This window comes from Pseudoalteromonas sp. SG41-5, from assembly GCF_014164495.1.
Classification (GTDB): domain Bacteria; phylum Pseudomonadota; class Gammaproteobacteria; order Enterobacterales; family Alteromonadaceae; genus Pseudoalteromonas; species Pseudoalteromonas rhizosphaerae.
Genome location: NZ_JACJFH010000037.1, coordinates 1 through 42,719 on the forward strand (window position 1 = coordinate 1; position 42,719 = coordinate 42,719).

The following is a 42,719-nucleotide window of genomic DNA, read 5'->3' on the forward strand; positions in this document are numbered from 1 at the left end:
ATAAAATATAAGCTGTGAGTCATATTCACAGCTTTTTTTTTGCGCCTTTGGTCGTACTGGGGTTTTCATGTTAAGCCTTGGGATCTATACTAGGTGCGCAATTTGGGATAGCTGTCTATTTATAAAAATAGTCAGCTCTTTTAGTATAAAAAATTGGATAAAGCATCATGAATTTGCATGAGTATCAGGCAAAACAACTTTTTGCCGAATATGGTTTACCAGTTTCTCAAGGTTTCGCTTGCGATACACCTGAAGAAGCTGCAGCAGCTGCTGAGAAAATCGGCGGTGATATGTGGGTTGTTAAAACTCAGGTTCACGCAGGTGGACGTGGTAAAGCTGGCGGTGTAAAGCTAGTTAAAACTATCGACGAAGTTAAAGCGTTTGCAGCTAACTGGTTAGGTAAAAACCTAGTTACTTACCAAACAGACGAGAATGGTCAGCCAGTTGCTAAAATTTTAGTAGAAAGCTGTACTGATATCGCCAACGAATTGTACTTAGGTGCAGTTGTTGACCGTGCATCTCGCAAAGTTGTTTTCATGGCGTCTACTGAAGGCGGTGTTGAAATTGAAACTGTTGCTGAAGAAACACCAGAGCTTATCCACAAAGCAGAGATCGACCCATTAGTAGGTCCTCAAGCTTACCAAGCACGTGAACTAGGTTTTAAATTGGGTCTTAACCCAGTACAAATGAAACAGTTCGTACAGATCTTTATGGGTCTTGGTAAAATGTTTACTGATTTCGATTTCGCACTACTTGAAATCAACCCGCTTGTTATCACTGATGAAGGTAACCTTCACTGTCTTGACGGCAAGATCGGTATCGATGGTAATGCACTTTACCGTCAACCTAAAATGCGTGATTTCCACGATCCATCACAAGAAGATGCACGTGAAGCTCATGCAGCAAGTTTTGAACTTAACTACGTTGCATTAGACGGTAACGTTGGTTGTATGGTTAACGGTGCAGGCCTAGCAATGGGTACTATGGACATCGTAAACCTACACGGTGGCAAGCCTGCAAACTTCCTAGATGTTGGCGGCGGCGCGACTAAAGAACGTGTATCAGAAGCATTCAAAATCATTCTTTCTGATGACAACGTTAAAGCCGTTTTAGTTAACATCTTCGGTGGTATCGTTCGTTGTGACATGATCGCTGAAGGCATCATTGGTGCAGTTAAAGAAGTTGGCGTAAACGTACCAGTAGTTGTACGTTTAGAAGGTACTAACGCTGAGCTAGGTCGTGAAGTTCTTAAGAACTCTGGTCTAGATATCATTGCTGCTGAATCACTAACAGACGCGGCTGAAAAAGTTGTTGCTGCTGCGGAGGGCAAATAATGTCTGTATTAATCAATAAAGATACAAAAGTTATCTGTCAAGGTTTCACCGGTGGCCAAGGTACTTTCCACTCTGAGCAAGCGCTTGAGTACGGTACACAAATGGTTGGTGGTGTAAGCCCAGGTAAAGGCGGTCAAACGCACCTTGGTCTTCCAGTATTTAACACTGTACGTGATGCTGTAGAAGCAACTGGCGCAACTGCATCAGTTATCTATGTACCAGCACCTTTTTGTAAAGATGCTATCTTAGAAGCAATCGATGCGGGCATCGAGCTAATCGTTTGTATCACTGAAGGTATCCCTACACTTGATATGGTTGACGTTAAAGTTAAACTAGATCAAACAGGTACTCGTATGATCGGTCCTAACTGTCCAGGTGTTATCACTCCTGGTGAGACTAAGATTGGTATCATGCCTGGTCACATCCACAAACCTGGTAAAGTAGGTATTGTTTCTCGCTCTGGTACTTTAACGTACGAAGCTGTTAAACAAACTACAGATGCAGGTTTCGGTCAGTCTACCTGTGTTGGTATTGGTGGCGACCCAATTCCTGGTACTAACTTTATCGACGTTTTAGAAATGTTCGAAAAAGATCCACAAACTGAAGCGATCGTAATGATCGGTGAAATCGGTGGTACTGCAGAAGAAGAAGCTGCAGAGTACATCAAAGCTAACGTTACTAAGCCTGTTGTTTCTTACATTGCTGGTGTTACTGCACCAGAAGGTAAGCGTATGGGTCACGCTGGCGCAATCATCGCTGGTGGTAAAGGTACTGCTGATGAGAAATTTGCTGCATTAGAAGCTGCGGGCGTAAAAACTGTACGTTCACTTGCTGATATCGGTAAAGCACTTAAAGAAAAAACTGGCTGGTAATAACCCGCTATGTTTTGAAAAAAAGGCTCACTTAGTGAGCCTTTTTTATTGTCATTATTCATAAAGTATTATGTCTAGATAATGATAAATTTCAGAATCTTTAGCTGTTTATTTAATAATAAAAATCAATAGCTTGTTTCAATAAAATCTACTGGTAATAATCAAAACTGCCGTTATAATGTGCGATTGCTTTTTATCATTGGAAGATCTAGCAGTAATGCGAATAATTTATTTTACAGTCTACCTTGTATGCTTTTGTTGCTCTTTCAATTTATTTTCATCTACTTCATTTCGTACCGCATTTTTAGTAACCGAACAACGCGCATTAGCTGAACCAAATCAGTTGATCGAAGAATTAGTTCTTACACAAGCAGCTCAGGGTATTTCTACCACTGAACACGCTTATAATAATACTTTGTTAGCACGGCTGTATTTATTTAAAGGTGATATCGCACGTTCACAAAGTTACTTTGAACTTGCCCAACAACAACTGCCTAAAGACGATGATTGGATCCAAGGTTATTGGTTAATGTATCGGAGTGTTTTTTCTTTAGAAGAAGGGCTGTTACCTGAAAGTATTAAACAAATCCGCTTAGCACAAAATGCCTTTACTCAAGCAAACGATTTAGAGATGTTGGTACAAGCTGAGTCTATTGAAGGAGCTCTGTTGCTCTGGCAAGAGGAATACCCTAAAGCAATAGAAATTATCGAAAATGCCTACATTGAAGCGAAAACTACGAATATGTCATCAACTACCATGCTTTATGTTTATGATAGTTTAGCGGCATATTATTCGACCATGTCACTATTTGAGAAAGGTGAGCAATATGCAGTTTTGGCGCGCGATATCGCCAGCAAAAACGGCGATGTTGTCAATGGTTTGCCTGTTATCTATATCTTATGCATGACATATGAGCGCGCTGAAAAACTTGATTCAGCGGCGGCTTGTTATGAAGAAATGATAATGTTATCAGCAATGGTAAAAGCACCGCGCTATCTTTTTTTGGCACCAGCTGGTAAGGCAAATGTCGCTCTGAAGCAAAAAAAATATTCGCAAGCGTTGCAACTACTATACTTGGCTAAAAGTTATGTCAATAAAGTGATTGTAAATCCAGCGCATATAATTGCGTTAAATAATGGATTTGCTAAAACTTTCTTAGCATTACAGCAACCAGAGCAAGCACTTGAATATATTCAAGCATCAGAGTTATTGTTGACTGATTACGATAGGCCGCTTAATAACCGTTACAGCCGTAATACACTTAGCTTAAAGGCGCAAAGCCTAGAACAATTAGGTCGTTTTGCAGAGGCTACTAATGCACTGAAGTTATTGATTAAGCTTACAGAGCAAGCAAAAGAAACAACGCAGCAGAAACTCGAGCAAGAAGCACGCTCACGATTTGAATCTACTCAACAAGATATCAAATTGCAGTTGGCTGAAGAGAAATTAAAATACCAACAAATTACTTTAGATAAGTTAGCTAAAGAAGGACAGTTACAAGCAGCCTATTCTGTTATTGGTATATTAGCGATATTAAGCATTACAATTTTCGCATTAAATCAACGCAAAGCATATTTACGAAGCCAACGCAGAGCAAATACAGATCCACTCACTGGAGCTCATAACCGTCGCTATATTCTCGATTTTATTGCATCGCAACTTATCGGGAAGCAACAAAACTTTTCAGTTTCAATTTTAGATATTGATCATTTTAAACAAGTAAATGATCAATATGGTCATGATATCGGTGATCAAGCCCTAATTGCTTTTAGCGCGTTACTTACTGAGCAGTTAGCTGATACTGAGTATCAATTTGCTCGCTTTGGTGGTGAAGAGTTTATTGTGGTAATGCCAAACTTAACACTTGCACAAGGGCATGATTTTATCGGTAACTTATGCATTTGTTTAAAATCGTTAAGCTTGACCGATAAAAAAATCACTTTAACAAGCAGTGCTGGGGTCGCACAAATGCAGCCAGGATTAGCCCTTAATACATTATTAAAAGTTGCTGACACAAACCTTTACCATGCTAAAAATACTGGCAGGGATAAGGTCTGTAGTTAACATGAACTCAGCTTAAGGGGGTCATTATCGACAAGCTCGCTATTATAGATAATGATTGATATGTTGAAAAAATCGCACAGTGATATCTTGGCGCTCTTTATTAATAGATAATGGTTCGATGAGTGTACGGATCACACTTTCAACTTGATTCATAAACCGACCGTGGCCAATTCCTTGTTCGTCTTTTTCACTGGCAACAATAACAAAATGCAGTGAATCTACTAGCTTTTCATCATGCCAATAATGACTGTATTGCGTTTTTTGATCGTCGGTTGAAAAACTTAGCTTTTGCAATTCATGATTGCCATCGTTGTTATCAGTCTTACTGTTTCTAATTATTGGCATCGTACCATTTGCTATCATCGCCGCTAAATGTAAATTTTTGGCGGCGCATTGCTTAATAAATGCGTCATAAAAGTGCTGGTAAAACTCTGTGAATGTTGGCTTATTAAGTAAATGATGAAACTGAGTTTTAATAGTACGTGTTATTGGGATCGCAAATGTCGTATAGGTCATCTCATTATGTTCTGCAGGGAGTGTACAATGGCGGCTTTGGTAGCGAGGGTAGAGTCCTCTGAGTTTATAACCGTAGCTTTCTTTACATCCTTTCGCTTTGGCGAACAAGTCATAGGTTAAATGTTGATGATCACGCACTTTTATTGCTGCTTCATCGATCAATAATGTGCTTTGTAGGTATTCGAGTACTTTTTTAACCCGAGTATGGAATATGGCAGCATTCGCACGCAAGTCTTCACCAGTAGCAAGGAAGAGTAAGCGAATTTTTTTACTGGGTTTGCTGCTGTCGTAAATGCATTTATGCGCTTCATGGTAACGCGGGTTATAAAAGAATAAAATTTGTTTTTCTGTTTGTAAACAATACGACTCTTCATGAAACCTAACAACGGGGAGCTTATCGTTTGCTATCAAATGTACATTGTGTAGCTCGTATTCATCACATGAAGAGAATAGCTGTCGTGCTAAACGTTCATAACATTGCTGTATATTACTAAAACGTGCGTATAAATCGGCACTGGGTACGAACTCCGCTAAGATATATTGGTTTGCGCGTGCAGTAGTTGGGATATAAACGCGATGCTGTGAAAGTGAAGCCATTATTTTCTCCTTAAAAGAATTACTTTAATGACGTCACTGTAGCTTGGTTGAATGACTGTTTTATTGCGCTAGAACAATTTATCGTCATTAAGAGATTAAATAACAACCCAGGCGTGGTTCTTTAGCTAGTATTTTCCGCTAAGCACACAATATGTAATAAACCCGCATCTATTACTGTATGTTAAAGTTTGTTTTTATAATATACCCAAACCACCTCAATATGCAGAATTCAGCGTTTCACAGGGGCTTAATATCAAGGCGTTACTTTGCAACAATGGCAGTCCCTTTTAAGAAGTAACAACGATGAGAGTAAGTGCCTGCGAAACGCCCAACGGGTTGGTTTAAAAACGATTTATACTGCGTTATTGATTTTACCAATAGAACCACTATTATTTGCAATCAATGCCTTGCCTAAATCGCTTTTAATTCCAACTGAAACTCGCATCTTGGGGTGGTTTGGGTATAATGCAGTAGTTTTGTCACCATGCACTATTGTGAGGATTGTATTCCTATGGCGGAAATTGAGAATCGCCCAAGTAACTTTATAAGAACCCGTATTGATGAAGATTTAGCATCAGGTAAACATGCGTCTACACATACTCGTTTTCCACCAGAGCCAAATGGTTTTTTACATATTGGTCATGCTAAATCAATTTGTTTAAATTTTGGTATTGCGCAAGACTACAGTGGTCAATGTAATTTACGTTTTGATGATACTAACCCTGAAAAAGAAGATATTAACTACGTTAATTCAATCAAAGAAGATGTTCAGTGGTTAGGTTTTAACTGGGATGGTGAAATAAAGTATTCGTCAAATTATTTTGATACTTTGTATGACTATGCTGTAGAGCTTATTAATAAAGGCTTAGCCTATGTGTGCTTTTTAACAGCTGATCAAGCGCGTGAATATCGCGGCACGTTAAAAGAGCCTGGTAAAAATAGTCCAACCCGTGATACTAGTCCTTCAGAAAACCTAGCACTATTTGAAAAAATGCGTGCTGGTGAATTTAAAGAAGGCGAGTGTGTATTACGCGCAAAAATCGATATGGCCAGCTCATTTATGGTGCTGCGTGATCCTATTATTTATCGTGTGCGTTTTGCTCATCATCATCAAACCGGTGATAAATGGTGTATTTACCCAATGTATGACTTTACGCACTGTATCTCAGATGCGCTAGAGGGCATTACCCATTCATTGTGTACACTTGAATTTCAAGATAACCGCCGTTTATATGATTGGGTGTTAGATAACATCAGTCTTGAATGTCATCCACAACAAATTGAGTTTTCAAGGTTAAACCTTGAATACACTATAATGTCAAAGCGTAAGCTAAATGATTTAGTGGTCAATGAGTATGTTGAAGGGTGGGATGATCCGCGTATGCCTACCATTGCAGGTCTGCGCCGTCGTGGTTATACACCAGCATCAATTCGTGAATTTTGCTTACGTATTGGCGTAACCAAACAAGAAAACATGGTTGAAATGGGCATGCTTGAAGCCTGTATCCGTGAAGACTTAAACGAACATGCTCCACGTGCCATGGCCGTTCTCGATCCGGTTAAAATCATCATTGAAAACTATGCTGTTGATACCGTTGAAACCTTATCAATTGCAAATCATCCAAATGATGAAAGTATGGGTCGTCGTGATGTTCCGTTCACCCGTGAAATTTATATTGAACGTGAAGACTTCAAAGAAGAAGCAAATAACAAATTCAAGCGCTTAGTACTTGATAAAGAAGTTCGATTACGTGGTGCTTATGTTATTAAAGCAGAGCGTGTTGAAAAAGACGAAAATGGCGAAATAACCACGATTTTTTGTAGCTATGATCCACAAACGCTGGGCAAAAATCCAACTGATGGACGTAAAGTGAAGGGCGTTATCCACTGGGTGTCAGCCAGTGAGTCAATCACCGCAGAAGTTCGTTTATATGATCGGTTATTCAGCGTACCAAATCCTGCAGCAGCTGAAGACTTTGCAACAACTTTAAATCCTGATTCATTAGTGGTTTTAGCAAATGCAAAACTTGAGCCATCACTTGCTAATGCAGAGCCTGCACAAGGTTTTCAATTTGAACGTACAGGGTACTTCAGCCGTGATACTAAGTCAGAGAACATTGTATTTAACCAAACAGTTGGTTTACGTGATTCTTGGACTAAAACACAGCAGTAGTTTTTTATCCCTTCGCTCAAAGGCGAGGGGATAAAAGTAACAGACATAAAAAAACCTGCAATTTGCAGGTTTTTTTTATTCAGCTAATAAATTATTGGCTATCAGCAAATGCTTTACATGCTGCAGTGTCAGTACACTCGCCATACAGATAAAGAGAGTGGTTGGTTAATTTAATACCATTTTCTTCTGAAATTTCAAGTTGACGACGTTCAATCATTTCATCTTCAAATTCAACAACTTTACCACATTTTAAACATACTAGGTGATCATGGTGTGTGCTACCAGAGAGTTCAAATACAGACTTACCGCCTTCAAAATGGTGACGGCTAACAATACCCGCATCATCAAATTGGTTAAGTACGCGGTACACAGTAGCAAGGCCAATTTCTTCACCTAGGTCCAAAAGAATTTTGTAAACATCTTCAGCGCTGATGTGTTGGTTATCTGGAGATTGTAAAATCTCTAAAATTTTAATACGCGGCAAAGTTACTTTTAAGCCGGCTTTTTTTAATTCCAAGTTATGATCAGTCATTAAATCTGTCTCAATTATATTTGGTTATACTAGACACCTTACAAAGATGTACACGACACATTAGCAACGATAAGAATAACGTGCCTAGTCATTAAGTGCAAAGATCAATTGCTAGAAATACTTATAAAATGTGTAATAGGAAAACGAACGTCATTATTTTATACGATTACTAGCAATAAAGTGCATTTAATCAGCAAGTTCACTTAAACACATTTCTTCATAAACTTGTGCTGACCATGCTTTTACACGTTGTTCAGTAAGCTCTGGTTGACGGTCTTCATCAATGCCTAAACCAACAAAATGGTTGTCATCAGCCATGCCTTTCGAGGCTTCAAAATCATACCCTTGTGTTGGCCAATGACCCACAACAATAGCGCCACGCTCAGTAACGATGTCATTGATCATACCCATCGCATCAAGGAAGTATTCAGCGTAGTCTTCTTGATCGCCACAGCCAAAAATAGCCACAAGCTTGCCTTCAAAATCAACTTCTTCTAATTCAGGGAAAAAGTCATCCCAATCACATTGTGCTTCACCATAATACCAAGTAGGAATGCCAAATAAGATTAAATCAAATTCTGCGATCTGTTCTTTTGAACTTTTAGCAATATCATGCACAGCCACTAACTTTTTACCCAATTCTTTTTGGATCATTTTAGCTACGTGTTCTGTGTTACCTGTGTCACTTCCGAAAAAAATACCTACACTTGCCATGGATTTAAAACCTTTTATCTATCAATAGCCAATCTTTCTTGTAAAATAGTTTCAATCAGCGCACTGCGGCTAATATTTTGTGCATCGGCCATATCGCTTAACGCTTGATATAACTGCGATGAAACTTTAAATTCGACACGCTTTAAACCACGTGCTTTATCTCTTTTTATTTGATTACGTTTATTTACCTTTAACTGAACCTCCCTTGGTAGGGGATTCGTTTTTGGTCTGCCGGGGCGTTTTTCGTATTCAAATAAATCGAGCGTTGTTCTATCTGTTTCAGACTTAGCCATGGTTAACCCACACCCGCACCTTGCCAAAAAACTTGAATAAGTCCTTTAGCGATAAAACCAGAACACCCTAAAAATAGCACAAGCCATACTACATAACGGCCAAATTTAGGCACATTACCTTTTTTTAGTACGTCTTGGATAGCCATACCGATAAAAAAGAACACACCGGCTAAGCCAAAGTACAACCCAAGGGTATCAAATTCGTTAATTAACTGACTGACCATCAACGTATAACCTTTAAATTAAACGGCGCGTACTATAGCATATAAAATTGTAATAATTTAGTGCGCTAAGTCAAAAATACGAGATTAAATTTTGCTTTATTAAGCCATTAAAAAATCATTGATAGACTTATTAACCGCCATTGGTTTTTGGGCATGCAACCAATGACCTGCGCCATGAATAATTTTTGCTTTTGCGTTGCTAAATTGAGCCATAATAGCTTCACGATATTCAGGCAATATATAATCAGAATCGTTCCCTTTGATAAATAAAGTATCGCATAAACAAGAATCATTTGCTTTAATATTTGCTAAAATATTGCGATATTTTTCACTTAGGGTAGTCAAATTAAAGCGCCACTGCAGTTCACCAAGTTCGTTTTTCGCATAGCTTTTTAGCAAAAACTGGCGAACACCTAATTCAGGTATTAGCTGCGTCATTAATTTATCCGCTTCTTTGCGGTCATTAATAGCATGGCTTTTTACCAGCTTTAATGCCGCAATGATATCATCATGACGACTTTGATATGCAACAGGAGCGATATCTAATACTACGAGCTTATTTACTGAGCTTGGATTAATATGTGCTATTTGCATAGCAACTTTCCCGCCCATAGAATGACCGACTAAATGGGCTTTATCAATACTTAAATGGTCCATTAAGGCGAGTACGTCGTCAGCCATTGCCGAGTAATCCATAATATCACTGTGTGGTGAACGGCCATGGTTACGTAAATCAAGATTCGTTACTGTAAAATTTTCTGCCAATGCATTGGCTATAACATTTAAATTTTCCAGTGAACCAAACAATCCATGGATCAAAATTACATGCGGCCCTTGGCCAGTTTGTTTGTAATTTAACAGCATCACAGTTTCCAAAAACAATTTCATAAAAGTGTGCCTAGTTTGCCTAGTGAAATAACAAATTGCAAAACATAGAGAATTAAATCAGGTTTGGGTATAATCAGCATGGATGAAAAAAATGTGACCCGTAACGACAGGAATAACATGAAAAAAATTGACATAGACGACGAGTTATATCAATACATTGCAAGTAACACTCAAAGTATAGGCGAAAGCGCCTCAACTATTTTACGTCGTTTATTAAATATTCACGGCGAAAATGATTTAGCCGCGCAAGAAAAACCAGAACAGCCCGTCACGCATGAGGTTGCAAAGACGACTCAAACAACTGAACACACCTCATCGACCGAGAATAAAAAGTCAGCCGCTGTCACACCATTGACACAAGCGCATGCCAGTGTTTTTAATATACTCAATAAAGAAGAGTTGGCGATGCAAAAAGGCGTAGTAGGGCGCTTTTTGTTTATTTTATCTGCTTTACATAGAACTCATAAAACTGATTTTTCAGCGGTATTGGATGTGCAAGGGCGTGATCGCGTTTACTTCGCAACCAGCAAAGAAGCGTTAGTAAACAGTGGCAGCAGTATGAATCCAAAAAACATTACCGACAGTGAATACTGGGTAATGACCAACTCAAATACTACCCGTAAGAAAATGATGCTACACGAAGTGGCACTTGGCTTAGGCTATAGTGCTGAACAAGCTGAAAAAATTCGAGACTACTTATAAAGGAAATGTAATGGCGATTCATTCCGGTGCAGGGAAACCTGCAACACAATCAGATTTAGTAAATGTACCAAAATTAGTGTCTGCTTATTATTTAAATGAACCCGATCTAGAGCAAAACCCTGAACATTGTGTTGCTTTTGGTACTTCAGGGCACCGAGGTTGTTCATATGATGTGAAATTCAATGAATCTCACATTCTCGCCATTACTCAAGCAATTTGTGATTACCGAAAACAAAATAATATTTTTGGACCGCTATTCTTAGGTAAGGATACGCACGCGTTAAGTGAGGCGGCTTACAATTCAGCGATTGAAGTGCTTGTTGCTAACGAAGTACAAGTGATCACGCAAGAAAACGACGATTTTACACCTACACCGGTGATTAGCCACGCGGTCGTGTGTCATAACAAATTACATCCTCATGAATTAGCTGACGGTATTGTTGTTACACCTTCACATAATCCTCCAGAAGACGGCGGTTTTAAATATAACCCACCTAATGGTGGCCCGGCAGATACTGACGTTACTAAGTGGATAGAAGACAGAGCAAATCAACTACTACTAGAAGATTTAGTTGAAGTTGAGCTATTCCCATTTGCAAAAGCAGCCCGTTCAGGTTTTATTAAATACCAAGATTTAATGACTCCTTATATTGAAGATCTGATTAATGTTGTTGATGTAAAAGCGATTGCAAAAGCAAATATTAAAGTGGGTATTGATCCGCTCGGTGGTTCAGGGATCAACTTTTGGCCTATTATCGCCGAAAAATTTGCTTTAGATTTAACAATCGTCAATGAAAGTGTCGATCCGCGCTTTGCATTTATGCCACTTGATAAAGATGGCAAAATTCGTATGGATTGCTCATCACCTTATGCGATGGCAAACTTAATCGCCCTTAAAGATGATTTTGATATAAGCATTGGCAATGATCCTGACTATGATCGCCATGGTATTGTAACTCCTGACGGCTTAATGAATCCTAATCACTTTTTAGCGGTTGCCATTGATTACTTATTAAATCATCGTGATTGGTCCAAAGGCGTTGAAATTGGCAAGACACTTGTTTCAAGTGCGATGATTGACCGAGTAGTTGCCCGTAATAATCGTCAAGTGCGAGAAGTACCTGTTGGTTTTAAATGGTTTGTCGAAGGGCTAAGTACTGGAACACTCGCGTTTGGCGGTGAAGAAAGTGCCGGGGCATCATTCCTTCGTTTTGACGGTACAGTATGGAATACCGACAAAGACGGTTTCATCATGGGATTATTAGCCGCGGAAATTTTAGCTGTAACAGGAAAAACCCCATCAGCACTTTATAAAGAGCTTGAGCTCGAATTTGGTGCGCCTATATACAAACGTATAGATGCGCCTGCAAGTTCTGCCCAAAAAGAGCGACTTAAAGGGCTAAGTGCGAAAGATGTTACGGCAGATACACTTGCGGGCGAGCCTATTTTACAAAAGCTAACTCATGCGCCTGGAAATAATGCCGCAATTGGTGGTTTAAAAGTAGTTACTGAAAACGGCTGGTTTGCAGCGCGTCCATCAGGTACTGAAGACATTTATAAAATTTACCTTGAATCATTCAAAGGTGAAGAACATTTAGCGCTATTAGAAAAAGAAGCCAAGAAGTTGGTTGATTCAGTGATTAGTTAATAACGCTTAGACTATTTTATAACGGCTGATTTATTCAGCCGTTTTTGTTTCTCATTTGCATAATAATATGAAGGCATTTGGATTATGACAGCCAACTCAGAGTATTTAAACGAATTACAACAGCAAGGCGATTTTTTAACTCTCAGCCGTAATAATGAATGGCACTTAGCACCGAGTGCTTTTACTTTAAGTAATGGTACCACTGTAACTATTCATGACACCGGCGTTATAGAGTTTCAACCAAAATGCGCTACTACAATCGATGTGGTACTTTCAAGTGCGATCCATGGTAATGAAACAGCACCTATTGAAATTTGCGATGAATTAATTAAGCGTATTATCTTAGGCGATTTACAACTAGCACAGCGTGTACTGTTTATTTTTGGTAACCCGCAATCAATTAATATTGACAAGCGTTTTGTTGAAGAAAATCTAAACCGTTTATTTAATGGTCATCACACTGTCGAAGGTGTAAAGATGAATAATGAGCGCACACGAGCGGCCAAGCTTGAACAATATGTTAGTGACTTTTATCAACGCGGCGGTCAGCAGCGAGAGCGCTGTCATTACGATTTACACACTGCTATTCGTGGTTCAAAAAATGATAAATTTGCTGTATATCCATTTTTGCATGGTAAACCGTGGAAAAAGTCGCAACTACAGTTTTTATTAAGCTGTGGAGTAAATACGGTGCTAATGATGAAATCACCAGCCACCACTTTTAGTTACTATTCTTCTTTTGTTCATGGTGCAGATTCATTTACCGTTGAACTTGGTCAAGTAAAACCGTTTGGTGAAAATGATATGAGTCGTTTTGCGAAAACCAAAGCGACCCTAATCGCATTAATTAGCCAAAAAGAAGTGATATATAAAGAATTTGATGCAAGTGACTTTGAGTTATTTGCTGTGCACCGATCAATCAATCGCACTGAACACGATTTTTCGTTTCCTTTTTCGGATGATGCCGAGAATTTTACCGGGTTTAGCAAAGGTGATTTACTCGCAACGGATGGTCAGACCTGTTATTACGCAGATGTTGAAGGCGAAGCAATTATATTTCCTAATGCCGATGTTGCCCTTGGACAACGTGCATTATTAACGGTAATACCATTACAACTGACTGATAATATTATTTAATTTGTTGCTTTGCAGGTCAGCTCAAATCGTTAACTATATGATTGTATATACTTTATGCTCTTGTATAGTTAACTTTCCAATGCCACTGTCGCCAATTAACTTTGTTTCGTCTATGATTAGTTGAATAACACTTTACGTTAACGTAAAGTGTTAGCAGCTTTAATTTAAATACAGTACAGTTTCTGCAAAGTTTATCCTGCAGAGCACAGCCAATAATAACAACTGACTTGTACTGTTTACGACAACAAAAGAAGGTAGGTTATGAGCAATCCAAATAACGTATCGCTGAATATTAGTCATGCTCTCTCATTTATTGACGGTCATGCCTTAAATATTCCGACCTTGAGTATTTTAAACGAGGATGGCGATATCCACGACGGTGCAACAGCCCCCGATATTGATGAAAGTACTGCGCTGCGCTTGTATGAAACAATGCGTTTTATTCGTGCACTTGATGAGCGTATGCAAGCTGCTCAACGCCAAGGCCGGGTAAGCTTTTACATGCAATGTTTAGGCGAAGAGGCGGCAGTGACAGCGTCTGCTGCGGCACTTGATCAAGACGATATGATCATGGCGCAATACCGTGAGCAGGCTGCACTTCATTACCGTGGCTTCACACTTGATCAGTTTATGAATCAAATGTTTTCAAATGAGTTGGATTTAGGTAAAGGTCGCCAAATGCCAATTCACTACGGTTCAAGTGCACTTAATTACATGACTATCTCATCGCCGCTAGGCACTCAAATACCGCAAGCAACAGGTTACGCGTACGGCCAAAAAATTAAACACATAGATGCAAAATCAGGTGAGCTAAGCTCAACGATAGATAACATAACTATCTGTTACTTTGGCGAAGGGGCTGCTTCAGAAGGAGACTTCCATGCTGGTTTAAATATGGCCGCAGTGCATAAGTCACCGGTTATATTTTTTGCTCGCAATAACGGTTATGCGATTTCAACCCCTGCGGATGAGCAATTTAAGGGCGACGGCATCGCTTCTCGTGGCGTAGGTTATGGTATTAAAACGATTCGTGTTGATGGTGCTGATGCACTTGCTGTTTATGCCGCAACTAAAAAAGCCCGTGAACTTGCCACTAAAACAGGTGAGCCGATTTTAATTGAATCGATTGCATATCGCCTTGGCGCGCATTCTACATCAGATGATCCTAGTGGCTATCGTTCAAAAGACGAAGAAGCAAATTATCAATCTTGTCCAATCGAACGTTTTCGCAAATGGTTAATTAAGCAAAACTGGCTTAATGAAGAAGAAGACAATAAAGCCAAAGAGCAAATTCGTGATGATATCCTAGCCGCATTAAAACGCGCTGAAGTGATTGCAAAACCGGCCTTAGAAGAGTTGGTGTCGGATGTATATGATACACCGATCCCTTCTTTGCAACGTCAATACGAGCAATTGAAAACGCATATCAAGCAACACCCCGATGCTTACCCAGTGACTGCAGGGAGAATTAAGTAATGGCTAAAATGAATATGTTACATGCGATTAATTCAGCCCTTGATATAACCATGGCTGAACATCCGCAAGCGTGTATTTTTGGTGAAGATGTTGGCTATTTTGGCGGCGTATTTCGCGCAACGTCTGGACTACAAGAGAAATATGGTCAGCACCGTGTATTTAATACACCATTAACCGAACAAGGGATCATGGGTTTTGCTAATGGCTTAGCAGCGTTTGGCGCACCAGCACTTGCTGAAATTCAATTTGCCGATTATATATTTCCAGCCTTTGACCAAATAGTAAATGAGTCTGCTAAATTTCGTTATCGTAGCGGTAACGAGTTTAATGTTGGCAACCTGACTATCCGTACTCCTTACGGTGGTGGTATTGCCGGTGGTTTATATCATTCGCAATCACCTGAAGCTTATTTTGCACATACCCCGGGACTTAAGATTGTTGTCCCTCGCAACCCTTACCAAGCAAAGGGCTTATTACGTGCTGCAATTAAAGATGATAATCCAGTTATTTTCTTTGAGCCTAAACGTTTATATCGTGCATCAACGGGTGAAGTTCCTGAACAAGATTACAGCATTGAACTGGGTAAAGCTGAAATAGTTAGTGAAGGTACGGATGTAACACTACTTGCTTGGGGCGCACAGATGGAAATCATCGAAGATGCTGCAAAACGTGCAAGTGAGCAAGGTATTAGTTGTGAAGTGATTGATCTACGCAGTATTTTACCATGGGATATGGAAACGATTGTTAACTCAGTGACAAAAACAGGGCGACTTATTGTTAGCCATGAAGCACCAATCACTAATGGTTTTGGTGCAGAAATTGCGGCGACAATCCAACAAGAATGTTTTTTGCATTTAGAATCACCTATCTTACGTGTTTGCGGCTTAGATACTCCGTATCCATTAGCGCTTGAAAAAGAATATGTACCTGATGCGTTGAAAGTGCTCGCAGCAATCAAGCAATCGGTCGAATTTTAGGAGTCATCATGGCAAAAGATTTTATTTTACCGGATATCGGTGAAGGTATCGTTGAATGTGAAGTTGTTGAATGGTTAGTAGCCGAAGGCGACACCGTAGCTGAAGATCAACCGATTTGTGATGTAATGACAGACAAAGCACTGGTGCAAATTCCTGCGGTTCATGATGGTGTGATCAGTAAGCTCTATTATGCTAAAGGGGATATTGCTTTAGTGCATGCCCCGCTGTTTGCAATGGATGTAGCTGGTGAGACTACAGCCGATCATACTCAACCAGAAACAACCAGCGCGATAGAACACACGCAAACAAATACTCACGCTGAAGTCGTTGAGGATTTTATCCTTCCCGATATTGGTGAAGGAATTGTTGAGTGTGAAATTGTTGAGTGGTTAGTCAGCGAAGGCGATTTGATAGAAGAAGACCAAGCCGTTTGTGATGTAATGACAGATAAAGCACTGGTACAAATTCCAGCTAAATATACCGGCACAGTGGTAAAACTTTATTATGCTAAAGGGGATGTTGCACAAGTACACAGTCCACTTTTTCAAATGTCGATTGCAGGCACTCAAGCAAACGTTGTCGATATCAATGATGCATTAGTGAAAGCACAAACCAAAGCGGTAGAGCAAAAACCAGCAGTAGTTGAAAAGTCAGTGACAGCCCCTGTAATTAATAAAAAGGCGGTCGCATCACCGGCAGTAAGACGCAAAGCACGTGAACTTGATGTTGATCTAACCATAGTCCCAGGCAGTGGTAAGAATGGCCGTATTTACAAAGAGGACATTGAACAGTTTGTGAAAGGGGAAGTGCCAAATAGTATTGATACATCACCACTGCAAACGAAGCCTGACGTTACGAAAACCACAGCTAGCGACACTGGCGGCATGCGTATTGAGCCAATTAAAGGCATCAAAGCAGCAATGGCTAAACAAATGGTTGCTTCGGTAACGACTATCCCACATTTTACATTTTGTGATGAGATTGATTTAACAACTTTGATTGCTTTGCGCAGTGATTTAAAAGAGCAATATAAGCAACAAGGCGTTAAATTGACAATGATGCCATTTTTCATCAAGGCCTTATCGCTGGCTATGAAAGAATTTCCGGTATTAAACTCGAAAATAAATGATGAATGCACTGAGCTTAGCTACTTTGATGATCACAATATCGGTATGGCAGTTGACTCTAAAATTGGTTTGTTAGTGCCAAATATCAAACAATGTCAAACAAAGAGTATTGTTGATGTAGCCAATGAAGTAACGCGATTGACGGATGCTGCCCGTGAAGGACGTGTTAGCCCTGACGATCTCAAAGGCGGCACAATTAGCATTTCTAATATTGGTGCGATTGGCGGAACAGTTGCGACGCCAATTATCAACAAGCCAGAAGTGGCGATTGTGGCATTGGGTAAATTACAACATCTACCGCGTTTTGATGCCAAAGGGCAAGTGGTGTCTGCTGCAATTATGCAAGTTAGTTGGTCAGGCGATCACCGAGTGATTGATGGGGCCACGATAGCGCGATTCAATAACTTGTGGAAATCGTATTTAGAAAACCCAGCCAAAATGATGATGGCAATGAGTTAAGCGTAGCTCTTAATTATTCATTTTATCAAAGCTCAGCAGTCGCTGAGCTTTTTTATGTCAGTGACTTACACCCCAAAGAAATATAAGCCATAGCCAACGAGTAAAGCGGGAATTGCCGAATATATTGTTGCCACAAATGCGGCACGTGGTGCCATTGCGATTGCAGGGAAAAGGGCATCGCCGTCATTTGATATTGCATTCGCAGCTAAGGCACTAAAGGGAATGATGCCTTGAATATACAATGTAGTTACCACTATTTGTGGTCCACAGCCAGGTAAAAAACCAATCAAAACGGCAATTAAAGGCGCTAAGTATGCATAGTGAGTAAACCAGGCTTTTAAATCCACACCGGCAAATGTTACTAATAACTCAAATAGCATAAATGAGGCAACTACCCATGCCGTAACAAAATGGGTGTCTTGCAAAACTTTATATAGCTTTGAAGGGGGCGTTATAGTCTCTTCTTCTGAAGTTACTTGTTGATAGCTTTGACCTTTAGACGACAGCGCCCAAGTGGTAACAGCCAATAGCGCCATAATAGCGCCAAATAAGGTTATTGATTCAGCAAGTAGAGCATCAAAGGCTGAAAAGTCAGTATTGAAAGCAATCATTATTGCCACAATAAGACTGGGCATCATAATAATTTGCCAAATTGATTTACTGACTATAATTGCCTTACTAGGCTGATTTAAGCACTCATCAGCATAATCATTTTTTGCTGGGCGAAGATAATCTTGCTTATGAAATGCATTGACTAAGGATCCGCTGATAATACCAACGCTTAGGCCAATAATCATAATAAGTAAGCCTTCAAGCGGCTTCGTTGCTAATAGTAAAAATGCAGCATCCCCCATGGTCGCTGTTAATACAGCAACGATAGAGCCAAAGCTCGCTTGTCCTTTGGTAAATTGTGTCACTACTATGATAGCGCCTCCGCAGCCAGGTAAAGCTCCTAGTAGTGAAGCAAAACTAATTTCTAACAAGGGTGATTTTTGGCTTAAATAGCCAAGCTCTAAGTGAGGCAACCGATCGATGGCGTAGTAATAGATAAATAAAGTGACGGCAACAAATATACTAACTTGAAAAAACGCATCACTCATTGCCGTCAATGTCATTGCTCGCAAAGGAGCATAAGCTAAACAACACAACAACAATAGCGGTAATAGCAGCCGTTTATTACTGGTAATAAAATGTGTGGACGCTGGAAAACTAATTTTGGGCAGTGAAAGTGAAAACATAAGTGCAACCTAAAAACTATCTAAGTTGCACTTTAGATTTAAATTAAATGAAAATCAATATCATTTGCGTTATTTTCTTTGGAATTCTGAGTTCGCATTCCATTTGGGCCATTGTGGTTGCTCTGAAATATCAAAACCTACTTGATAAAACAGTTGTAAGTCTTGTACAGCTCCCGATAGATCCCATTCATCACGGTATCTGTCACATGGTTGATGGTAACAACCACGTAGCACTAAGCTCATGCGTTTACGATAATTAGCCGTATCTTCGTCAAGTGCTTCACTGCCACCACCCGCATACATCGCTGGAATACCCATGTTGGCGAAAGCAAAATGATCAGAGCGATAGTACCCGCCTGAAGATGGTTTAGGATCGCCGGATACCGTGCGCCCTTGTGTATTAGCTGCCTGTGCTAATAGCGAGTCCATTTCTGATTTACCAATACCAACCACGCTGATATCTTTTACTTTGCCTAGCAAGTTCAAGCTATCCATATTAATATTAGCGACTGTCTTATTTGCTGCTATCACTGGGTGTGCAGCATAATACTTAGATCCTAATAAACCTTGCTCTTCAGCTGTCACTGCCAAGAAAGTCATTGAGCGGCTAGGGTGCTTTGGTAAGCTTGCAAACGCTTCAGCTACTTCAATTAAGCCTGCAGTGCCTGTCGCATTATCATGTGCTCCATTGTAGATTTGGTCGCCTTTACGGTTTTTATCAGTACCTAAGTGATCCCAGTGTGCTGAGTATATAATATGCTCATCTGGTTTTTCACTACCGGGTAAAGTCGCAATGAAGTTATATGAAATTGATTTTTTGATGGTGTTTTTAACCGCAACAGACGCCGTTAAATCGCCCATATCAACATGATAAGCACCTTTTGCTGCATTGGCTTTCGCACTGGCAAAATCTAAACCTGCTTTAGTGAAAAGCTCGTTAGCAACCTCTGTGGTTACCCAACCTTCAACAGCGACTCTGTCCATATTATTGTTTTCTTTTTGAAAACCAAACTGCTCGCCGCTCCATGAGTTTTCAACCACAGACCAAGGGTAAGAGGCAGGTGCAGTTTCATGAACGATGATAGCCCCAGCAGCACCTTGACGGCTGGCTTCTTCGTATTTGTAAGTCCAACGGCCATAGTAAGTCATGGCATCACCGGTAAACAAAGCAGGATCTTTAGTGGCAAAACCAGGGTCGTTGACTAAAATCACCACAGTTTTACCCTTAACATCTAAACCTGCGTAATCATTCCAATTATATTCTGGGGCATTAACACCATAACCAACAAATACCAGTTCAGAGTCTTTAATACTTTGGCGTTCGCTAATGCGACTGCTGCCCATTACCATGTCTTTTTTATACTGGTAATCTTTGCCGCCGATAGTTAACACCATGTTTGGATCTGCTTCAAGAGACACCAACGGAACTTCTTGTAAAAAGCTGTCGCCATTACCTGGTTGATAACCTAGTTTTTTAAATTCATCAGTAAGGTAAGCTAGTGTGAGTTCTTCACCTTTTGAAGATGGAGCGCGGCCTCCAAATTCATCGGAGGCAAGCACTTTGACATGCTCTGCGAGTTGTTGGGCATTGATTGAATTATACCCTTTGCTAACATCATCAGAGGTGAGACTTGTTGTTGCACATCCTGCAAGTACCGCAGTTGCAAGGAGTGTCAGAGAAAAATAACGTTTCATAGTCGCTCTTTTTTTGTTTTAAGTGAGCTCAGTATAAGAACTTCTATTAAAGAGAACCAGTTTTTGCGGTAAACTCCAACCATAATAATTGTAAAGCTAAAGATACTCATGAAGCGTTTTACCCCTTACGAACAATGGCATAGCGCCAGTTTAGAAAATGGTGCATTTAGCCATTTAAATACACTGTTTTCTTTAAACGGTTTATCCGACTGGCCGCAATGTGCGTGGATTTCATCATTTTTAGATGCTAAAAATGCAAATCAGCAAACAATTCGCTTTGTTGAAGACGCCTGCTTTAGTGAGGAAGAGCGCTATTATGAGCAAATCATTTTTGATACCGGTAAAGTACCAACGCGACAACAAAATTGGCATGACTTATTTGGTGGACTTATCTGGTGTTTATTTCCTAAAACGAAAGCATTGATCAATCAACGCCATGTTGAAGAGATCACACTTCACGGCACTAAAGTACGCTCAAAACACCGCAATGCCTTAACCTTGTTTGATGAATGTGGGGTTGTACTTGCTGTAAGTGATAATGTTTGGCCTGCGTTACTTAAAAATCATCAATGGCAGCAGGCATTTATTGAGCAAAGAGCGTTGTGGGGTAAAACCATTGCGCCATTTATGTTCGGCCACGCTAATTATGAAATGCTAACAAAGCCGTATATTGGTCTGACAGGTAAAGCATTATTTGTAAAAGTACCGAGTGACATATTTTGTAAAGATTTAGCCCAGCAGTATCAGTATATTGATCAAACCCTTTATGAGATGATTAGCGTCGATAACTGTTTAAGGGACAATAGCCAGCTCTCACCATTACCACTGCTAGGCGTACCAGGCTGGTATGATAATAATAACCCCGAGTTTTATAGTAATACGGATTACTTTAGACCAAAACGAAGGACACGAACATGATAGAAGTTACGGGGCTTAAAAAGAAATTTAAGCTAACTAAAGACCATAAAAAAAACAAAGTCGATAAAATAGATCCCCGTGAAGATAAAGATTATTTTCATTCGGTGCGAGATGTCAGCTTTCATTGTAATAAAGGCGAAGTGCTGGGCTTACTCGGCCCTAATGGTGCAGGAAAAACCACCACGCTAAGAATGATCTCGACAGCGTTAAAACCCGATGAAGGGCAAATAATTATTGCTGGTGAAGACATCATTAAAAAACCACTATTTGGTCGTAAGTCTATTGGTTTTCTATCTGGCAGTACCGGTTTATATGGCCGTTTAACGGTAAAAGAAAATATCGAATATTTTGCAAAACTACACGGTATGAGTAAAGACGCGATTAGAGCACGGTGTGAAGAGTTATTTGATTTACTCGATATGCATAGCTTTATTGATAAACGTGCTGATAATTTATCAACGGGTATGAAGCAAAAAGCCAATATAGCCCGCGCAGTTGTGCACCATCCGGCAGTCGTGGTACTTGATGAGCCGACCACTGGATTAGACATTATGACCACTCAAACGGTGATCGAGTTTATAAAACGGCTTAAAGCGCAAGGGACTCCTGTTATATTTTCAACCCATCATTTAGATGAAGTAGCGCTACTGTGTGACCGCGTTGCGGTGATCAACGAAGGTATCAGTTGTTTTGACGGCAGTCTTGACGAATTTAAAAAAGTGGGTAAAAGCGACGAACTTAATCAAGCGTTTATGAATATATTGACGGAGAAAAATAATGTTTGAAGTATTTAAAAAGGAATTAAAGGAGCTATTACGAGATAAAAAAACACTCATTTTTATTGTCGCATTACCAGTTGCTATCTTTCCATTATTATTTGCGGTGATGGCATTTATTAGTTCTCAAGCAACACTTGAAGCCGAACAAAAAGTTCATACCTATGCCGTTATCAATGGCGAATATGCGCAATCATTCACAGATAAAGTTTTTTATCATAAAAGTTTTCAATTATACAAAGGTGATCACACCTTTAATACAGTTGCAGAGCTTACAGAGGCCGTTAAAGCCGGCACCATTGATATGGGTATTTTCTTACCCGCAGATGCCAAACAAAACCTTGATGACGCAAAACAAAGTCAGTGGCAAGTGGTTTATAACGATGCTAAAGCGATTAACTTTTTATTCGACAGAGTAAAAGAGCTTGCTGAAGAATTTGGTAATAAGCTAAGAGCTGAAAAACTATTAAGCTACGGTGTTTCAGTTGAGCAACAAAGTGCAATTATTGATCCAATCAAAGTTGTAAAAGTTGATACTGCTGATAAACGAGAAAATTTAGGTGAGAAAATAGGCGGCTTTATCCCTTACTTACTGATCCCATTAGTATTGATGGGAGCAACATACCCAGCAATTGATTTAGGTGCAGGTGAAAAAGAACGCGGCACATTAGAAACGTTACTATTGACACCAATCACCCGTACGCAACTTGTATTAGGTAAATTTATTACTTTACTTGCAGCGTCAATCGCCACCACAACGATAACCGTGTTGAGTATGGGCGTTTGGATCAGTATCGCGATTTCTTTCATTGATTTGGATGTGATAAAAACAGCATTTAGTTCATTACGCGTATTAGATTTGGCACTCATTTTTATTATTTTATTACCCGTCGCCGCGATTTTTTCTTCTCTTGCGTTAGCAATATCGATTTATGCGCGTAGCTTTAAAGAAGCTCAGAATTACATGACACCACTGAGTATGGGGGTGATATTTCCTATCATTGTTGCTTTACTACCGAATGTTGAGCTAACAGCTAAAACCGCATTTATACCGGTTACTAATGTGGCTTTAGCGATTAAAGAAATTATCAAAGGTACGATTGATTACACGTTACTTGGACTAATCTTTTTAGCGACCGTGATTGTTGCCGGTGCACTATTAGCATTTTGTGTTAAATGGTTTAATAAAGAAGAAGTCTTATTTAGATAATAAATTATATAGAAGTAGGCTGGGCGTGGTTGTTACAATACTCTTAGTTAAATAATAAAAATGACGGGCTAGCTCGTCATTTTTTATTACTATAGTTTCCTTAGAAAAACTAAGAATCGATAAAAAGCGCAGAGATAACTTTTTAATTGCTCTATAATGTAGTTTGTATTTGAAAGCAAACTGGCAATTTTGATGCGCAACTCACTGACATTTTTTAATTTATTTCGCAGTAATAAACTTTCTTTATTAGCATTGCTGTTTTTTTTCATCCTCGCAATACCTGCTTTATATATATTTGAGCTGAAAGTACGCAAAGATGTTTACCAGGTTGCCCAAACCACACTACAGCAAGAGCTTGATACAAAAGCACTGATGTTAAAAGGACATTTAAAAGACAGTGTTTCGTCAATCAACTTTTTAAATGCCACACCGCCTATCAGTGGCATTAGCCGAGCCGCTGCAAATAACCTTATTGATCCACTATTAAATACTCCCATCGCAATATGGCAAACGCGCTTAGCTGAAATATTTAGTGGCTTTATGCGCACTGACCCGCAGCTATTACAAGCCAGATATATTACCCTTGCTGATAATGGTCAAGAAATTGTCCGTGTTGATAGGATCAATGATGCTTTGGTTCGCCTAGAGGGAGACTTATTACAACAAAAAGGGCAGCGGGATTACATGCTTAATGCCAGCAGGTTAGATAGTGAATCTGTCTATATATCACCGATTAACTATAATCGAGAGCATGGCCAAATTCAGATCCCCTACGTGAGTACCTACCGAGTTGCTAAGCCGGTATTTAATAAACAAGGAGCAGTGTTTGCTGTATTAGTAACCAATTATTTTGCTGATGAGTTATTTAATAGTGTTACTTTTAGTTCACCTGCTGGGGTTGATGTTTATCTGTTAAATGATCAGCAGCAGTTTTTATTTCACCCAGATCCTAAACTGCGATTTGGTTTTGAGTTTGGTCAAGACATTACTTGGTCAAGTGTATTTAGTCAAAGCCAAGATATGAGCAGCCAAGCGACTTTACCTTTTCATGATTTACCAAGCCATTATTATTTAAAACAACGTATTAGTTTAGAAAATAACATTAGCATGTTGCCCCTTGAACTTGCGGTATCAATTAATACCGATATTTTGGCAAAAGACGTTGCTAAGCGTCGTGATCATTTTGTGCTGGTAATTATTTCACTTTTCACTGCTTTGTGGTTATTAGTGTGGTTATACCAAAGGTATATAAACCGCAAATTAGAGTTTCACTCCTTGAAGGAGCGTAATAACAAGATTATTGAAAATTCCCTCGATGCAATCTTAACAGTACAAGAGGATGGGCTTATCAGTAATGCCAATAAAACAGCGTTGCAGTTCTTTGATATCATTATTGATCACACCAAATTCACGCAATTATTTACGCTTGCTGAAAGTGATAATTCATGTATTGATGAAACCATAGCGCAGGGGTCAAAACCATCATTTGAAGGCGTGTATACTGATCCGCAGGATCAACAACACTTTTACTCAATTACACTTACTAGCGTGTTTGATATTTTTACCCAGCGCCACCAGGTTGCAGCGATTTTACGAAACATCAATTCACTTAAACAGACTCAAGTAGAGCTTGAAAAACTCAATAGTACGTTAGAGCAAAAGGTTCGCCAACGCACAACTGAACTTGAAAGTGCGATTGAAGAAGCGTTGGCAGCCAGTAAATCGAAAAGTGATTTTATTGCTAACATTTCCCATGAAATACGTACCCCTATGAATGGTGTATTAGGGATGCTGGAAATGCTCAAAGAAGACACACTAACGCAACAGCAACAGCAATACCTAGAGCTGGCCAATAGCAGCGCTAACTCATTAATGACATTAATTAATGACATCTTGGATTTTTCAAAAATAGAAGCAGGTAAACTTGATATTGATAATCACAGTTTTGATGTGATTACTGTATGCAGTGATATGATCACCTCTATGGCATTACAAGCCCAGCGTAAAGGCTTAGAAGTGTTTTTGCATACCGATAAAGTTATTGATCGTATGTTAGTAGGAGATAGCCACCGATTAAAACAAATATTAATAAACTTACTTAATAATGCATTCAAATTTACCCATCAAGGTGAAGTCAGTTTGACTCTTGGATGTCAGTATCTTACTGAAGAAAAGTTATTAATGAGCTTTGTTATTGAAGATTCAGGCATCGGCATTGCTGAAAAAAATATCGATAAGTTGTTTGAGGCCTTTACCCAAGAGGACACCAGTACCACTCGCCACTTTGGTGGTACTGGGCTTGGTTTATCAATTTGTCGTAAGTTGGCGCAATTGATGGGCGGTGATATTAGCGTCACCAGTGAAAAAGGCAAAGGGAGCTGTTTTACAGCGCAAGTGCAATTACATATTGCAGCTGAGAAAAAGCTCAATACAGCCGTTGAGTTGGCAAAAGATATTCAGGTTGGCGTGCTGATAGATAGCGACAGTGTATATAACAATGTCACTAATTTATTGATTAAAAATTGCCAAGTAGCGGCCAATAATATTCAACGATTTGACTACCAAGCACAATATCAAGAGTTAAAAGTTGATTTACTGGTTGTTGATAATGATCACCCATACTTACAAACACTGATTAATTTATGTAATAAGCAGAATAAAAAATATGTATTAATTTTGCGTGATTTATTGCTTAGTAAAAAAGCCAAAGAGCAGGTGCCTGAAAATTGCCATGTACTTAATAAGCCGCTTACTCAAGATCAATTTAGCTTTAAGTTAGCAAGTTTGTTTGGTGTTAATAATAGTTTTTTGGTTGCTAGCCAAGGTAGTGAGCAAACAGAATATGTTGAATACGATTTCTCAAATTTTAAGGTGTTATTGGTTGATGATAATATGATCAACCTTGAAGTTGCCAAAGCAATATTAAAAAATACCGGTGTCACTATTGTATGTGCCAGCGATGGCCTCGATGCACTAGAAATATTAAATACAGAGCAAACAGCTTTATTTGATCTGATTTTTATGGATTGCCAAATGCCAAACCTCAATGGCTATGACACGACCTCTGCAATTCGCAGCAACAAAGCTGGTGCTGACTATGCGAAAGTGCCTATTATCGCTATGACTGCCAGCGCTATGGCAGGTGACAGAGAACGCTGTATTACAGCTGGTATGAATGATTATATTACCAAACCCATAAAGCCAAAAGTTTTGAAAGACAAATTAGCTATGTGGTTAAAATAAACCACACAGTCTAAATTTTAAGCTACTGATTTTTCAGGTTTAGCCTTTGGTCCACCAAGATTTTGATTAAGTTTGGTAATATCAGCAGAATTAATCACTGTTTGAGTGTCAGACCAGTGTAGCAATTCGATACGACCATTTTCTTGCTCTACTACTGCGGTACAACTTTCTATCCAATCGCCATCATTACAGTAAACAATGCCATCAACGACTTTGAGTTGTGGGTGATGAATGTGACCGCAAATAATACCGTCTACGCCTTGCTTTTTAGCCTCATGAATAGCAGCATTTTCAAATGCCTCTATTGCTTCACGCGCTTTATGAACGCGGGCTTTTATCCAAGCAGCAAGTGACCAATAGTTACCACCATATAGGCGTCGAATACGATTAGTCCAGCGATTTAAAAATAGTAAAAAGTCATAACCTGCATCACCGGCAATACTGATCAGTTTGTTATACCGAGTTGCTGAGTCAAAATCATCACCGTGAACCAGAAGAAATCGTTTGTTGGCTTTGGTTGTGTGAATAAACTGCTGGTGGACTTCAATACCAAATAGGCTGTTATTGACGTAGTGCCGGAATGTTTCATCGTGATTGCCGGGAATATAAATCACTCGAGTACCTTGAACTGCTTTGGCTTGAATACAGGCTAATACTTGATAGTGACTAGGGTGCCAATAAAAACTTCGCTTCATAGACCATAAATCGACGATGTCACCCACTAGATAAAGGGTATCGCACTCAATACTATTTAAAAAGTCGAGTAGGTAATCTGCTCGACAATCTTTATAGCCTAAATGTACATCGGAGATCCAAACGGCTGGGTAGTACTTTTTATCACTTTTTTCGATGTCGTGCATAGGAGGTTACTCACGGTGTAATAACAACAAAGTTAAGCAACTTGAATGACGTTTATAAGACTGTTTGACGAAACATCTATGACAATTAATGATCGTGCAAAAACAAAAAAACCGCATTTCGCGGTTTTTTTGTTACAGAGGGTGCTGATGATTAAGCGTTCATGGCCGCTTTGATTGCTTCAACAGCGCTATCAATATCTATCATTAGTTTTTCACCGGTACGGCGATTTTTCAGCTCAACCTTGTTTTCATCAAGATTACGCTCACCAATTACCAACGTGAAAGGTACACCGAGTAATTCCATGTCGTTAAACATCACACCTGGGCGCTCTTTACGGTCATCAAATAACACGTCTAAGTTTGCGGCTTTTATACCGTCGTAACGGTTATTAGCGATATCTGGTATACGATCCGATTTATTCATATTCATTGTCTCAATAGCTAAATCGAACGGGGCGATTGGCTGTGGCCAAATAATACCGTATTGATCATTATTTTGTTCAATAGCCGCTGCGACAATACGCGATACACCAATACCATAACAACCCATAGTCATTATTTGGTTTTTACCGCTTTCGTTTAATACTCCCGCTTTCATCGCTTCTGAGTACTTAGTACCAAGCTGGAAGATATGGCCAACTTCAATACCGCGTTTAATATGTAAAGTACCATTACCACATGGACTAGGATCACCTTCGACAATATTACGTAGATCAGCAACTTCATACTCAGTTACATCGCGATCCCAGTTAATACCGCTGTAATGCTCGTCATCTTTGTTAGCACCGGCTACAAAATCAGCCATTACGTTGGCTGTACGGTCTACTAAAATTGGCATGATTAAGCCAACAGGGCCTAATGAACCCGGTTTAGCACCAATGGCTGCAATTATGTCAGCCTCGTTTGCCATTTCCAGTGGAGAATCTACTAATGGATGTTTTTCAGCTTTAAGTTCGTTAAGCTCATGATCGCCACGTATTACTAATGCAACTAAACCACGTTGACCATCTTCATTTGGCGCGCCGTAAACAATCAGTGTTTTAACACTGCGATGAGGTTTAACACCATAGTGTTTCTTTAGCTCGTCGATAGTTTTCGCATCAGGCGTTGGGAATGCTTTTAATTCTTTTGCGGCAGCAGGGCGCGCTTCACTTGGCGCTAATGCTTCTGCTTTTTCGATGTTTGCTGCGTAGTCACTTTTATCACTAAAGGCGATAGCATCTTCACCTGATTCAGCTAACACATGAAATTCATGAGATACACTACCACCTATAGAGCCGGTATCAGCAATAACAGGACGGTAATCAAGGCCTAAGCGATCGAATATATTACAGTATGCTTTGTGCATTACTTGATAAGTTGCATCTAAACATTCTTCACTTAAATGAAATGAATAGGCATCTTTCATAGTAAATTCACGCGCGCGCATAACCCCAAAACGAGGACGACGTTCGTCGCGCACTTTTGTTTGTACTTGATACAAAGTAAGCGGTAATTGTTTATACGAACTTACTTCTTTACGAACAAAGTCAGTGATCACTTCTTCATGGGTTGGTCCTAACGCGAAAGTACGATTGTGACGGTCAGTAAAACGCATAAGTTCTGGGCCAAACTGCTCCCAACGGCCAGACTCTTCCCATAGATCCGCAGGTTGAATAACAGGCATCAACATTTCGATTGCACCTGATTTGTCCATTTCTTCACGCACAATGTTTTCGACTTTTCGTAACACGCGTAATCCAGAGGGTAACCAAGTATATAGGCCCGACGCGACGCGACGGATCATGCCCGCTCTTAACATTAATTGATGCGATACAATTTCAGCATCTGATGGCGTTTCTTTAAGTGTTGCGAGTATATATTGACTGGTACGCATGTTTATTCCGATAGTTATAAAATTATTATTTCAATTGGGCACTCAGTTTAGCAGCGGTTGCTTTTACACTAAAGCGCTAAGTGTGTTTTTCTAACTTTTTTCTATGCTAGTGACATAGTTATGCTCGTCGTTTACTTGCCAACGGATATTAAAATCATACAAGGTCATTCCATAACTTTGTTCACCCTCTTTTTGCTTTTTATAGGCAGGGCGAGGATCTTGCTTAAGTACATTACTAATAAAGTCATGCAACTGTGGGAAGTTGGTTTGCTGTTCAATAAACGCCTGCACTTGCGGGCTAAACTCAACGGTCATTTGCGTTTCTGGGCGCGTGTCAGCAAAGCCTGCAGTGGCATCAACCATGGCATCTGAATAAGGTAAATATGGTTTGATGTCTAAAATCGGGGTGCCATCAAGTAAATCTATGCCTGCCAATAATAAACACAGCTGGCCATTTTTATACTCTATGCCTTCAAGTTTGACGGCACTCATGCCTATGGCATTGGGTCTAAAGGTCGCGCGTGTGGCGAATACGCCTTTGCGCTCATTACCGCCTAAACGCGGTGGTCTAACCATGGCTGAGTAGCCTTTATCTGCAGTTTCATGAAAGCGAAACAATAACCAAATATGGCTAAATTCATCTAAACCACGAACAAATTCTTCACGGTTAAAATCAGCAGCAAATACCAACTTAGCTTTTGCTTGTGGAACTAAACGCGGTTGGCGAGGAATGGCGAACTTTTGTTTATAAGGAGATTGAATATGGCCAATAGCCGTTAGTTGAAAATCGCTCATGAAACTCAATTACTGTTAAAGATACGATATTCTAACCGCTAACAACAAAAAAGGCAGCTCGAAGCTGCCTTTTACTGCTAAATAACCTCAAAATAGGTTAAGCATTTCTTAGAACATATATTGGAATGAAACCGATGCTACATCCATTTCTGGATCAATTTCATCTTTTAGTTCATAGCGTTCATACTCAAAGCGTACCTGCATGTTGGTGGTGAATGCGTACTCGATACCTGCACCATAAAATACATCGCCTCCACTTTGATCTGCTGATATCTTACCAATAGCAGGAAGGTCGCTGGTTACCTCAGCATCCCATTCTAGCCAACCACCTTTAGCATAGACAGAGAAGCTATCCGTAATAGGGGCAGCTAACCGTGCGGCCAAAGACACACCATCAACTTCAGCATAGCTATCAATATCGCTTACTTCATCAAAGTTTTGATAGGCAAGCTCTAAACTTAAATACTTATTAAATTGCGTACCAACGTAACCCTTAAGCATTTGTGAATCATCATCAAAATCGATGTCGTCATCAGAGTCTTCAAATTTGAATGAGTATTGACCATAGCCAATACCTGTATATACGCGAGGGTAATCCATGTTTGTTGTTTCTGCACTAGCTGCAGTATTAAAACCTAACAATGCTAATGAGATAGCAGAAAGTGAAATTGATTTAATCATTTAATAGCTCCTTTACAAAATAAAAATATAACCTTTAAATTACCGGTTAATTTTAATATTGCATGGTGCGTGCCATGATTAATTTGGCTTAAAAACAGCCAGTTATAGTCTTTTATAGCATATAAAGTATACCAATGAGCGCTATTTAAACGCTCGTTCAGTTTGGCTGGAGAAAATATTTCTGACTAGGATGTAGCTTTTACAGATAGATAGTTTAGGTGATCAGGGTTCTGATTTATGCAATAAAGTTTCAGTTTCTATGGCAATCTCTTTCATCTTAATTGCGTAGTTTTCTAATTTTTTGTCTTCATTACTCACTGCGATGTATTCTGGCACTGCTACGGGGTAACCTGTTTCGTCCATGGCAACAAAGCTAATTACACAGTGGTTAGTCTCAACTAAATTACGCGTTTTCGGATCGCCACAGCGAACTTGTATAAAGATTTGCATACTGGTTTTGCCAGTGTGGGCAATTTTAGCTTCAACTTCAACAATTTGACCAACTAGAATTGGGCGACGAAATTTAACCCCAGCGACAGATACAGTGACACAGTAATGACCACTCCAACCAGCAGCGCAGGCATAACCTGCTTGGTCAATCCACTTCATGACGACACCGCCATGAACCTTCCCGCCAAAATTCACATCGGTGGGCTCTGCTAAAAAACGGAATACAACATTAGACGACGGCATAAAAATATCTCACTCATATATAATTCTTATTAGCATAGCGCAAAAAAGGGGCCGAAGCCCCTGCAATTTAGGATAGGTTTATAACTTATATGTAAAATATTATTTTTACGCTGTATCAAGCGCTTTAATTGTATTTAGATTACATATTTGGGTAGTTGGGACCACCGGCTCCCTCAGGTGTTACCCAGGTGATGTTTTGGCTCGGATCTTTAATATCGCAGGTTTTACAATGCACGCAGTTTTGTGCATTGATCACAAACTCGTCTTTGCCGGCAATTTGCTGTATCTCATACACACCCGCCGGGCAATAGCGCTGAGCAGGCTCGTCAAATTTAACTAAGTTAACATCGATAGGAATAGCGCTATTTTTTAGTTTTAAATGACACGGCTGAGATTCTTCATGATTGGTATTTGATAAAAACACCGAAGATAATTTATCAAAGCTGAGTTGACCATCAGGCTTCGGGTAATTAATGACACTGGCCTGATTTTTATCAACTAGCGTTGCGTGATCTGGGATATTATCTTTAAAAGTAAAAGGTAATGCCCCTGCAAAAATATTTTGATCAAGGGTGTTATACGCACCACCAATAAATTTTCCTAGCTTATGCATCACAGGGCCAAAGTTACGTGATTGGTATAGCTCTTTATAAGCCCAGCTTTGTTTAAATGCTTCGCTGTAGTCAACTAAGTCAGTATGCTGTTGTTCGTTTGTAAGCGCGCTAAAGATCACCTCAGCGGCAATCATACCTGACTTCATCGCTGTGTGGTTGCCTTTGATTTTGGCAAAATTCAAGGTGCCAGCATCACAGCCGACCAACAAACCACCCGGGAAGTGCATTTTTGGTAATGAGTGTAAGCCACCTTTTGCAATCGCACGAGCGCCATAAGCAATACGTTCACCACCGGCTAATACATCTTTAAAGATTGGGTGGTGTTTCATGCGCTGAAATTCATCAAACGGGCTTAAATGCGGGTTTGAGTAATTTAAATCAACAATTAAGCCGACTACAACTTGATTATTATCACTGTGGTACATAAACGCACCACCGTTAGTATCTGCACTTAAGGGCCAACCGGTGCCATGAACTACCGTGCCTTGCTTGTGTTTAGCAGGAGCGATTTGCCAAATTTCTTTAAAGCCTAAACCATAATGTTGCGGTGAGGCATCTTGATCAAGTGCAAATTGAGTGATCAGCTGTTTACCTAAGTGACCACGACAACCTTCAGCAAATACAGTGTATTTAGCACGAAGTTCCATGCCAGGCATAAAGCCATCTTTTTCATTGCCATTGCTATCAAGGCCCATATCGCCGGTAATAATGCCTTTTACTGTGTCATCTTCAATAATCAGTGAGTGCGCGCTAAACCCTGGGAAAATCTCAACACCTAGGTTTTCTGCTTGCTCTGCAAGCCAGCGGCATACATTACCCATAGAGACAATATAGTTATCAGTATTATGAAATGTTTTAGGTGCGGCAAAGTGAGGGATAGCGGTGGCTTTGCTGTCATTATTAAACCAATATATTTCATCACTGGTTACTTTAGTGGTCACTGGTGCGCCAAGTTCTTGCCAATTGGGCAGTAACTCGTCCAAAGCGGTGGTTTCAAATACTGCGCCCGATAAAATATGAGCGCCCACTTCAGAGCCTTTTTCAACCACGCAGATCATGCACTCTTGTTGTTTTTCTTGTGCTTGTTGCGCTAATCGTATGGCGGTAGCTAAGCCTGCAGGGCCTGCGCCGACAATAACGACATCAAATTCCATGGTTTCGCGTTCGACCATATTAACCTCTTTTATGTGACGGACCTGTGCCTTTACGAGGGCAATTTCATACTTGCAAATGAAACGTTACAGGCGATGAATAGTTTAAGGTTATTTTAGGTTGACGTTTACGTCAACAGGAAGTAGTCTGATTTCATAAAATAAATAGGTTGACGTACACGTTAGCTTGTAGGTTTAAATAATTATGGAGTTCCTATGAAAGTTCTCGTTCCAATAAAAAGAGTTATCGACTACAACGTAAAAGCACGCGTTAAAGCAGATAATAGCGACGTTGATCTAACTAATGTGAAAATGGCACTTAACCCATTTTGCGAAATTGCCATTGAAGAAGCTATCCGCTTAAAAGAAGCGGGCACTGCCACTGAAGTGATTGCTGTAACCATTGGTGCTAAAGCATCTCAAGAACAATTACGTACAGCTCTGGCACTGGGCGCCGATAAAGCGATTCATATTGAGACTGACGAAAAATTAGAATCACTGCACGTTGCAAAGCTGCTTGCTAAAATCGTCGAGCAAGAAGCCCCTGAACTGGTAATTTTAGGTAAACAGTCGATTGATTCAGATAACAATCAAACAGGTCAAATGCTGGCGGCTCTTACTGGGCGCGGGCAAGGTACGTTTGCATCAAAGGTCGACATAGCAAATGGCACTGTTAATGTGACGCGTGAAGTTGATGGCGGTTTACAAACAGTGGCATTAAAGTTACCGGCCGTAGTCACAACAGACTTACGTTTGAATGAACCCCGTTATGCATCATTGCCAAATATTATGAAAGCCAAACGTAAACCACTTGAGGTAATTGCAGCTGATAGCTTAGGTGTAGACTTAACCCCGCGTATCGAACTTGTTGCGGTACATGAACCGGCAAAACGCAGTGGCGGTATCATTGTTGATGATGTAGCCCAGTTAGTTGATTTATTAAAAACACAAGCGAAGGTGATTTAAATGAAAACATTAGTTATAGCAGATCATGACAATGGCAGTTTAAAGCCTGAAACTTCTAAAACCATAAACGCAGCATTAAAGCTTGGTTTTGCTGTTGATGTACTAATTGCTGGTGAAAACGTAGCACCAATGAGTGAAATAGTGGCCAGTATTGCAGGTGTAAACACCGTGCTGGTGGCTGATCATAGTGAGTATGCGCATCAGTTAGCTGAAAACATCGCAGATTTAGTGTTATCGCTTGCGCCAGATTATTCGCATCTTGTTGCTAGTGCCACTACAACGGGCAAAAATTTCATGCCACGTGTTGCCGCATTACTTGATGTTGCACAAATTTCAGAAATCATTGATGTGGTTGACGCTGATACATTTAAACGTCCAATCTATGCAGGTAATGCCATCGCAACTGTAAAATCACTGGATAGCAAAAAAGTGATCACCGTTCGTGCAAGTAGCTTTGATCTGCAAGGTGAGCAAGCTCCCGCTGAGAGTCGTGTTGTTGATTCTGTGTTTAGCAGTGAATTAAGCGCATTTGTAAGTGTTGAGCAAACCGAATCTGAGCGCCCAGAGTTAACTGCTGCGCAAGTGGTTATATCAGGTGGACGCGGTATGCAAAATGGCGAGAACTTTTCATTACTTAATGGTATTGCCGATAAACTAGGCGCGGCAATTGGTGCGTCTCGTGCTGCGGTTGACGCCGGCTTTGTGCCAAACGATATGCAAGTGGGTCAAACCGGTAAGATCGTTGCGCCTAACTTATATATTGCTGTAGGTATTAGTGGCGCAATTCAGCATTTAGCAGGCATGAAAGATTCAAAAGTGATTGTTGCAATCAATAAAGATCCCGATGCGCCTATTTTTCAAGTTGCAGACTATGGCCTTGTTGCGGATTTATTTGATGTGCTACCAGAGCTTGAACAAGCACTCTAATTTATAACGATTCTGGTTGTTAAAAGCTGTTGTGATCAGTTTACTGATCACGCGGCTTTTTTTCTTTTATTTTACCAATCAGAAAGTCTGTAATATCTAACTAAGCAATTTCCATGAAAAAGGAGTATCACTTGTCGTTTAGTGAGTTGGGTGCATTATTTTTTTAACACAGATTGCCTTTTTACACTTTTTTTGCGCAAAATGTCAGGACACGCTAAGCTGAGGCTAAATGACTAGAAATTTAGAACTAAAAAATTAATAATCAATAAGCTAGCTTCACCCTTATCCCTTACATTTTTTAGAATACGTTGAGACCTCGCAGTGAAAACCAAAGCAATCCGCAATTTTTATATCAATGAAGAGCAGTCGGTCTATTTGCTTTCGCACCATGACGCCAAAAAACACCGCCAATGGTTGAATATCTGTATTAAGCAACTCACTAATTTAGGCTACAGCCAGGTTGAAATGATTGGCTCGGGTGCTTTTGGATTTGTATTTGCGGGTTTAGATGAGCGTAAACTTCCTTGGGTGTTTAAATTTTCACGTATTACCTTGGCGCAAAGTGTACGTGATCGACTTGAGGACGAAGCGTATATGCTCTCGCAAGTTGATAACCCATTAGTGCCTAAGTTTTATGCTTTTGAACGGATAAAAAAGCAGGGCATTTTAATGATGGCCCGCGCGCTGGGCGAAGACTTAGAAAAAGTATCACTTAAAAAAGGCCGCTTTAGCGCCGCAGCAATCACCAGTTTAGCGCTAAAACTACGTAATGTATTAATAGACCTACGCACTCAGCAAAATGGCATAACGCCACAACCGATTGTGCATGGCGATATCAAGCCCTCTAATCTAGTGTGGGATGAACATACCCAAGGCTTATCGCTGGTGGACTGGGGCAGCTCTGTGTATGCCCAAATAGACAGTAATGGCGAGCCAATCACCAGTAACTTTATGGATTTAATGTCTGGCGATTTAAGTACCACCAATGCGCGGATGGGGGATGTGTATTTTATTGGTGATGAGCAAATGTCAGGTGCTAAATCATCGCCGCGTTTTGATGAGCAAGGCGTGGCGTCCACCTTATACGCACTGGCTTCTGCACAGTCATGCCGATTTGGCGCGCAAGTGATCCCAGCCAGTTCACTAGGGCTCCCTATGGAGCTTGCAAAAGTGATTGACGGTATGCTCTCTAAAAATAAAATTACAAGAGACGGGGCGGGTGATTACTTTATGCGTAATATGCCTGCTATGGCAAAAGCATATTTACCAGAGCTCAATTTAGCTGAAGATGTGCGAGCCAATATTCCATTTTGGTTTGGTAACGATGACGAACTACCTGATACTGTGGTTTATAGTTCACGTAAACAATTTTTACGCCAAGCCGACCACAATCAACAACTGCTTGATGTAAATGACGCTCAATTGGACCGGTATTATAAAGAATTCCTGTTTGATACCGGTGATACTGAAAAAGCATTTTTAGCCTCTATCAGCCGATTAGCAAAATACCCAGTAGTAGGGGGCTTAAGCTTTCATTGGAAAGAAGAATCACTGTTCGTTGAATCATCACTGATCATGCATGATGAAAGTTTAGGCCATGCTTTTACCCAAGCGGTTAATAATACCGTGATGTTGGCACAAGGCATTCATCAAAAAGGCTTATTTAAGTGTTGTTTATTTGATGCAAGAAAGACCATTCAACTGGAGCGTGATGGCACAGGGGCATTTAAGTTTGAACAACTTCCAGAGCTTGACTATGAGGTAATGAATTTAAAAAGCTCAGAAGTCACCCGACCACATTCTTATTTTGAAGACGGTAAAGATCCGGACGAGCAACTGCAGCTACCTAAAAAAGTGATCAAATGCGTATTTGAGTTAAACCAAATACATCATACCGGCTGCATTATTTTTGAAGCTTTACCAGATAGAATGAAAATACATCATTACTATCGTTTGTTAGATGGCACTAAAGAAGCACAGTTTAAGCGCTTGCTTAATAAGTTGATGCAATATGCGGTGAGCATTACTGATGTGGGGGTTGCCGGGTTTATGAAACTACCTTACAAAAATACCCGTGAGTTTGCCTTGTGTGATCGCCAGCCTGATTTTTTCTATCCTAAAGATCCTAAACGTTTTGGCGCTTAATTTTGCCGTGTAAATACGTTAAACTAATGCATCAAAAAAAGGATAAATAATGGCAAAAACTCAGCCCGCAATCACTATGCAAAGCTTTGGTATTTATACAAAGTGGGATTCATCATCAAAAGCCTTACCGCAAATTCAAGCATTTACCACAAAAGTACCCGCACAACTCGATGTGGAGTTTGGTTTTATCATTAATATTAAAAAAGCCAAAGGCGAAAAGCTTCATTATTGTATTTATCATCCTGACATACCGGATGCTGATGGTGAGGTAATGCCACCATTTGACGGCTTTGAATACGTTAAAGACAATGACTGGCACTTTTACTTAGGTGATACCTTGTGGCAACCTATCAGCAATAAAATAGGTGACTGGCGCATGACCATAGAGCTAAACGGTAAACTGATTGCCGATAAAACATTTTCAGTGTTTGAACAAGAGTCCATGTCAGAAATTGAGTTTTGGCAAAAGCGCGGGTATTAAATACTTTATGTGTATATAGGCTTATTGTATTTGTAGTAAGTGTAATTGTTGAAAATAAATTAGGACGAGGTGGTTACTCCACCTCATGAAATAAATTAGATTTTAATTACTTTGAGCCAGCTCTTTTCTAATAATCTCTGCGCCAGCGGTTAACGCATTGAGCTTACCTCTTGCAACTGCGCGAGGTAGGGGGGCCATACCACAGTTAGTACACGGGTAGAGCTTGTCAGCATCGACAAACTGCAGTGCTTTACGTAGCGTATTTGCCACTTCCTCTGGTGTTTCTATGGTATTGGTGGCAACGTCAATGGCGCCTACCATTACTTTTTTACCGCGAATAAGTTCAAGTAGTTCCATTGGTACGTGCGAGTTGTGGCATTCTAATGAGATAATATCAATATTAGATTGCTGCAGTTTTGGAAATGCTTCTTCGTATTGTCGCCATTCTGAGCCTAACGTTTTTTTCCAATCTGTATTGGCTTTGATACCATAACCATAACAAATATGTACGGCCGTTTCGCATTTAAGGCCTTCAATGGCTTTTTCTAAACACGCAATTCCCCAATCATTTACTTCATCAAAAAACACATTAAATGCAGGCTCATCAAATTGAATGATATCAACCCCCGCAGCTTCTAGTTCTTTGGCTTCTTGATTAAGAATTTTGGCAAATTCCCAAGCGAGCTGTTCGCGGCTTTTATAATGGTCATCATAAAGTGTATCTATCATGGTCATAGGACCTGGTAGCGCCCATTTGATCGGTTGTTTGGTTTGGCTGCGTAAAAACTTAGCATCATCAACAAAAACCGGTTTGATACGACTAACAGGACCTACCACAGTAGGTACACTGGCATCATAGCGGTCACGAATTCTCACCGTTTTACGGTTTTCAAAATCTACACCGTTAAGGTGCTCAATAAATGTGGTAACAAAGTGTTGGCGTGTTTGTTCGCCATCACTGACAATATCAATACCTGCGCATTGTTGCTCTTGCAGAGAGATCCGTAACGCATCGTGTTTGCCGTCAATTAATTCATCACCTTGAAGTTTCCAAGGTGACCAAAGAGTCTCCGGCTCTGCAAGCCATGAAGGTTTAGGTAAGCTGCCTGCAGTTGAAGTCGGTAATATTGTTTTGCTAATAGATGTTTTCATAATAAATAATGCCATTTATTTGGGTTAACTTTTTAAGTTGCGATTGAATCTAACGATTGAACTCGCTATTACGCGTAATTAGCAGACCATTGCTCAAGCACTGTTTGATATGGCTTGATGAAGTGCTGCTCAGCAAATTTCCCCTGTTCATTCGCCAATTTACTGCGCTCTTCACGGTCATAAACAATTTGCGTGAGTGAATGATCTAGGTTCTTCAAATTTGGTTGATATGATTTCCCCGCAGTCGCATTGGCATTATAGATCTCTGGTCGGTAGATTTTTTGAAATGTCTCCATAGTGCTAATAGTGCTAATAAGCTCAAGATGAGTGTAATCATTTAGCAAATCACCAACAAAATAAAAGGCTAAGGGCGCTACACTATTTGGCGGCATAAAATAACGCACCTGCAAGCCCATTTTTTTGAAATATTGCTCAGTCAAAGACGGTTCATTTGGCTGATATTCAACACCTAACGCAGGGTGCTGATTTTCAGTACGATGATAGGTCTTGTTATCCGAAACACTTAGGCATATTACTGGCGGCTTTTTAAAGTGCTTTTTGTAGCTGTCAGAACTAATAAAATATTTAAATAGTTTGCCATGCAGCTCGCCAAAGTTATCAGGAATACTAAATTTAGGCTGATCTTTATTATGTTCTTGCAGTAATACACTAAAATCATAGTCGCGCACATAGGAGGAAAAATTATTTCCTACAATGCCTTCAATGCGTTTGTTAGTGTGATGATCAACAATATTTGTTTTCAATATTTCAATCGATGGAAAGCTATTACCACTGCCAGCAATATCCATATCAACAGAGATGATTTCAAGCTCTACAGAATAACGATCCGCTTTTGGGTTATCCCACTGCGCCAAGGCATTAAAACGGTTATCGATCATTTTTAAGGCGTTGCGTAAGTTTGCTTGGCGATAACTGCCTCTGGCCAAGTTTGCAAAATTGGTAGTGATACGTGTATTAGCTGCTGGATGATAATTTTCATCGAGACAAATACTCTTAATAGTAAATGTGAAATCTTTAGTCATGGTGATCTGTATCCAATTATCTGATTTAAAACCTGCGTTTATGCTGTGCTCTTGAGCGAATTAACGTTACTGATCTCTCAGTAAGTGATGTTCACAGTTTTTGTGTTTGTGCCTGATGGCTTAATTAAAACCGCTGTAAAACTGTGTTGCCTCTAAGAGTTGAGCTATTTATACGTGGATCGGTACATGAATAAAAACGGTTTAATTTCACCTAAAACATGAGCTGTATTCATCAACTAATAATATTGCACGCCATTAGCTATAAATTATCTGAAGTGGCACTTTAAAAGACAGAGTGCCAACTTGGCTATACAGACATTTAGACTTCTGGGTGGGTATCTTGTATTTATTTCATCTAAAACATGAGGATTATTCAGGGCTTAATTTAGCAAATATATCAATGGGCATCAGTTATATTGATATACTCGCGGCCAATGTGGTGAGTGATCGCTGCTCTGTTGGAAATAGAAACGCATTCATCTGGCATGAGTGCCCCAAAATTATAATAAGAGATAAACGCAATGAGTGAATTGATAATGTTGATTTTATACTGCGCCTTACTTGGCAGTGGCGTAGGTTTTTTAGCAGGGCTGCTAGGTATTGGGGGCGGGCTGGTTATTGTTCCTGTGTTGAGTATTATTTTACTGCATTTTGAAATTCTACCAGCTGAGCAAGTCGTTATTGCCGCAATTGCAACGTCATTAGCATCAATATTATTTACATCAACGTCTTCCGCAATCGCACATCATAAAAATGGCAATGTTCCATGGACTCTTGCTCCTTGGGTAATGACGGGCGTTGCACTGGGGGCGCTTATCAGTGGCTTTATAGCAGCACTATTACCTGAGCAGATTGTTCGCTTAGTGTTTGCTGTCACAGTGGTACTTATTGCGATAAAGATGTTTGTAAGTAATAAGCGTAAGCCATCGGTTGAGCGTGACATGCCCAATAAAGGTGTGTTAACCATTATGACCACGATCACCGGCGGCTTGTCTGCGATGATCGGTATTGGCGGAGGCGCGCTTTTGGTACCATTGTTAATGTTTTTCTCAGTCGATATGAAAAAAGCCATAGGGTGTGCATCCGCATGCGGCATTGTTATCGCATTATTTGGTTCAATTGGTTACATCAGCTCAGGCAGCGGCCATTTTGCACTAGAAGATGGATTTGCTGGATTCGTGTATTTACCAGCGTTATTCGGTATTATTTGCACTTCCTGGTTTACCGCCCCGTTAGGCGCCAAAGCCACCCATCACTTACCTGTCACGTTAGTTAAAAAAATCTTCGCCGCATTGTTGCTAGTAACCGCTGTCAAAATGATTATGTATTAAATACGAATAGCACTGTCCAAGTGCTTAGTTATTAAATTTAGTTTAGTGGTTGGGGTTACAGTGGCGAATATTCAAAGTATCGGTACATTTATTCGTACAGGGCGAGGTGCTGCTTAGTTGTTAAGCGGTTTAGATTGGTGTAAAAAGGAGGTTTAATGCGAGGGAATATAGATGGATCAAACGAATAAAAAAACTAACTCTGCAAAAAACGCATTAAAAATGGCTGTCTTATCTGTTGTGTTATCAGTAGTTATTTTTTATTGCAGATTTGATATTGAATTTAATGCACCGATGAAAAATTGGGTTGAAACTGCAACATATTTTAATAACTTACTCTCACCGATATTTCTTTTGATAACAATTTTTTTATTGTATTGGACTTGGAAAGATACAAAGGAAGGATTTAACCAACAAAACGCTGACAATGTTTATAACTACATTATAGATTCTACGACAAAATTCGCAGATAGTTATAAGCAAGAGCTAGAGAGAGACAAATATGAAGAATCGATCTCTATGAACAATTATATGTATTTGATAAGTTGTGCATACACGTCCTATTTAAAAGACGGAGAGATAAATCCAATTGGACTAAGAGAAAAGTTGCCAGAGGTATATCAATCATACATTGACAATAGTAGTGTTATTGTTACCTCATCGACATTCTTTTATAAACAATACTCACAGCTCACGAATGAACAACATCAAATTAGTTTCAAATTACATCTGTTTGGTATTCTTGGTAGAGATATTTTAACTTCGATGGTATTTTCAAAATTGAGAGTTAAGCACAACTTAGAAGAGAAAGGGTTCGGCTACAAACATACAATTGCTGAAATTGAGTTTCTTAAGTCTGTTACGCTCATTGCCCACAATGATGCAAATAATAAGCTAATTGACTCATATTTTGATGATCAAAAATTAGATAGTTTTTATATGATACTAAATCCAAAGTAAACCCTTTACAGCCGAAGACTTTCCCCTTAAATTTTATACTCATTACCAGTGTCATCATTATAAAAACTGGTAACGATGTAATAACAGTTGCCAAAAGATCTAAACTCTCTAACTTTAAGTTAGTGCTGAATAGTTAATTTACAAAGATTAAATACAAAAAAGCTGGCACTGCCAGCTTAATTATTAAAAAATTTTGTTAGCACCTAGCACCTAGCACCTAGCACCTAGCACCT

The 42,719-nt window shown here is 39.8% G+C and carries 36 protein-coding genes; 20 read left to right on the top strand and 16 right to left on the bottom strand.

Going from position 1 to position 42,719, the window contains the following annotated elements; genetic code table 11:
* The first annotated feature begins 167 nt into the window (after positions 1 to 167).
* From sucC to H5232_RS11485, 3 genes are all read left to right on the top strand, one after another.
* Positions 168 to 1,334 carry an ADP-forming succinate--CoA ligase subunit beta gene (gene sucC, locus H5232_RS11475; protein ID WP_145233868.1) on the top strand — a complete coding sequence of 389 codons (1,167 nt, stop codon included), beginning with the start codon at positions 168 to 170 and terminating at the stop codon, positions 1,332 to 1,334.
* Positions 1,334 to 2,206 carry a succinate--CoA ligase subunit alpha gene (gene sucD, locus H5232_RS11480; RefSeq protein ID WP_145233870.1) on the top strand — a complete coding sequence of 291 codons (873 nt, stop codon included), beginning with the start codon at positions 1,334 to 1,336 and terminating at the stop codon, positions 2,204 to 2,206. Before sucC ends, sucD begins: the two co-directional genes overlap by 1 nt.
* A 217-nt stretch (positions 2,207 to 2,423) precedes the next feature.
* Positions 2,424 to 4,271: a diguanylate cyclase gene (locus tag H5232_RS11485; RefSeq protein ID WP_182739262.1), complete on the top strand. Its 1,848-nt coding sequence runs from the start codon at positions 2,424 to 2,426 to the stop codon at positions 4,269 to 4,271.
* Positions 4,272 to 4,313: 42 nt separating this feature from the next.
* On the opposite strand, the gene H5232_RS11490 is transcribed toward H5232_RS11485, so the two are convergent.
* Positions 4,314 to 5,384 (bottom strand): DUF3083 family protein, encoded by a 1,071-nt coding sequence (locus tag H5232_RS11490; RefSeq protein ID WP_182830915.1) that lies wholly within the window; start codon positions 5,382 to 5,384, stop codon positions 4,314 to 4,316.
* 511 nt (positions 5,385 to 5,895) lie between these two features.
* On the opposite strand from H5232_RS11490, the gene glnS reads away from it, so the two are divergent.
* Entirely contained in the window at positions 5,896 to 7,557 is a 1,662-nt protein-coding gene (glnS, locus tag H5232_RS11495) for a glutamine--tRNA ligase (RefSeq protein ID WP_145233878.1), read from the top strand.
* A gap of 91 nt (positions 7,558 to 7,648) precedes the next feature.
* Here glnS and fur read toward each other — a convergent pair whose 3' ends face one another.
* The 5 genes from fur to H5232_RS11520 all read right to left on the bottom strand — a co-directional run bounded on the left by fur (position 7,649) and on the right by H5232_RS11520 (position 10,184).
* Complete coding sequence (fur, locus tag H5232_RS11500) at positions 7,649 to 8,089, bottom strand: ferric iron uptake transcriptional regulator (protein ID WP_145233880.1); 441 nt, start codon at positions 8,087 to 8,089, stop codon at positions 7,649 to 7,651.
* 186 nt (positions 8,090 to 8,275) lie between these two features.
* Positions 8,276 to 8,803: a flavodoxin FldA gene (gene fldA, locus H5232_RS11505; protein WP_145233882.1), complete on the bottom strand. Its 528-nt coding sequence runs from the start codon at positions 8,801 to 8,803 to the stop codon at positions 8,276 to 8,278.
* A gap of 14 nt (positions 8,804 to 8,817) precedes the next feature.
* The gene (ybfE, locus tag H5232_RS11510; RefSeq protein ID WP_016709654.1) at positions 8,818 to 9,096 is read right to left on the bottom strand and encodes a LexA regulated protein; all 279 of its coding nucleotides are present in this window, start codon (positions 9,094 to 9,096) and stop codon (positions 8,818 to 8,820) included.
* Between the two features lie 2 nt (positions 9,097 to 9,098).
* Complete coding sequence (locus H5232_RS11515; protein WP_054204660.1) at positions 9,099 to 9,320, bottom strand: DUF2788 domain-containing protein; 222 nt, start codon at positions 9,318 to 9,320, stop codon at positions 9,099 to 9,101.
* 99 nt (positions 9,321 to 9,419) lie between these two features.
* Complete coding sequence (locus H5232_RS11520) at positions 9,420 to 10,184, bottom strand: alpha/beta fold hydrolase (RefSeq protein ID WP_182739278.1); 765 nt, start codon at positions 10,182 to 10,184, stop codon at positions 9,420 to 9,422.
* Between the two features lie 141 nt (positions 10,185 to 10,325).
* Here H5232_RS11520 and seqA point away from each other — a divergent pair, with 141 nt between their 5' ends.
* From seqA to H5232_RS11550, 6 genes are all read left to right on the top strand, one after another.
* A complete protein-coding gene (gene seqA, locus H5232_RS11525; RefSeq protein WP_182717858.1) occupies positions 10,326 to 10,910 on the top strand; it encodes a replication initiation negative regulator SeqA in 585 nt (194 codons plus the stop codon).
* A gap of 10 nt (positions 10,911 to 10,920) precedes the next feature.
* A complete protein-coding gene (gene pgm / locus H5232_RS11530) occupies positions 10,921 to 12,558 on the top strand; it encodes a phosphoglucomutase (alpha-D-glucose-1,6-bisphosphate-dependent) (protein WP_182761325.1) in 1,638 nt (545 codons plus the stop codon).
* Between the two features lie 84 nt (positions 12,559 to 12,642).
* Positions 12,643 to 13,695: a succinylglutamate desuccinylase gene (gene astE, locus H5232_RS11535; RefSeq protein ID WP_145233889.1), complete on the top strand. Its 1,053-nt coding sequence runs from the start codon at positions 12,643 to 12,645 to the stop codon at positions 13,693 to 13,695.
* Between the two features lie 261 nt (positions 13,696 to 13,956).
* Complete coding sequence (locus tag H5232_RS11540; protein ID WP_182783667.1) at positions 13,957 to 15,171, top strand: thiamine pyrophosphate-dependent dehydrogenase E1 component subunit alpha; 1,215 nt, start codon at positions 13,957 to 13,959, stop codon at positions 15,169 to 15,171.
* Positions 15,171 to 16,148, top strand: coding sequence for an alpha-ketoacid dehydrogenase subunit beta (locus H5232_RS11545; protein ID WP_145233893.1), 978 nt, complete (start codon positions 15,171 to 15,173; stop codon positions 16,146 to 16,148). Before H5232_RS11540 ends, H5232_RS11545 begins: the two co-directional genes overlap by 1 nt.
* A gap of 8 nt (positions 16,149 to 16,156) precedes the next feature.
* Positions 16,157 to 17,734, top strand: a complete 1,578-nt coding sequence (locus H5232_RS11550; protein WP_182830916.1) for a dihydrolipoyllysine-residue acetyltransferase — start codon at positions 16,157 to 16,159, stop codon at positions 17,732 to 17,734.
* A 65-nt stretch (positions 17,735 to 17,799) separates the two neighbouring features.
* Here H5232_RS11550 and H5232_RS11555 read toward each other — a convergent pair whose 3' ends face one another.
* Positions 17,800 to 18,972 carry a putative manganese transporter gene (locus H5232_RS11555; RefSeq protein WP_149981085.1) on the bottom strand — a complete coding sequence of 391 codons (1,173 nt, stop codon included), beginning with the start codon at positions 18,970 to 18,972 and terminating at the stop codon, positions 17,800 to 17,802.
* 69 nt (positions 18,973 to 19,041) lie between these two features.
* Positions 19,042 to 20,667: a M28 family metallopeptidase gene (locus tag H5232_RS11560; RefSeq protein WP_182830917.1), complete on the bottom strand. Its 1,626-nt coding sequence runs from the start codon at positions 20,665 to 20,667 to the stop codon at positions 19,042 to 19,044.
* 108 nt (positions 20,668 to 20,775) lie between these two features.
* Between H5232_RS11560 and H5232_RS11565 the strand changes: the two genes are divergently transcribed.
* The 4 genes from H5232_RS11565 to H5232_RS11580 all read left to right on the top strand — a co-directional run bounded on the left by H5232_RS11565 (position 20,776) and on the right by H5232_RS11580 (position 26,814).
* The gene (locus tag H5232_RS11565; protein ID WP_182717853.1) at positions 20,776 to 21,585 is read left to right on the top strand and encodes a DUF3025 domain-containing protein; all 810 of its coding nucleotides are present in this window, start codon (positions 20,776 to 20,778) and stop codon (positions 21,583 to 21,585) included.
* A complete protein-coding gene (locus tag H5232_RS11570; protein ID WP_149981088.1) occupies positions 21,582 to 22,370 on the top strand; it encodes an ATP-binding cassette domain-containing protein in 789 nt (262 codons plus the stop codon). Before H5232_RS11565 ends, H5232_RS11570 begins: the two co-directional genes overlap by 4 nt.
* Entirely contained in the window at positions 22,363 to 23,571 is a 1,209-nt protein-coding gene (locus H5232_RS11575; RefSeq protein WP_182830918.1) for an ABC transporter permease, read from the top strand. Before H5232_RS11570 ends, H5232_RS11575 begins: the two co-directional genes overlap by 8 nt.
* A gap of 192 nt (positions 23,572 to 23,763) precedes the next feature.
* Positions 23,764 to 26,814, top strand: a complete 3,051-nt coding sequence (locus H5232_RS11580) for an ATP-binding protein (protein WP_182739269.1) — start codon at positions 23,764 to 23,766, stop codon at positions 26,812 to 26,814.
* A 17-nt stretch (positions 26,815 to 26,831) separates the two neighbouring features.
* On the opposite strand, the gene H5232_RS11585 is transcribed toward H5232_RS11580, so the two are convergent.
* From H5232_RS11585 to H5232_RS11610, 6 genes are all read right to left on the bottom strand, one after another.
* The gene (locus H5232_RS11585; RefSeq protein ID WP_182739270.1) at positions 26,832 to 27,674 is read right to left on the bottom strand and encodes a UDP-2,3-diacylglucosamine diphosphatase; all 843 of its coding nucleotides are present in this window, start codon (positions 27,672 to 27,674) and stop codon (positions 26,832 to 26,834) included.
* Between the two features lie 151 nt (positions 27,675 to 27,825).
* Complete coding sequence (locus H5232_RS11590; RefSeq protein WP_182830919.1) at positions 27,826 to 29,550, bottom strand: proline--tRNA ligase; 1,725 nt, start codon at positions 29,548 to 29,550, stop codon at positions 27,826 to 27,828.
* A 90-nt stretch (positions 29,551 to 29,640) separates the two neighbouring features.
* Positions 29,641 to 30,345, bottom strand: a complete 705-nt coding sequence (gene tsaA, locus H5232_RS11595) for a tRNA (N6-threonylcarbamoyladenosine(37)-N6)-methyltransferase TrmO (RefSeq protein ID WP_182717847.1) — start codon at positions 30,343 to 30,345, stop codon at positions 29,641 to 29,643.
* Positions 30,346 to 30,453: 108 nt separating this feature from the next.
* Positions 30,454 to 31,026: an outer membrane beta-barrel protein gene (locus H5232_RS11600; protein WP_182717846.1), complete on the bottom strand. Its 573-nt coding sequence runs from the start codon at positions 31,024 to 31,026 to the stop codon at positions 30,454 to 30,456.
* Between the two features lie 222 nt (positions 31,027 to 31,248).
* Positions 31,249 to 31,719, bottom strand: a complete 471-nt coding sequence (locus tag H5232_RS11605) for an acyl-CoA thioesterase (RefSeq protein WP_145233918.1) — start codon at positions 31,717 to 31,719, stop codon at positions 31,249 to 31,251.
* Positions 31,720 to 31,858: 139 nt separating this feature from the next.
* Positions 31,859 to 33,505 (bottom strand): electron transfer flavoprotein-ubiquinone oxidoreductase, encoded by a 1,647-nt coding sequence (locus H5232_RS11610; RefSeq protein WP_182783671.1) that lies wholly within the window; start codon positions 33,503 to 33,505, stop codon positions 31,859 to 31,861.
* Positions 33,506 to 33,700: 195 nt separating this feature from the next.
* Here H5232_RS11610 and H5232_RS11615 point away from each other — a divergent pair, with 195 nt between their 5' ends.
* From H5232_RS11615 to H5232_RS11630, 4 genes are all read left to right on the top strand, one after another.
* Complete coding sequence (locus tag H5232_RS11615; RefSeq protein WP_149981096.1) at positions 33,701 to 34,450, top strand: electron transfer flavoprotein subunit beta/FixA family protein; 750 nt, start codon at positions 33,701 to 33,703, stop codon at positions 34,448 to 34,450.
* A complete protein-coding gene (locus H5232_RS11620; protein ID WP_182717844.1) occupies positions 34,451 to 35,377 on the top strand; it encodes an electron transfer flavoprotein subunit alpha/FixB family protein in 927 nt (308 codons plus the stop codon).
* Positions 35,378 to 35,698: 321 nt separating this feature from the next.
* Positions 35,699 to 37,522: a protein kinase domain-containing protein gene (locus H5232_RS11625; protein ID WP_149981098.1), complete on the top strand. Its 1,824-nt coding sequence runs from the start codon at positions 35,699 to 35,701 to the stop codon at positions 37,520 to 37,522.
* 49 nt (positions 37,523 to 37,571) lie between these two features.
* A complete protein-coding gene (locus tag H5232_RS11630) occupies positions 37,572 to 38,003 on the top strand; it encodes a DUF3859 domain-containing protein (protein WP_182717842.1) in 432 nt (143 codons plus the stop codon).
* 102 nt (positions 38,004 to 38,105) lie between these two features.
* On the opposite strand, the gene H5232_RS11635 is transcribed toward H5232_RS11630, so the two are convergent.
* Positions 38,106 to 39,155, bottom strand: a complete 1,050-nt coding sequence (locus H5232_RS11635) for a methionine synthase (protein ID WP_182767446.1) — start codon at positions 39,153 to 39,155, stop codon at positions 38,106 to 38,108.
* Between the two features lie 68 nt (positions 39,156 to 39,223).
* Positions 39,224 to 40,198, bottom strand: a complete 975-nt coding sequence (locus tag H5232_RS11640; protein ID WP_182717840.1) for a DUF1852 domain-containing protein — start codon at positions 40,196 to 40,198, stop codon at positions 39,224 to 39,226.
* Between the two features lie 521 nt (positions 40,199 to 40,719).
* On the opposite strand from H5232_RS11640, the gene H5232_RS11645 reads away from it, so the two are divergent.
* Together H5232_RS11645 and H5232_RS11650 are read left to right on the top strand one after the other, a co-directional pair.
* Entirely contained in the window at positions 40,720 to 41,529 is an 810-nt protein-coding gene (locus H5232_RS11645; protein WP_182830920.1) for a sulfite exporter TauE/SafE family protein, read from the top strand.
* 171 nt (positions 41,530 to 41,700) lie between these two features.
* Positions 41,701 to 42,486, top strand: coding sequence for a hypothetical protein (locus H5232_RS11650; protein ID WP_182830921.1), 786 nt, complete (start codon positions 41,701 to 41,703; stop codon positions 42,484 to 42,486).
* Positions 42,487 to 42,719 lie beyond the last annotated feature (233 nt).

Bases quoted from the DNA above. Each gene is read 5' to 3' on its own strand.
- tsaA (WP_182717847.1), bottom strand. From the start codon at position 30,345: ATGAGCGATTTTCAACTAACGGCTATTGGCCATATTCAATCTCCTTAT.
- pgm (WP_182761325.1), top strand. From the start codon at position 10,921: ATGGCGATTCATTCCGGTGCAGGGAAACCTGCAACACAATCAGATTTA.
- H5232_RS11560 (WP_182830917.1), bottom strand. From the start codon at position 20,667: ATGAAACGTTATTTTTCTCTGACACTCCTTGCAACTGCGGTACTTGCA.
- H5232_RS11545 (WP_145233893.1), top strand. From the start codon at position 15,171: ATGGCTAAAATGAATATGTTACATGCGATTAATTCAGCCCTTGATATA.
- H5232_RS11615 (WP_149981096.1), top strand. From the start codon at position 33,701: ATGAAAGTTCTCGTTCCAATAAAAAGAGTTATCGACTACAACGTAAAA.
- astE (WP_145233889.1), top strand. From the start codon at position 12,643: ATGACAGCCAACTCAGAGTATTTAAACGAATTACAACAGCAAGGCGAT.
- fur (WP_145233880.1), bottom strand. From the start codon at position 8,089: ATGACTGATCATAACTTGGAATTAAAAAAAGCCGGCTTAAAAGTAACT.
- H5232_RS11570 (WP_149981088.1), top strand. From the start codon at position 21,582: ATGATAGAAGTTACGGGGCTTAAAAAGAAATTTAAGCTAACTAAAGAC.
- H5232_RS11620 (WP_182717844.1), top strand. From the start codon at position 34,451: ATGAAAACATTAGTTATAGCAGATCATGACAATGGCAGTTTAAAGCCT.
- sucD (WP_145233870.1), top strand. From the start codon at position 1,334: ATGTCTGTATTAATCAATAAAGATACAAAAGTTATCTGTCAAGGTTTC.
- H5232_RS11520 (WP_182739278.1), bottom strand. From the start codon at position 10,184: ATGCTGTTAAATTACAAACAAACTGGCCAAGGGCCGCATGTAATTTTG.
- H5232_RS11605 (WP_145233918.1), bottom strand. From the start codon at position 31,719: ATGCCGTCGTCTAATGTTGTATTCCGTTTTTTAGCAGAGCCCACCGAT.
- H5232_RS11550 (WP_182830916.1), top strand. From the start codon at position 16,157: ATGGCAAAAGATTTTATTTTACCGGATATCGGTGAAGGTATCGTTGAA.
- sucC (WP_145233868.1), top strand. From the start codon at position 168: ATGAATTTGCATGAGTATCAGGCAAAACAACTTTTTGCCGAATATGGT.
- H5232_RS11600 (WP_182717846.1), bottom strand. From the start codon at position 31,026: ATGATTAAATCAATTTCACTTTCTGCTATCTCATTAGCATTGTTAGGT.
- H5232_RS11635 (WP_182767446.1), bottom strand. From the start codon at position 39,155: ATGAAAACATCTATTAGCAAAACAATATTACCGACTTCAACTGCAGGC.
- H5232_RS11575 (WP_182830918.1), top strand. From the start codon at position 22,363: ATGTTTGAAGTATTTAAAAAGGAATTAAAGGAGCTATTACGAGATAAA.
- ybfE (WP_016709654.1), bottom strand. From the start codon at position 9,096: ATGGCTAAGTCTGAAACAGATAGAACAACGCTCGATTTATTTGAATAC.
- H5232_RS11630 (WP_182717842.1), top strand. From the start codon at position 37,572: ATGGCAAAAACTCAGCCCGCAATCACTATGCAAAGCTTTGGTATTTAT.
- H5232_RS11490 (WP_182830915.1), bottom strand. From the start codon at position 5,384: ATGGCTTCACTTTCACAGCATCGCGTTTATATCCCAACTACTGCACGC.
- H5232_RS11540 (WP_182783667.1), top strand. From the start codon at position 13,957: ATGAGCAATCCAAATAACGTATCGCTGAATATTAGTCATGCTCTCTCA.
- glnS (WP_145233878.1), top strand. From the start codon at position 5,896: ATGGCGGAAATTGAGAATCGCCCAAGTAACTTTATAAGAACCCGTATT.
- H5232_RS11580 (WP_182739269.1), top strand. From the start codon at position 23,764: ATGCGCAACTCACTGACATTTTTTAATTTATTTCGCAGTAATAAACTT.
- H5232_RS11515 (WP_054204660.1), bottom strand. From the start codon at position 9,320: ATGGTCAGTCAGTTAATTAACGAATTTGATACCCTTGGGTTGTACTTT.
- H5232_RS11640 (WP_182717840.1), bottom strand. From the start codon at position 40,198: ATGACTAAAGATTTCACATTTACTATTAAGAGTATTTGTCTCGATGAA.
- H5232_RS11565 (WP_182717853.1), top strand. From the start codon at position 20,776: ATGAAGCGTTTTACCCCTTACGAACAATGGCATAGCGCCAGTTTAGAA.
- H5232_RS11645 (WP_182830920.1), top strand. From the start codon at position 40,720: ATGAGTGAATTGATAATGTTGATTTTATACTGCGCCTTACTTGGCAGT.
- H5232_RS11585 (WP_182739270.1), bottom strand. From the start codon at position 27,674: ATGCACGACATCGAAAAAAGTGATAAAAAGTACTACCCAGCCGTTTGG.
- H5232_RS11610 (WP_182783671.1), bottom strand. From the start codon at position 33,505: ATGGTCGAACGCGAAACCATGGAATTTGATGTCGTTATTGTCGGCGCA.
- seqA (WP_182717858.1), top strand. From the start codon at position 10,326: ATGAAAAAAATTGACATAGACGACGAGTTATATCAATACATTGCAAGT.
- H5232_RS11485 (WP_182739262.1), top strand. From the start codon at position 2,424: ATGCGAATAATTTATTTTACAGTCTACCTTGTATGCTTTTGTTGCTCT.
- H5232_RS11590 (WP_182830919.1), bottom strand. From the start codon at position 29,550: ATGCGTACCAGTCAATATATACTCGCAACACTTAAAGAAACGCCATCA.
- H5232_RS11650 (WP_182830921.1), top strand. From the start codon at position 41,701: ATGGATCAAACGAATAAAAAAACTAACTCTGCAAAAAACGCATTAAAA.
- H5232_RS11555 (WP_149981085.1), bottom strand. From the start codon at position 18,972: ATGTTTTCACTTTCACTGCCCAAAATTAGTTTTCCAGCGTCCACACAT.
- fldA (WP_145233882.1), bottom strand. From the start codon at position 8,803: ATGGCAAGTGTAGGTATTTTTTTCGGAAGTGACACAGGTAACACAGAA.